Source organism: Nocardia sp. NPDC006982 (genome assembly GCF_042869435.1).
Taxonomy (GTDB): Bacteria; Actinomycetota; Actinomycetes; order Mycobacteriales; family Mycobacteriaceae; genus Nocardia.
Genome location: NZ_JBIAFV010000018.1, coordinates 55,279 through 110,619, shown reverse-complemented (window position 1 = coordinate 110,619; position 55,341 = coordinate 55,279). Strand labels below are relative to the sequence as shown.

The following is a 55,341-nucleotide window of genomic DNA, read 5'->3' as shown; positions in this document are numbered from 1 at the left end:
GTCGAGTTCGGCGATGCGGAGGGTGTCCGCGCCGAAGAAGATGCTGTGGCCGTCGGCGCGCAGTACGAAGGTGACTTCGGGGATGCCGTGGCTGGCGGGCGTGGCGGTCACCTCGACCGGGCCGAGATGTGTTGTCTGCCAGGGATCCAGCTCGATGACATTGTGAAATCCGGCTGCCCGCACCTGTTTTGCGAGGCCACGAACGACGGCGAACGGCACATTCTTATCCGGGTAATTCCGTAGTGCCCCCAGGTCGCAGTGGTCGTAGTGGGCGTGGCTGATCACGATGCCCGCCAATTCCGGAAGATCGGCGGCGGTGGCGATGCTGCGCGGCTCACCCTGGTAGTAGAAGCGGCGTTCGGACAGCCACGGATCGGTGAGGATCCTGGCACCGCCGAAGTCGAGCAGGACGCTGGCATGGACGACGCGAGTCACGGTGACGGACATGGTCTTTCCTAACAAGACGGGTGTCTACTGATAGTTGTCAGTTGACACCTGTCTTGTTAGCCTGTCAAGGTGACGGCGAACGCTAGAAATCGCAACCGGCGCGGCGAGGGCGGCCGCCTGCGCGAAGAACTCGTGGCCGCGGCGAGTCGCCTGCTGGAAACCTTGGACGGTCAGGAATCGCTGTCGCTGCGCGCGGTCGCGCGGGCGGCGGGTATCGCACCGCAGAGCGTGTACCTGCACTTCGCCGACCGACAGGAGGTGCTCACCGCGGTATACGAGGTCCGCTTCGCCGAATTGCGCGCGGCCCTATCGGTCGCGTCATCGGCGGACGGTCCCATTCGCCTCACCGAAATATGCCGCGCCTATTGCGAATACGGCCTACAGAACCCGGGCCACTACCGCGTGCTGTTCGGCACGGCGGGCACCCCTGGGTGGGAACCGACCGACGCCCGGATGCCCGGTCTACCGCTCTTCCGACTCCTGGCCGACACGGCCGAATCCTGCGGCAGCTCCGACCCCACCGCCACCGCCACCTGCCTCTGGGCGGCCATGCACGGCCTGATCACCCTGCGCCAAGACCGCCCCAGCTTCCCCTGGCTGGACCTCGACATCCTCCTCGACACCCTCGTATCCGCCCACCTGGCCGCCGCCCGAAAATAGCCCGGCAATCATGCTGCCGCATATCCAGTGACCATGCCGCACAAAATGTGTGACTTGTGTGAGGTAGTCACTGGATATGCGACACCAGATATTCGTAGTCGCTGTCGGTGACGTCGCTGACCGGATCTTGCTCCGCCCGCAAGTCCTATTGGTCGACGCGGGCTTTCGCTCGGACGATGGACTCGTCCAGGTAACGGGTGATGTCGGCGCTGGTGGCGGGGCGGATCATGAGGGCGCGGTTGGCGGGGACTTCGCAGTAGCGGCCGGCCTTGGTGTCGATCCAGCGGAGTTTTCCGGTGCGCAGGGGTTCGGCGTTGCGGGGGCCGACCAGGACGGTGGCGGTGCCGCTGGTGTCGCAGGGTTGGCGCCAGAAGCGGCGGTAGCGGTCCTGGATGGCGCCGGATGGGGAGTTGCCGAAGGGGTCGGGGCGGTCGTCGTTGAGATCGTCGAGGAGGTAGCTCTTTTCGGCCGCGGTGCCGGGTGGCGGATCGGGGAGCAGGCGGATCAGTTCGGTGGCGAGTTGGTCGACGCGCACGCGGCGCAGCCGTACCTTGCCGCCATCCGGAGCCGCAGCCTGCAGCGCGATCACCCCCGGTCCGGTGCGGGTGGCGCAGCCGATGGCGCGCAGTTCGATCGCGCCGCGGGTGTTATCGATGCCGAACAGTTCGATGCGCCACTCGGGTTTGGCGAGCACTCCGATGGCCCGCTGCAGCGACGCGTTGTCCTCACGGTTCAGCTCCGCACGGAATTGCCGCTGGTAGGCCCGATATTCGTGGAGTCCGGCAAAGCGGCTGGTGAAGCGGAACGGAAAGGGCATGCGATCCAGGCCGGTGCCGAACCAGGCCGCCGCGAATTGCTCGGCGGACAAGGTCCACTGCGTCATCATTGCGCCCCGAGTACGGGCGGCACGGTCTTCTCCACTTCGCCGATGAGCTCCTCGCCGTGCTCCTCGGTCCGCAGGTACTTCGCCGACTTGTGTTCACCGTCCTCGCCCCGCCGGGTTCGCGCGCCAGGCGGCAGCATCCCGGAGTATCCGGCGGTACCTGTCGCGCCCACCCGACTCGGCGTGCTGGTGCTCGGCTGAGCAGCCGTCGCTCCCGGTGTGGTGCCTGGCACCGACCTGCCAGAACTCGGAGTCTCGCCGGTGTTCGGTGAACCACCAGAATTGGGCGCACCACCAGAATTCGGCGCACCACCAGGATAGGGCGCGCCACCGAGACTGGGGGAAGCGCCGGTCGAGGTCGAGGTTCCCGGCCCGATCCCTCCGGACGTGACTGTGGTCGGTGAAATCTGCGTACCGGCCGCCGAGGGGATGGCCGAAGTTGCGGATGTATGGGTAGAGGACGCGGGCATGGTCGATGAGTCATTGTTCTGATTCGACGAAATAGATTGCGGGGCAATAGCTTCGGCTCGATTCGACCCATCGGCCTTGCCGGTGTCCCCGCTGTTGTTCGTATCCCTGGCCTTACCTGCATCCCCGGCGGCGCTGGTCTCTTCCGCTTTGCTGGAATTCTCAGTCCCGCTGCTGCCCGCCGCTTTACCTGTATCCGCAGCCTCGCTGGTCCCCTCCGTCGTACCTGTAGTCCCTGCATTGCTGGAATCCCCAGCTCTGCCTGTGCCGTCCGGCGTGCTTGTGTCTCCTGCTCTACCGGAATCCCCACCCTGGCCGACGCCCTCCACCGGGCTCGTATCCCCGGCCTTCCCGGAGTCCCCACCCGGCAAAGCCCCCAGCACTCCCGAAAACCCCGACTCCCCAGAAATCGGATTGACCGGCGGCGGCAACGTAGGAATCAACGGCGCCGTACTCCCATAGGGCTGGATATAAAACGTGCTCATATCGTCCCGGGCCTGCTCCTCCTGCGAATTCCGCAGCTCGGGCCCCCGCGCACTATCCGAACTATCCACCACCGGCGGCACCGCCACCTTGAACCGCCCCGCCGCGCTCACCGCCGCCGACAGCGGTGTCGACTGCTGATCCAGCGACTCGCCCAGTTCACCGACGCGCGCGGCATACTCCCGAATGCCGCGCACCGCGCGGTCGGCCGCCGCGCCCTCCCAATGTTGATCCACTGCTTGCTGAATCGCGGTTTCGAACTGCTGTCCGGCCTTGGTCACCGCTGCCGCGATGGCGGCCCAGGCATCGAACGCACCGTCCAGTCCGCCCGGATTCATCTGGTCGGCCGCCTGTTTGATCTCCGCGTGCGAAAAGTTCTGCGCGTTCTCGGGATTGGTGATCGCGCGGCCGTCCATCTGTGCTGTCATGGCCGAGCCAGCCCCTTCCGTCAGTGCCGTCTGACCTTATAGACGCACTCGACCCCACCCCGGTTCCATCGAAACACAGGCGATCTCGCCGCGCCAGACCGTTCGGTCCGCTGCAGGGTGCCGGTGCTACCGATGTCAGTTCGCATTGGCGGCCGCGACCAGCGCCGGGTAGTCCGGCAGCTCGATGGTCTTGACGTTCTCGGTCATTTTCACCATCTTGTCGAACATCCACGAGTGCAGGAACCAGTTGCGGAACTTGATGCCGATCGCGGTCTTCGGCGCGAAGAAGCGGCCCGCGTTGCTGTAGTCCGCGAGTTTGCCGAGCGAGTGCATGAGCCCGTCGTAGCGCGCGAAGGCAATCCGGTAATCGCCGTCGGCGAGCGCGAGTTCACCGGCCATGATGTAGGCGCCCTGCACCGCGAGTCCGGTTCCGAAGCCGCCCAGGGTGTTTCCGTAGCCCGAATCGCCGACCAAGGCGACCCGGCCCCGGCTGTAACTCTTCATCTTGCGCACCATGCTGATCGAGTCGAGGAAGAAGTCGTCGAACTCCGCCATTTCGGCGAGCATGCGCGGCGCCTCCCAGCCGACCCCGGCGAAGGTCTCCTCGATGATGTGCCGCTGCGCCTCGATGTCGTCACGGGCGTAGTCGAGTTCGGGCGAGGCGAAGATGTAGAGCTGCTGTGCCTTCGAGCCGCCGGTGATGACGCATTTGCCCGGCTCGTTGTAGCCGTAGGCCGTCATCCGCTCGGGGGTGCCCTCGGACTTGGTCGCCCACGGGCTCGCGCCGGCGACGCAGTAGTAGTGGCCGAGGTGCTTGACGAATTCCTTTTCCGGTCCGAACGCCAGACGCCGTACCCGCGAATGGATGCCGTCGGCGCCGAAGACCAGATCGAAGCCGCGCGGCGCGCCCTTCTCGAATTCGACCCACACACCGTCGTCGGTCTCGGTCAGCGCGCTGATCGAGTCGCCGAATACGTATTCGCAGTCCTGGTAGGTCTTTTCGTACATGATCCGCGCCAGATCCCCGCGCAGGATCTCCACGTCGCCGCCGGTGAAATCGCCGGAGATGAGCGCCTGCTGCTCGCCCTTGCCGTCGACGATCGCTATATCGGTGGTGCCGGTGCGGTGCGCGTAGACCTCGTCCAGGATGCCCATCCGCTCGAGCACCTTGTGGTGCGTTTCGCCGGTGAAGTCGACGGCCTGGCCGCCCGGTCGCAACTGCGGTGCCCGCTCGACCACCGTGACGGCGAAGCCATAGCGGCTCAGCCAGTAGGCGAGTGCGGGGCCGGCGATGCTCGCGCCGGAGATGAGAACGGTCTTGTTGCGCATGATGTCTCCCGAGGTCATTATCTGCGTCCGATGGAATCTGTATCCGCTGGACGCAAATTAGAGTATGGTGGACGCAGTTACTTGTCAACATGCAATGCGTAAGGATGTGGAAATGCCTGCACCGACCACCGTCGAACTGCTCTGGGGCACCCAGCAGCGGCCCAAGCGCGGACCCAAGCCCGCGCTATCACTGGAGGGGATCGTCGCGGAGGCTATCGCCCTCGCTGATGCCGAAGGACTGGCGAACCTGTCCATGCAGCGCCTGGCCGAACGCCTCGGCTTCACCAAGATGTCGCTGTACCGGTATGTGCCGGGCAAGGAACAGCTGACCGCGCTGATGGTGGATGCCGCGATGGGCGATCCACCGGATGTGATTGCGGCGCACGAGAATTCGAATGAGGAGCCGTGGCGAGCCGGACTGCGCCGCTGGGCCGAGACGATCTTCGAGCGCTACAGCGCACACCCCTGGTCGATCAGCCTGACCATCGGCGTGCGTGCGGTCGGCCCCAATGAAATGGGCTGGATGAACGCCGCGCTGACCGCCCTCGACGGCACCGGGTTGACCGGGCCGGAGCGGCTGGACACCATCGTGCTGCTCAACGGGCATATCCGCAGCCTCGTGCAGCAGGTGACGACCGGGGACCGGCAGGAAACGGCGCAGCAGATCGCGGGCCAGTTCGCCGAGATGATGGCCGCCGCGGGCGACCGGTTTCCCCTGGTCTCCGCCGCCTTCGCGGAAGAGGCCGCCGCGACCGGTGCACCGCCCGCGAACGAGGGCGCGGGCGATGCGCTGAGCTTCGGCATCGACCGAATTCTCGATGGTCTGGGTGTCCTCATCGCCGACCGCCGCCGACCCTAGCGGCTTAGGCTCAGTGCATGACCGACGAACTGGAACTGAAGCAGGACGCGATCACCACGGTGCGGGAATTCTTCGCCGCGCTCGAGATCGGCGCGGTGGAGGAGGCACTGGAGCTCCTGCACCCCGATGTCGTCTGGAAGAACACCTCACTGCCGACGGTCGGCGGCGGCCTCACTCGCAAGATCTTGCGCGGGCTGAATCGCGACACCATCGGCTTCGCCGCCGAAATGCATCACATCGCCGCCGACGGCGACTTCGTGCTGACCGACCGCACCGATATCCTGCGCGTCGGCCCGCTGCGGATCGCGTTCTGGGTTTGCGGCACTTTCGAACTGCGCGACGGCCGAATCATCCTGTGGGACGACCACTTCAGCTGGGAGAACTTCCTGCGCGGCACCGCCGTCGGACTCTTGCGCGCCGCGCTGCCGCAGCGCTGAGGTCAGGTGTGCTTGGCGAGGTACTCCAGGTAATAGGGTCGCAGGACCTCGGCGATCTTGCCGTCGCCCGCGTGGATGTAGTCGTCGATCATCGGCAGCACGTACTTGATATCGGCCTCGCTCTCGCCGAGATTGCCCGCGGCGGCCTCGGCGGCGGGAATCGACTTCAGTAGCCGCCACAGATATTTGATGTCGCCGCGTCGCGCCGCGAGCCGGACCGCACGGTCGTGCAGCTCCTTGGACGACAGCTTCTCCAACTCCTCGTTACCGGCCATACCTGCGACTCTATCCCCTGCACCAATGCGGGGTTAACGACAAATTCACGGACACGCCTACCTGTGCCCGAGCGGAGACCGGGCAGTCGGCGGTAGCGTCGTTGGTGCGGGCCGCGTCGGTGTGGCTCGTACGGGAGGTCCTGAACCGTGACTGAGCTACTCAGTACGAGAGGGCCGGCACCCGGCCCTCTGGGCATCTGACGCAAGTCGGATCCCATCAGGACGGACCGGTCCAGCGAGATCGTTCGTGCGGGTGCCGCGCGAACACAAAGGAGCCCACCGTGACTGCTGCACGCTCCGTTCCCGCTCCCTCGGCGCACTCCAGCTCCGCGAAAGGCGAAGCCGCCGCGAAGGGGGCCCGCCCCTCGCATTCCCAGAATTCCGGTGCGAAATCCTTCGTCATCGACACCTCGGTTCTATTGTCGGATCCCTGGGCGTTCACCAGGTTCGGCGAAAACGATGTCGTATTACCGCTGGTCGTGATCAGCGAACTCGAAGGTAAGCGCCACCATCACGAACTGGGCTGGTTCGCGCGGGAAGCCCTGCGCAACCTCGACGATCTGCGTCTGCAATACGGCAGGCTGGATCAGCAGGTGCCGATCGGCACCGAGGGCGGAACGCTGCAGGTGGAACTCAACCACACCGACCCCGCGGTACTCCCGGTCGGATTCCGCACCGACACCAATGATTCCCGCATCCTGGCCTGTGCGCTCAATCTGGCGGCCGAGGGCCGTCGAGTGGTGCTGGTGTCCAAGGACATTCCCTTGCGCGTCAAGGCGAGTGCAGTGGGTTTGCACGCCGACGAATACCACGCCCAGGACGTGGTGACCTCCGGCTGGGCCGGAATGGTGGAGATCGATGTCTCCAAAACACAGATCGATCAGCTCTACGCCGAGGCCGTGATCGATCTGGACGAGGCGCGGGAACTGCCGTGCCACACCGGAATCCGGTTGCTCGGGGCAAGCTCCAGCGCCTTGGGCCGGGTCACGCCGGACAAGCGGGTGCAGTTGGTGCGTGAACGCGAGGCGTTCGGACTGCACGGCCGCTCGGCCGAACAGCGCATCGCACTGGATCTGCTGTTGGACGAGAGCGTCGGCATCGTCTCGCTCGGCGGCCGTGCCGGTACCGGCAAGTCGGCGCTGGCTCTGACGGCCGGTTTGGAGGCGGTGCTCGAGCGTCGCACACAACGCAAGGTGGTGGTGTTCCGTCCGCTGTACGCGGTCGGTGGGCAGGATCTCGGCTATCTGCCGGGATCGGAGAGCGAGAAGATGGGCCCGTGGGCGCAGGCGGTCTTCGACACGCTCGACGGGTTGGCCAGTCGTGAGGTGATGGAGGAGGTGCTCAGCCGCGACATGTTGGAAGTCTTGCCGCTCACCCACATTCGCGGTCGCTCGCTACACGATTCGTTCGTGATCGTGGACGAGGCGCAGTCGCTGGAGCGCAATGTGCTGCTGACGGTGCTCAGCCGACTGGGCACCGGATCGCGCGTCGTGCTCACCCACGATGTGGCTCAGCGCGACAACCTACGGGTCGGTCGGCACGACGGTGTCGCCGCGGTGATCGAAAAGCTCAAGGGGCATCCGCTTTTCGCGCACATCACGCTGACCCGTAGTGAACGGTCGCCGATCGCGGCGCTGGTGACCGAGATGTTGGAGGAGTACGGCCCGAGTGCATAGCGGGTAGCAGCAACTACCCAGGGTGTGTTTCCCATCACAATCGAGCGGGTAGTATTCGCGTGATACCTGTTCAGCGACGGCCCGGCGAGTCTCACATCGATTCGCCGGGCCGTTGCCGAGCATCGGCCCAGGCTACGCGCGACGAGAGGGATGGAAATGCACCACTTCGCTCGACGAACGGCTGGATTCACCGCGGTCACCGCGGCCGCGGCACTGCTGCTGGCCACCGGCTGCGGCAACAACGACGACAAGGACAAGAACACCGCCGCGTCCATGACGACCACCTCGGCGGCCGCCCACGGCGAGGAGCGCATGTCCGGCGCGGCAGAGGAGACCAAGATCGCCACTCAGGGCGGCGACATCACCGTGTCCGGCATCATCTTCGACAAGTACGTGCAGTCCGGCGGCCCGACCGGTCCGCTCGGCGCTCCGCTGAAGTCGCAGGAGGACGCCCCCAACGACGGCAAGTGGCAGGACTTCACCGGCGGCGCGATCGTCTGGAGCAAGGACAGCGGCGCGCACATCGTCTGGGGCGAAATCCGCAAGGCGTGGGAGGACAACGACGGCCCCGACGGCAAGATCGGGTACCCGACCAGCGACGAGAAGGACATCCCCGGCGGCAAGCAGAGCGATTTCGTCGGCGGCACCATCACCTGGGTGGACGGCAATACGACCGTCACGCCGAAATCCTGATCCGCCCGGCGTCCGGGCGCTCACGTGCCATTATTGGTGAGTGCCTCGCGGTTCGCTCGAAAGAGCTGGTGCTTGTACGCTCGGACGCCGGTACCGATTCCTATTCGTAGATCCCCGCATCGCGGGGCCCAGCCGCTAGGTTGTGCTAGTGCAAACTCTCTTGACCGATCGCGAACTGCTCGCGTCCCTCGCCGATGAGGTGGAACTGAATCTGCGCCGCCACATCGCCGCCGCCGACGGCTGGCAGCCGCACGACTATGTGCCGTGGGACGACGGCCGCAACTTCCGCTTCCTCGGCGGAATCGATTGGGAGCCCGAGCAATCCGAGTTGAGCGAGACCGCCAAGCTGGCGCTGACGGTCAGCGTGCTCGTCGCGGACAATCTGCCCTCGTACCACCGTGAGGTCGGCAAGTACCTGCGCACCGGATCGTGGTGGCGCTGGGTCGGCCGGTGGACGGCCGAGGAGAACCGGCACGAGATCATGATCCGCAACTACCTCATGGTCACCCGGTCGGTCGACCCGGTGCAGTTGGAGCGGTTGCGGATGGACCATATGACGAAGGGTTTCCGGCGTCCCGCACTGCACCTGCTCGACGTGCTCGCCACTTGCGCGTTCGAGGAGGCGGCCGCCGCCATCCGGCATCGCAACACCGCCGCGCTCGGGGAGAACAAGATGGTCACCGCCATCGCCGAGCGCATTGCCATCGACGATGAACTGCAGTCGATCTTCTTCGCGGACCTGATCACCGCGGCGTTCGGTGTCGCACCGGATCAGACGATGCGCGCCATCGCCGACAGCGTCGCGCGGTTCGAGGTGCCGTCGGTGGCGTTGCCCGATGGGCGCAGCAGCGATGATGTGCTCGCCGAGGCGGGCATCTACGACTGCGCCAAGGAGAACGAATTGGTTTTCGGCCCGCTGCTGGAGCGGTGGGAGTTCTTCACCCGCACCGGTCTCGGTGCAGACGGTGAGAAGGCGCGCGCGGAACTCGCGGGCCTGCGGGTCGGTTCGCCGGCCTGAGTCTCGAATCCGGTCGGCGCACGATTTGTGCGCCGACCGGTTTTCTACTTTTCGTCCTCGACCCTGGCCATCGACAGCACATCCAAGCGGCGATCGAGTTCTTCAAGGGTGAGCTTCTCATCGAGCAGACCGCGATCGATCACGGTCTGACGGATGGTCTTCTTTTCCTTCAACGCCTCTTTCGCGACCGCGGCCGCCTCTTCGTAACCGATGGCGGAATTCAGCGGCGTCACAATCGAGGGTGACGATTCGGCGAGGGTGCGCAGATGATCCTCGTTGGCGATCAGACCGCGAATGCACTTATCGGCGAACAGCCGGGACACATTGGCGAGCAGCCGAATCGACTCGAGCAGATTGCGTGCCATCACCGGGATGTAGACGTTCAACTCGAACGCGCCGCTCGCACCGGAGAACGCGACCGCCGCGTCGTTGCCGATCACCTGCGCGGCGACCTGCGTAACCGCCTCGGGCAGTACCGGATTCACCTTGCCGGGCATGATCGAACTGCCGGGCTGCAGATCCGGCAGCCGGAGTTCGCCGAGACCGGTCAGCGGGCCCGAACCCATCCAGCGAATATCGTTGGCGATCTTGGTGAGGCTCACCGCGACCGTGCGCACTGCACCGGACGCCTCAACCAGACCGTCGCGGGCGGCCTGCGCCTCGAAGTGATCCCGCGCTTCGGACAGTGCGTCGAGATCGGTCGACAGCACCAGTTCCGCAACGACTTTCGCGCCGAAACCCGCGGGCGCGTTGAGGCCCGTGCCGACCGCGGTACCACCGATGGGCAGCTCACCGAGCCGGGGCAGCACGGCCATGATGCGTTCCATACCCGCCGCGACCTGGCGGGTATAGCCGCCGAACTCCTGGCCGAGGGTCACCGGCACGGCGTCCATGAGGTGGGTGCGTCCGGACTTCACGACGGTGCGCCATTCGGCAGACTTGTCCAGCAGCGCCAGCCGCAGATGCTCCAGCGCCGGGATCAGATCCTTGATGGCGGCCTCGGTTGCGGCGAGATGGGTCGCGGTGGGGAAGGTGTCGTTCGACGACTGCGACATGTTCACGTCGTCGTTCGGGTGCACGGTCACGCCGTTGCCCTTCGCGATCGAGGCGATCACCTCGTTGGCGTTCATATTCGAGCTGGTGCCCGAGCCGGTCTGGAAGACATCGATCGGGAACTGCTCGTCGTGCAGACCCTCGGCGATCTCGTTCGCGGCGGCGATAATGGCATCCGCCTTGACCGGATCGAGCAGCCCGAGATCCTTGTTCACCTTCGCGCACGCGGCCTTGAGCAGGCCGAGCGCCCGGATCTGCGCCCGCTCCAACCCGCGCCCGCTGATCGGAAAGTTCTCCACGGCCCGCTGCGTCTGCGCCCGCCACAACGCATCCACGGGAACCCGAACTTCCCCCATCGTGTCGTGCTCGATCCGGAACTGCGTCTCCTCGGTCGTCATAATTCCGACCCTATGCCGCATACGCCAGTCGTGGGGCTGCCACGCCTGAGGCGATTCGCACACCGCCCCCGCCCCGCTCCGGGAATATCCCAGCCAGCCCGAAACCGGCTCCATCCGCCGCCTATGCGACCTCCGGACCGCCGCTGCGGCGAGTTACTCGTTACGGTCGTTCGTAGAATCCGTCGATCCGGCCATGGGCGATTGCCTTGGCGGCGGAGAAGACGTGGCGCGGTTTCGCTTTCGCGGCGGGCTTGCCGCCTATGGTGGTGATCGGCTCGGTCAGGGCGAAGAGTTGGAAGGCGTAGCGGTGCGGTCCGTGGCCTTTGATCGGGGCGGGACCTTGGTAGCCGCGGCCGAAGCCGGAGCGGAGGATGCTGACGCCGGGAGCGGGAGCGTCGGCGCGCAGTCCGTCTCGAGGCAGTTCGGCGCGGGTCGGTTCCAGCAGGGCCACGCAATGTACGAATGGCAATCCTGTTGGTGCGTCCGGGTCTTCGACGACCAGGAGGAGTTGCGCCGTACCGTCGGGCGCGGTCCACGCCAGCGCGGGGGATGTGTCTCGGCCACCGATCCGCTTGGACGCGTGCACCTTTGGCAGTGGCGACTCGTGCGTGAAATCCGGGCTGGTGACTTCGAAGGTCGCGTCGGTGGCGAGGTTCGGCAGATGCCAGGCCAGGCCCTGCTCTCCGGCACGGCGGTTCTTCAACAGCTTCCCGATAATTGACACCGGATCTCCTTGGTCTGCTAGGGATTCCGGAGCTTACCGTCGTGGAAAGAGCACCGCACATGGCGCAAAACGAGCCCGATCCGAAGCGGACCGGGCTCGATGCCTTCGAGAAGATCAGGGCAGCGGCGGCACCGCATCCTCGTCGCCGACGAAATCGACCGAGGAGTATTCGCGGAGCTTGGTGAGGCGGTGGTAGGCGTCGATCATGCGGACGGTGCCGGACTTGGAGCGCATCACGATGGACTCGGTGGAGGCGCCGCCGGGGAAATAGCGGACGCCGCGTAGTAGGTCGCCGTCGGTGACACCGGTGGCGCAGAAGAAGACATTGTCACCCGCGACCAGGTCATTGGTGGTGAGGATGCGGCTGAGGTCGTGACCCGCGTCGATGGCCTTCTGACGTTCCGCCTCGTCCTTGGGGGCGAGCATGCCCTGGAGTTCACCGCCCATACACCGCATGGCGGCGGCGGCGATGATGCCTTCGGGGGTGCCGCCGATGCCGACCAGGATGTCGGTGCCGGAGTCGGGGCGGGCGCAGGCGATGGCGCCCGCGACGTCACCGTCGGAGATCAGGCGGATGCGCGCACCCGCGTCGCGGACCTCCTGGATCAGGTCCGCGTGGCGCGGCCGGTCCAGGATGCAGACGGTGAGATCGGACTTCGACAGGCCCTTGGCCTTGGCCACCCGGCTGATGTTTACGCCGATCGGGGCCGAGATATCGATCACGCCCGCCGCGTCCGGGCCGACCGCGATCTTGTGCATGTAGAACACCGCGGACGGGTCGAACATCGCGCCCCGCTCGGCGACCGCGAGCACTGCGATGGCGCCCGGCGAACCCTTCGACATCAGCGTGGTGCCGTCGATCGGGTCGACCGCGAAGTCGACCTCGGGACCGGTGCCGTCGCCGACCAGCTCACCGTTGTAGAGCATGGGCGCTTCGTCCTTCTCGCCCTCACCGATGACCACGATGCCGCGCATGGAAACGGAGCTGACCAGCTGCCGCATGGCGTCGACGGCCGCACCGTCGCCACCTTCCTTATCGCCGCGGCCGACCCAGCGGCCCGCGGCCATCGCACCGGCCTCGGTGACCCGGACCAGTTCGAGCGCGAGGTTGCGGTCCGGCGCCTCGCGGCGGCTGGGTGCGGGCGAAGATGCCGTCATTACGGTGTGCCTCCTACGGTCGTTGCTACCGCTGATTCTCTCAGAAGCGTGACCGTTCTCGATCAGGTACTACCCGTAGCGATTGCTTGCAGGTTGCTCGAAAAGGTCAGCTCCAGATCTCGGACCACCTGTGGATGAGCGTGCCAGACCGGGCGTGGATACTGGGAACGTGTCGTACCAAAAACCACGCATTCTCAACGACTACCCGGATCTGTTCTGGTCACTGATCCCGTTGGTGCTGATCGCCGTGGTCTTCGCCGGGCTCGCCAGCCAGTGCAGCTTCGCGGGGAAAGGACCGACAGAGGGGCAGATTCCGCACTTCGACGTGACGGCGGCACTGGCCAACGACGCGAAGACCATGCCCTTCCCGATCCGCAATCCGACCCTGCCCGAACATTGGACTCCGAACTCCGGTAGCCGCGACACGATCACCACCACCGGCGGCGGGCCGGTCAGCACTGTTGGTTTCATCACACCGCAGGGCACGTACATGCGGATGAGCCAGAGCAGCGCGACCGAAGAGGCGCTTTCGCGCTTCGTGCTCGGCTCCCGCTACGGCACCGGCACCGAGCAGGTCGGCGACCAGAAGTGGGTCGTCTACGCCGAACAGGGTTCCGAGACGGCGTGGATCGCAGACTTCGGCCAGTCCCGAGTACTCATCACCGGCGCAGGCAACCATGCTGCGTTCACGACGTTGGCCGCGGCCATCGGCGCAGCTCAGCCGCTCCAGCGTTAGTCAGCGGTGGCTGACCACGTTGACGATGGTGCCGCTGGGATCGCGAACGAAGAACCGGCGCACGCCCCACTGCTCATCACGCAGCGGATAGACGATGTCCGCATTCGCCGCGACCAACTCCGCGTGCACGGCGTCCACATCCTCGACCTCGACGCTGATATCCGGTTGCGGCCGCTCGGCCTCCGGGCCGACCAGCAGGACCTGCGCGGTCGGGTTGGTCGGGGATGCCATCGTCACCACCCAGCCGAGGTCCATGGCCTCTTCGAAGCCGAGCCGCCGGTAGAACTCGCGGCTGGCCGCCATGTCCTCGGTGTGGATATCGGGGGTGGCGCGGCGGATGGTCATTCGTCGGTTTCGAGGTCGGTGCGGGAGAGGGCGTTTTCGACCCGCTGACGCGCGCCCGCCAGATGTTCCTCGCAGCGGGTGGCCAGCGCCTCCCCGCGCTCCCACAGTGCGAGGGATTCGTCCAGGTCGAGGCCGCCCTGTTCGAGCATCTTGACGACGTTGACCAGCTCGTCGCGGGCACGTTCGTAGCCGAAGGTGGAGATCTCGGCCAGCTCGTCGTCCTTGCCGGGGTCGGCCAAGGTCAGTTCCTCCCTGTGTCGGTCTTGCCCAATGCTTGGCTGCCCAGCGCGGCGGCGGAGATTGCACCATCGGCGACCCGGATCCGCAGCTGACTACCCGCGGGCGCGTCCTCGATCGAGCGGACCACATGCCGCTCCTTACCGCTGACGCGCTGCACGACAGCGTAGCCACGGGCCAGCGTCGCGGCCGGTCCCACCGCGGTGAGTTTCTCCCGCAGGTGCCGGGTCGCGGTGGTTTCGGTGCTGATCAGCTGGTCGGCGGTGCGGCGAGCGGCGGTGCGCAGGCGTTCGATCTCGCCATAGCGGCGGTCGAGTTCACGCAGCGGATCCGCCAGCACCGGCCGGGAACGCAACTGGGCCAGCGCCCTGGTTTCGCGGTCGACCCAGCCGCGCAGTGCGGCGGCGGCGCGGGCGCGCATATCGCGGACCCCGGCGAGTTCGGCGGCCGCGTCGGGCACGATGCGCTTGGCGGCGTCGGTGGGGGTGGCGGCGCGCAGATCGGCGACCAGATCGCACAGTGGGTTATCGGGTTCGTGACCGATCGCACTGACGATCGGCGTGGTCGCGGCGACGATCGCGCGGCACAGCGTCTCATCGGAGAAAGGCAGCAGATCCTCGACACTGCCGCCACCGCGGGCCAGCACGATGACCTCGACTGCCGGATCGCGATCGAGTCCGGCGAGCGCCTGCACCATCTGCGGCACCGCGGTCGGGCCCTGCACCGCGGTATTGCGTATCTCGAAACGCACTGCGGGCCAACGATTTCGGGCCACGCTCAGGACATCGCGCTCGGCGGCGCTTGCTCGGCCGGTGATCAGTCCGATTGTCTTGGGCAGGAACGGGATCGGCCGTTTCAGCCGGGGATCGAACAGCCCCTCCGTGGCGAGCAGTGCCTTCAACCGTTCGATGCGGGCCAGCAGTTCACCGATGCCGACCGGGCGAATCTCCATGGCGCGCAACGAAATCGTGCCGCGTCCGGTGAAGTACGCGAGTTTGCCGTACACCACCACCCGGCTGCCCTCTTGCAGCGGCACGGCGGAGCGGCGGATGAGATCCGGATGACAGGTCACCGACAGCGACATATCGGCGGCGGTATCGCGCAACACCAGGAATGCGGTGCTGGTGCCGGGACGCAGATTGATCTGGGTGATCTGGCCTTCCACCCAGATGCTGCCGAGCCGATCGATCCACTGCGCGACCTTGATGGCCACCGATCGCACCGGCCACGGCTGTTCGGCGGAGTTGGCGGGAGCCGCTCGGTCGGGTCGGCCGGCGGATTCCCGGCCAACCGTCGACGAAGACGTGGGTTCGGGCCCACTCGTCTCCCGGCCACCACCCCCCATCGAATCTGAACTCACTGGGCCCGCACGGTGGCGATCCGGTTCGTCAGCATGGTCACGAACGGCGCCCTGGCACGCGTCTGCTGTTCGTACTCGAGCAGGGCGTTCAGATCCTCGACGGTCAGCATGCGCAGGCGGGCGCGCAACTGGGCCAGGGTCATACTGGCGTAGTCGTAGCGGGTGGCCACCTCGGGCTCGACGACCTCTGGTTCGGGCTCGGGCTCGGGCTGGGGTTCCGGTACCGCGGAAACCTCGGTCTCCGGGACGGCGATGGTCTGGACCGGGGCGGCGTGACCATTGGTTTCACCGGCGCGGGCGGCATCGGCGGCGAAGTCGGCCGGTTCGTCGTCGTACAGGTCGAAACTGCTGGTGCGGGCGGGAGCGGTGAACTCCGGCTCGGTGTCCTCGTCGAAGGTGGCCCAGTCGGGCTGTTCGACGGGGGCGTTCGTGAGACGGTCGAATACGCTGTCGCCCTTGAGGGCGAGGCTGGTCACGAACTGCTGGACGTGCATGGTGGTCTGCAGCATCTGGCTGATCGCGGTGATCGGGAAATTCATTGCGGCAGTGGGTAGCCGACGGGTTTCTTCGATGGCGTATACGGCCGCGCCAGCGGCGACCCGGGCCAGGAACGGTGGTCGAAACATGCTCCTAGCCTGCCCGATACGGGATGTTATGCAAAGCACTGGTGTCACAGACACGGAATCTACTTTGGCGCGCGCGGGGCCCTGCGTGGTTAGGCAGGCTGCCTCCTCCGGGCCTGACCACGCGCGCCGGGGGTCTGCATCATTCCGCGCTTTTTTCGCCCGGTGCGAGTGTGTCGAGAACGACGTGACCGGCCGTCCAGCACTCCTCGGCCGCACGTAAGCTGAGGGGCATGTCTTCGGCCATCCCTTTGAACGTCGGAATCGCCAGCACGGCGGGTTCCGGATCCGCCGATGCCGACGGTGGTAAGCGTGTGCTGCTAGCCGAACCGCGTGGCTACTGCGCCGGCGTGGACCGCGCGGTCGAGACGGTGGAGAAGGCGCTCGAGAAGCACGGCGCCCCGATCTACGTGCGCAAGGAGATCGTGCACAACCGCCATGTGGTGGAGACGCTGCGTGAGCAGGGTGTGATCTTCGTCGACGAGACCGACGAGGTGCCCGATGGTGCGCTGGTCGTATTCTCCGCGCACGGTGTCTCACCCGCGGTGCACGAGTCGGCGGCGGCGCGCAATCTGCGCACGATCGATGCCACCTGCCCGCTGGTGACCAAGGTGCATCAGGAGGCCAAGCGCTTCGCCCGCGACGACTACGACATTCTGCTGATCGGTCACGAGGGGCACGAGGAGGTCGAGGGCACCGCGGGGGAGGCCCCCGAGCACGTGCAGCTCGTCGACGGTCCGGATGCGGTCGACCGGGTCACCGTGCGCGACGAGTCCAAGGTGATCTGGCTCTCCCAGACCACGCTCAGCGTCGACGAGACCATGGAGACGGTGCAGCGGCTGCGCCAGCGTTTCCCCGGACTGCAGGATCCGCCGAGCGATGACATCTGCTACGCCACCCAGAACCGTCAGGTGGCGGTCAAGGCGATGGCGCCGGAATGCGACCTGGTGATCGTGGTCGGCTCGCGCAATTCGTCGAATTCGGTGCGCCTGGTCGAGGTCGCGCTCGGCGCGGGCGCGAAGGCCTCCTACCTGGTGGACTACGCCCGCGAGGTCGACCCGGCGTGGCTGGCAGGTGTGCGCACGGTCGGCATCACCTCGGGTGCGTCCGTGCCCGACATCCTGGTGCGCGGTGTGCTGGATATGTTGGCGGAGCACGGGTTCGGTGAGGTGCAGCCGGTGACCACCGCCAATGAGACGTTGGTATTCGCACTGCCGAGGGAGCTGCGGACGTCGCGTCACTGAGCTGCGCCAAGGATTTCCAGGGCGCGCCACAACGCTGGGTGCTGCCCGGTTCGCGTCGTCGAGCTGCGCGTGGCCGCTGTCGCGCGTGACGGTCGCTGCTGTCGAGCAGTCGCCCGGCTAGAGGTTTTCCGGTCGACGGCGCTCAGTGCGGCTCGAATCACGTTCGCGGTAGCGGACATTGGGCTGCGGGTGTGGCGGTGGGGCTTCACCGCGCCGCCTGGTCGCTGCCGCCCGGCCCGAATCTCCATCGGCCCGAGGGGTTGCCGCGGCGGGTCGTACGGCCCGGGTCGGTTCGCCCTCGCTCCGGGCCGCTGCCGCAGCGGGTCGTACGGCCCGGGTCGGCTCGCCCTCGTTGCGGGCCGCTGCCGTGGCGGGGCGGGCGCTCGATCGGCGCTCGCGGCTCGGGCGTTCGTCACCCCGTGCGCTCTTTGCGCCGCCGACGCGCGGCGGGGTGTCCGCTACTTCCGAACTACCGCGCCGACTCGGTCGCGGCAGATGCAGATCAGTATCGAGGTCGGAGGTATCGACCTGGGGACGGCGGGTGCGGCGGCGCGCGGCTTCGGCGAGCGAGCTGCCGCCGGCGCGCTCCGACCTGGTGCGTTTGCCTGCGTTGCCGCGGCCCCAACTGGTGCCGCGACGGGGTTCGTCGGCGCGGCCGGCGGCTTCCTCACGCCTGTGCAGCAGGATCCGCCCGGCGCCGATCGCCAGCACCAGCACGGTGGCCAGCGCCATGATCGGGAACCGGTTCACCAGCGGGATCGCCAGATTCAGCAGGATGTCCTTGAGGCCGGTCGAAGCGCCATCGGTGAGCTGCTGATAAGCCAGCGGCACCGCGACGAACAGCAACAGTGGTGGCAGCACCATCGCCGTGAAGAGCCCGCGATAGCGAACGGCGAGCACCGCCGCGACGCAGCCGAGGACGTATAACGTGTTGAACGTCGCGGTCAGCTCGTTATTCTCGCCGTGGGCATCGATCAGGAACCCCAAAAACGTGCACGCCACCGCGATCAGAACCGCCGCCCCGGCCGGAATCCCCGGCACCGAGGGCAGGATCGAACGATGCGGCGCGGGCACCCGGGTTCGCACACGTTGGGAAGCAGCCACCCCATGACACTAACTGCCGCCGCGCTCGGCGGCGTTACGGCACGGCCGTCGCAGGGCTAATCGCCGGCGTCGGCGAAGCCGACCGCCCGCGGCAATGAATCGACCCGATGGATTGCCGGCACCTCCTGCTCGGCTATTTCAAGATCGTGGAGTTTGCGGGCGGTGACCATCACCCGCGACTCGACCGAGGCGACGGTGTAGTTGAAAGCGTCTACGGCCTTACCGAGTTGCGCGCCGAGGCGGTCCAGATGTCGGCCGGTCATGCCGAGCCGGTTGTAGAGCTCGCGACCCAGTTGCTGAACGGTAGCCATATCGCGGGACAGTGCTTCCTGCCGCCAGCCGAAGGCGACCGTACGCAGCAACGCGATCAAAGTCGTCGGAGTAGCGAGGATCACGTTGCGGCCGAACGCGTACTCGAGCAAGCCGGAATCGGTGGTGAGTGCGGCATCGAGGAATGGGTCGCCCGGCACGAACAGCACCACGAACTCCGGCGCGGGATCGAAGGCCAGCCAATAGGCCTTATCGGCCAGCTGATCGATATGGGCACGCAGATGTTTGGCATGGCGGCCGAGCAGTTCGGCGCGCTCGTCCGGATCGTCGGTCATGGTGGCGTCGAGGTAGGCGGTGAACGGCACCTTGGCGTCGACCACGATCTGCCTGCCGCCTGCGAGATTGACCACAAGGTCCGGCCGCACCATGCCGGTGCGTTCGGTAGCCCCGTCGCTGCGCGCCGCCCGGCTCACCTGGGTGTCGAAATCGCAGTGCCGGGTCATACCCGCCAGTTCCACCACCCGCTCCAATTGGATTTCGCCCCAGCGACCGCGCACCTGCGGTGCGCGCAGTGCGGCGACAAGCTGACTTGTTTGGCTGGTGAGCTGATGTGACGTGCGCTGCATCCCCGCGACCTGTTCGCGCAGACTCGAATACGCGTTGATCCGGTGATGTTCGACCTGCTGGATGTGCTGGTTCAGCGTGCCGACGGCCTCGCGCAGCGGATCCACCATCGCACCGATGGCGTGCGAATGTCGGCGTGCCGCATCCTCATTCGCCGCGGTGAGCGATTGCCGCAGTAGCCGCTCATTGTCGGTGGCCGCGGCCAGTCTCGCCTCCGCGGCCGTCGCGCGCTGCCCGGCGCGCGCGGCGTGCCCGAGCCAGCCGAGCCCTACCCCAGCGGCGAACACCAGCATCAGTGCGACGAGCATCGGTGCGGTCATAGCACAGATAGTGCCCCATGGCACCGACAAGTTCGAAACCCGCGAGCTATCGGACAGCAGTTCGTCGACGAATGCCTGGAGCCGCGGATTCGTACCAGGCAGCAGGTCACCTAGCCGCAAGCAGCAAACAGGGCGTTCGGGTCGTGCGTCCACGCATCGCCGACCACAACGGAGCGAGTCTTACGAGCGACCGTTCGCGGCCCGTCTCGCGTCCGAGCCGTCGAAGCGCATGCGCCGCAGGCGCGAGTCTCGACGGCTCGGACGCGAGACACCAGGGGGCCGCGAACACGCCGCGCCCGAGGCGCGGCCATTAGACACAGCCAAATTGTTGAGTGTGTCGGTGCGATCGCCTACGGTTTCGCGGCATGCGGATGCTGCACACCTCGGACTGGCACATCGGGCGCACATTCCATGGGGTCGATCTGCTCGCCGATCAGGCCGCCGCGCTCGCGGCCATTGCCGAATTGGTGGCCGCGGAATCCGTTGACGTCGTCGTACTGCCGGGGGACGTGTACGACCGATCCATTCCGAGCGCAGACGCGATCGCGGTGTGTATCCAGGGATTCGAGGCCATCCGCGCGGCCGGGGCGCAGATCGTCGCGACCTCCGGCAATCACGATTCACCGACGCGGCTCGGTGCCGGTGCGAGTTTCGCGGCGGCGGGCGGGCTGCATTTGCGCACGACGGTCGCCGCTGCCGATCAGCCGGTGCTGTTGTCCGACGAGCACGGCGCGATCGCCTTTTACGGCATCCCGTATCTCGAGCCGGAAATCACTCGCGCCGAACTCGGTGTGCCGCAAGCACGTTCGCATGCGGAGATCCTGGACGCGGCAATGTGCCGAATCCGGGCCGATATCGCCGAGCGTCCCGGCACCCGCACCGTGGTACTCGCCCACGCCTTCGTGGTCGGTGGCGAGGCGACCGGTTCCGAGCGTTCGATTTCGGTCGGCGGCGTGGAGACGGTGCCGCTGTCGGCATTCGACGGCATCGACTATGTGGCGCTCGGGCATCTGCATTCACCGCAGACGCTCTCGGAATCGGTGCGCTATTCCGGTTCCCCGCTGCCGTATTCGTTCTCCGAGACCTCGCATCGCAAGGCGGTATGGCTGGTCGACCTGGACGCCACCGGCCTGCGTTCGGTGCAGCGCCGCGACCTTCCGCTCGTGCGCGGCTTGAGTCGTCTCAGCGGTACGCTCGACGAATTGCTCAGCGATGCAGCTTATTCCGAGGCCGAGGGGCACTACGTCTCGGCGACGCTGACCGACTACGCCCGTCCCGTCGACGCTATGCGCAAACTGCGCGAACGCTTCCCGCATGCGGTGCACGTGGAATGGTCGCGCCCGGAAGGCAACCCGGAACTGCGCTACCGTGAACGCGTGCACGGTCGCCGCGACACCGAAGTAGCGCAGAGCTTCCTCACCGACGTCCGCGGCGAACCCACCCCGGGTGAAATGGCCTGGCTGGAACGGGCACTCGCCGCGGCGATACGCGAACCCGACCGGGAGGTGCCCGCAGCGGTCACGCTTGCCGGGGAACTGTCCGCATGAGCGGCCGTCGTGGCCAGCTGAGACCGGTCACCAGCGGATACCGCTTCAGAGAATCCGTGCCAGGCATGCCGAACACCCTTCGTGGCATTGGATACCGCAACAGCTCTGTCTCGAGCGTGGGTTCTTCCAGCCGGCTCAGTGGATGCTCCCGGGTTCACCGGAGGGCGCTGCGCGCGGTGCCCGCGACGTCGACCGCACTCGACAGGGGTGCTGAATGAGGCTGCACCGGCTGGAGATGACCGCATTCGGCCCGTTCGCCGAGACCACGGTTGTCGACTTCGACGCGCTCGGCGCGGACGGGCTGTTTCTGCTGCACGGGCAGACCGGAGCCGGAAAGACGACGGTGCTGGATGCGATCGCATTCGCGTTGTACGGCAGCGTGCCCGGCGCACGTGGCGAGAGTAAGCGCCTGCATTCCGATCACGCCGACGAGCAGACGCCGCCCCAGGTCGTGCTGGAGGCGACGCTGGGCGGGCGACGAGTGCGGTTGACGCGCTCGCCGGAATTCCAGCGGCCGAGCAAACGGGCCAAAAGCGGCTGGGTCAAAGAGAATGCCGCAGCGACGCTGGAATGGTTGGACGGGCGCGGCGCGAACCTCGCTCGCCTGACCGATATCGGCGACGAGATCATCCGCCTGCTCGGCATGAGCGCGGACCAGTTCTTCCAAGTCGTGCTGTTGCCCCAGGGTGATTTCGCGCGATTTCTGCGCGCGGAGAACGAGGAGCGCGAGAAGCTTCTCGAAAAGCTCTTCGATACCGAACGTTTCGGCAGTGCCGAGCAGTGGTTGGCAGACAAGCGCCGGGCCTCGACCGCGGACGTGGAGTCGCGCAAGCAAGGCATCGATCGGTTGATCGCACAGGTCGCGGTGGCGGCGGGGGAGACGGCGGCCGAAACCGTCGGGCCTCTGGAGGCCGTCGGCTGGTCGCAAGATCTGCTCGCGACCGCGCGTGCGGCACTCACCACGACCGCGGCGGAAGCCGAACGGTGCCAACAGGAATCGGCGCGCATCAGGTCCCGTGCCGAGGAGCAACGCCGCCTGCACGAACTGCGCCGCCGCATGACCGCGGCCCGCGAGCGGCTCGACGAATACGCGGCCGCCGCCGACCGCCGCGCCGAGCTGCAGGTCGAACTCGAATCGGCCCGCCGTGCCGCCCCGGTCGCCGAGGCCATCGATGCGGCCCGCGCCGCGGTAATGCACGCCAGGCGCAAGTCGGACGAAACCCACCGCATCGCAGCACGATTGGCCGCACTGCTCGCCGAACCCGCTGGCGCGGATGTCGCGGGTAATGACCTGATCACGGTCGAACGCGGGCCGGACGGAAAGCCGATCGTCGTCGCCGATGCGGATGTCGATGCGGCCATTCGACGGTGGAGTGCCCAAATCGGCGCGCTCGACGAGGTGAGCGCCGATGCGACCACCGCCACCCGGCTCACCTCCGAACTGGCCACGCTGCGCGATGAGGACACCGCACTCACCCGCCGCGTGGACAAGCTGACCCGAATGCGTCGGCAACTGCCCGAATCGATCGCCACCATCGAGGCCCGGCTGCGCGAAACCACCGAGGCCGCGGCCGAACTGCCCATCTTGACCGCCGAATGCGAACGTCTGCAGGCCGCGGCGATGGCGGCGGTCGACCTCGCCGGTCGCAGAACGACTCTCGATCACGCCCGGATCGAATTGGAGTCGGCTCGCGCGGCGCACCTCGATGCCAAGGAACGCGTACTCGACCTGCGCGAGCGCAGGCTGGCCGGTATGGCTGCCGAACTCGCCGGGCAACTGCTCGACGGGGAGCCGTGCACGGTGTGCGGCTCGGCCGACCATCCGGCACCGGCTCGCGCCGCCGCCGGCGCGGTATCGAAGGACGCCGAGGACGCGGCGGCCGCCGCCGAGCGCGCGGCCGAGGACGCCCGCGACCGGGTGCTGGCCCGAATCACCGATCTGGAACGCGAAATCGACGCGCTGATCGCCCGCGGCGGCGATGCCGACCGCGTCGAACTGGCCGCCGCCCTGCGCGCCGCGACCGACCGCTACGAAGACGCCGCCGAACTCGCCACCCTCTCCGACAGCCTCACCGCCGAACTGTCCCGCCTGCGCACCGACGAATCGCGCCTGCACGACGAGCTCCGCGAATCCGACACCCGCCGCAGCACCGTCACCACCCGCATCGCCGCAGCCACCGCGCGCCTCACCGAACTCACCGACCGCCTGCGCACCGCTGCGGGCGCCGACGAAACCATCGACCGCCGCCGCACCCGACTCGACACCCTGATCGGCGACGCCACTGCCCTCCGCGACGCACGCAATGACGAGTCGGCGGCAATCGAGCAGGTCACCGTGATCGCCGACCGGGTCGAAAGTCTTGCGCTGGCAGCAGGCTTCGTCATCGAGCAGGCTGAGAACTCCGTCGCAACCGGACCGGGGGCAACGCCCGGTCGGGCGGCTGGTTCGAATGCTTCGCAGGTCGCCGATCCACGCGGCGCGGCCGCCGGTAATGCGGTCACCGATGCCGATGCCGATGCCGATGCCGATGGTGCTGACGCGGTCTCCAATTCGACCGAGAGGCGCGTCGACAATGCGGTGACCACTGGGGGTGCAGTCGGTTCGAGGTCAGCCGAAGATGGCACGCAACCGCGCGATGACGTGGCTTTGTTGACGGCATACGCGCGAGTAGTCACCGCCGCCTCGCGAACTGCGCAGCGGCAGAACGAGATCGAAGCGGAATTGGTCGCGGCGGACCGAGCTCGTGCGCATGCCGAGGCAGTCCTGGCCGAGCCGGAGATCCAAGCCGCCGCCTCGACCGAGCCCGGCGATCTCGAGGAGTTGGAGTCCGCCGTGGCCGCCGCGCAGACCCAGCTGAACGCGGCCGTCGCCGCGCAGGCGGAGGCCACTCGGCGGGTGAACCTGCTGGAGGATTTGGGTGGTCAGCTGTGGGCCGCGGTCGATCGGATCGCCCCGGTACAGCGCGCCCACGAGGAACTGGCCGCACTCGCGGAGGTCGTCGCGGGCCGGGGCGAGAACAACCGTCGAATGTCGTTGCGCTCCTACGTACTTGCCGCCCGGCTGGAGGAGGTGGCACTGGCGGGTTCGGTTCGTCTGCGCCGAATGTCGGGCGGTCGCTACGAATTCGTGCACTCGGACAAGGCGGGCCCGCGCGGCCGTCGCGGCGGGCTCGGCCTCGATATTCGCGACGACTACACCGGCGCCGTCCGCCCCGCCAAAACCCTGTCCGGCGGCGAATCCTTCATGGCCGCACTGTCATTGGCCCTCGGACTCGCCGACACCGTGGCGGCCGAATCCGGCGGCGTGGTGCTCGACACCATCTTCATCGACGAGGGTTTCGGCGGACTCGATGCCGACACCCTCGACGCGGTCATGGGCGTTCTCGACGAACTGCGCGCGGGCGGGCGCGTGGTCGGTGTGGTCAGCCACGTCGACGAAATGCGCCAGCGTATTCCGAGCCGCCTACACGTCATCCGCGGTCGAGCGGGCTCCCAACTCCGCACCACCGTGGCCTGACCGCACGTGCCGATCATTGCGTGGCAAGCGTGAGAACACCGCTGGTCGGACCGGTAGCGGTCAAGCTCACGGCCATCGTTCGGTTGCCGCCGGGCGCTGTCCGGATCGTCCGGGCGCGGACATTTGAGCACTACGTCGCGGCCGAGGTCCGCATCCGTCGCCCGCCAGGCCATGCCCTCGCCGCCGAGCTTGAACAGCTCCCGCAGCGTGTACCGGACCGCGATGCGGTCTCCGACGCCAACCATGCGCCCGCCCTCGTAATTCGGCCCATATCCCGATATTCTGGCCCAAATCTTGCGAACGCTCAGGGCTACATTCCGTTGTGCTGCTCGACAATTCGTGCCCACGGCTTTCTGTTCCGGTCGGTCTCGTCCGCGGGTGCCACCGGGATTTGTGGCGGATTTCCGCTAGCGTCAGGTGTGGGTTACTGCCATTGTGGATTGGGTGACGATCACGGCTTTGGATTTCGAACGCTGCTATCGGGCGGTATCGACCCGGGACTCCCGATTCGACGGCCAGTTCTTCACCGCGGTGCGAACTACCGGAATCTATTGCCGCCCTTCTTGCCCAGCGATTACGCCGAAGCCAACGAATGTGACATTCCTGCCGACGGCCGCCGCCGCACAGCAGGCCGGATACCGGGCCTGCCGCCGCTGCCTGCCCGATGCCGCCCCTGGCTCGCCGCTGTGGAATACCCGCGCCGATCTGGCCGCACGGGCGATGCGACTCATCGGCGACGGCGTCATCGAGCGCGGCGGCGTGCCCGCACTGGCCGCCACGCTGGGCTATTCGCAGCGCCAGGTGACCCGGGTGCTCACCACCGAACTGGGCGCCGGTCCGCTGGCGCTGGCCAGGGCGCATCGCGCGCATACCGCGCGGCTGCTGATCCAGACCACCAATATGCCGATGTCCGATATCGCCTTCGCGGCCGGATTCGCCAGCATTCGCCAGTTCAACGACACCGTCCGCGAGGTATTCGCGGTCAGTCCGACCACCATGCGCACCGAGGCGCAGCGGGTGACCCGCTCCGGCAGCCACCTGGTGCCCGCCACCAATGGATCGTTGACGCTGCGGCTGCCTTTCCGTGAGCCGCTGGACCGCGGCTGGCTCGAATGGTTCCTCTCCTCGCACGTCGTGCCGGGCATGGAGCTATGGGAGGACCGTGCCTACACCCGGAGCCTGCGCACCCCGCACGGACATGCGACTACGCGGCTGAGTTTCCAACGCGATCACGTGCGCGCCGAACTTTCCCTGCACGATATGCGCGACCTCGCACCGACCGTCGCACGACTGCGGCACCTGCTGGACCTGGACGCGGATCCGGTCGGCATCGATGAGGCGCTCGGCGTGGTGCCCGCCGATACCGAGGTCATCGAGACGTCGGGACGAGACCTCCCGGACGCCGGTGCGGCACCGGCCGACCATCCCTTCAATGTCGGTGCGGCCACCGCCAACCGCGGCCGAGCCCGCCCGCCGTTCACTCCCGGTATCCGAGTGCCCGGCGCACTCGATGGTCCAGAGTTATTGCTGCGCACCATGATCGGTCAGCAGATTTCGGTATCCGCCGCCGCGACCCACACCGCTCGACTGGTCGAGGCGCTCGGCGAGCCGATCGACGGACCGGTCGCGCGGCTGTTCCCGACACCGGCCGCGATCGCCGAACGCGGGGCCGAGGTATTGACCGGCCCGGCGCGGCGGATCCGCTCGATTATCGGCGTGGCCTCGGCTCTCGCCTCCGGTGATCTGGTGCTGCACCAGGGCCGCACCGCCACCGACCTGCGCCGCGACTTGTTGGCACTGGAAGGGGTCGGACCGTGGACCGCCGACTATGTGACCATGCGGCTGCTCGCCGATCCGGATGTGCTGCTCGACACCGATCTCGTTGTCCGCCAAGGCGCCACCCTCCTCGGGGTCGATCTCACCGATACCGCGCGCTGGGCCCCGTGGCGTTCGTATCTATCCATGCACCTATGGAAGGCCGCGCTCGCCGGTCGCAAGGCCACACCGCCGAAAGCAACCGCGACGCAGGCCGTCGCCGCACCGAAAGCGAAAACCCGATCGTGACAACCGATTTCGCGACCTCCGATACTCCGATCGGTCCGTTCACCGCACTTGTCGATGCGGACGGTGCCGTACTCGCCTCCGGCTGGACCGACGACGCCGAGATCTTGCGGCAGTTGATCCACCCGAGTCTGCGGCCGAGCGAGCTACGCGGGCGTACCGACCTCGGCGAGGTGACCCGCGCGGTCACTGCCTACCATCGCGGCGAGTTGTCCGCGATCGACGCGATCGAGGTGCGTCAGCAATCCGGCGAATTCCTCATGCACGCATGGGAAGTGCTGCGCAAAATCCCGGCGGGCGATCCGGTCACCTATACCGAATACGCTGCCATCTCCGGCCGTCCCGACGCCACCCGCGCCGCCGCCAATGCCTGCGCCCGCAATGCCGCGGCGCTTTTCGTGCCGTGCCACCGGGTTCTGCGCATCGGGGGAGCGCTCGGCGGGTTCCGTTGGGGGCTGCCGGTCAAGCGCTGGCTATTGGATCACGAGCGTGGCGAAGCTCAGTTGACCATCGAATAGTCGGCTCGTTCAGCAACAACGATTCTGCGGATTGTTATCCGCATCCGCATGCCGCCGCCGCCAATACTCGCGCTCCGACGGAATCTCGCAACCGGGGTGATTGCGCTGCAGATGGTCCACATAGCGCTGGTAATCCTGGCCGCCGAGCACCGCATTGAACCATGAACCGAATGCGCGAACCTTTGCCGCACCGGCACTTCCGGCCACCCGCAGACGCCGAATGACGGCCGGTCGAGGTGACCGGCCGTCATTCGGCTGCGCTGCTGCGGTCAATGTGCTGGTGTTTCCACCGTCGCGCCCTTGGTATGGGCGGCGCCAGGTGCCCGGACCTGCCCCGATTCGATCAGGGCATCCCATTCCTTCTGCACCGCTTTCTCTTCCGCGGTGGCGATGAAGCCGCGCGGCGCGAAGATCTTCGACGGTTCGTCCGGCGTCTCACTGCTCGGTCCGCCGCCCGCCCGCCAGGCACGCAAGCAGACCACCACACCGACCACCGCGACGACCAACACCAGCACCGCGAAGATGATCGACAGCGTGCCCTGGATGAACGTGTTGCGCACGACCTTGTCCATATCGTCGGCAGTCTTGGCCGGTGCCAACAACTTTCCGGCATCGCGGGCGGCACTGTAGTTATCGTGCTGCTTCCAGTAGCCGATCTTCGGATCGGCGGAGAAGATCTTCTGCCAGGACGCCGTCATCGTCACGATCAGATCCCAGATCAGCGGCAGCGCGGGAATCCACGCCCACTTCACCAGACCCTTCTTGATCAGAATGGTCAGCACGACGGTGAGCGCGATCGCGGCCAGCAGCTGGTTGGAGATGCCGAACAGCGGGTAGAGCGTGTAGATGCCGCCGAGCGGATCGGTGACACCCATCAGCAGCACCGAACCCCAGGCCGCGACCACAACGGCCGAGCACAGCCACGCACCGGGCCGCCACGACGGATCCTTGAACTTCTTCGCCGGACCGCCGAGATTACCGAGCGAATCCGAGAGCATGAAGCGTGCGACGCGGGTACCGGCGTCGATGGTGGTGAGGATGAACAGCGCCTCGAACATGATCGCGAAGTGGTACCAGAACGCCTTCAGCCCGGAGCCTCCGAGGAATCCGGACATCACCTGGGACATACCGATCGCCAGCGTCGGCGCGCCACCGGTGCGCGAGATGACACTGGTCTCGCCGACATCCTTCGCGGTCTGGGTCAACTCACCCGCGGTGATCGGATCACCGCTCAGACCAAGGGAATTGGTGTAGGCGGCGGCCTTCTCGGCGGTACCGCCGGTGAGACCCGCGCCTGCGTTCATGGCGAAGTACAGGTGCTGGTCGATGATGCTGGCGGTGATCATCGCCATGATCGCGACGAACGACTCCATCAGCATGCCGCCGTAGCCGATCATCCGCGCATGCGACTGCTTCTCCAGCAGTTTGGGCGTGGTGCCGGAGGAAACCAAGGCATGGAATCCGGACAGCGCCCCACATGCGATGGTGATGAAAAGGAACGGGAAGAGGCTGCCCGCGAAGGACGGACCGTTGCTGTTGTGCGCGAACTGCGACACCGCCGGCGCCTGCAGCACCGGCATGGTGAACACGATCCCGAGCGCGAGCAGGCCGATGGTGCCGATCTTCATGAACGTCGACAGGTAATCGCGCGGTGCGAGCAGCAACCACACCGGCAGTACCGAGGCGATGAAACCGTAGACGATCAGCAGCCAGGCGATGGTGGTGCCGGACAGCGTGAACAGGTCACGGCCCCAACCGGATTCGGAAACCCAACGGCCGGAGATGATCACGAACAGCAGCAGTGCGAAGCCGATGACCGATACCTCGCCGACCCGGCCCGGTCGCACGAAGCGCAGGTACAGGCCCATGAACAGGGCGATCGGGATGGTCATGCCGATGGAGAACACACCCCACGGGCTGCCGCCGTGCAATGCGCCGTCCGGACCCTTGACCGCCGCCAGCGCCTGCACGACCACGATGCCGAGCACCGCGAGCAGGATCATCATGATCACCAGCACGGCAATGATCGCGGCGACACCGCCGATCGGTCCGAGTTCGTCGCGGGCCATCTGCCCGAGGCTGCGCCCACGGCGCTTCGACGAGGCCCACAGCACCAGGTAGTCCTGCACCGCGCCGGCGAGGACAACGCCGACGATGATCCAGATGGTGCCCGGCAGATAACCCATCTGCGCGGCCAGCACCGGTCCGACGAGTGGACCGGCGCCCGCGATGGCGGCGAAGTGGTGCCCGAAGAGCACCCGCCGGTCCATCGGCATGTAGTCCTTGCCGTTCTCCAATTCCTCAGCGGGCGTGGCCACATCGTCGCGCGGCTTGGTGATCCGGTATTCGATCAGTCTGGCGTAGAACTGGTAGGCGGTCACATAGGAACAGATAGCCGCGATCACGATCCACACCGCGTTCACGTTCTCACCGCGGGAGATGGCGAGGACGGCCCATGCTATCGCTCCGACGACCGCGATCGCCCCGAAGATCGCCTTCTTCCGTGGCGTGATCGGGGAGTGATCGACCACCCCGACGGGCGGCAGATCGGGATCCGTCCGCAAATATTCGATTGTCGCCATCCGCTTACTCTCCTGAAAAAACGCGCAGGATCCTGCTCAAACATCTGACAACGTATCCGATTGATGATGTCGATCGGGCTCGTTTCCGATCGGCTTTGGACAACGTTAAGTTTTGTTCGTGTGTCGGCCATCACGTCGGTGTTGCCGAACGTATGCTGCCATGCGATTCCGCCAAGCTCCACACCCGCCTGGAGGAGGGCCTCGTTGCGCAGGCGCACGCTGCTCGGTTCGGTGCTGGCCGCGCCGCTGCTCGCCACCACCGGCTGCGGATCCGATGACGACGCGCTGACTTTCTTCTTTCAGGCCAGGCCGGAGGAGGCGCGGGTCCGGCTGAAGATCATCGACGAGTTCCGGCGGCGGCATCCGGAGATCCGGATCCGCACCATCATGTCCGGGCCGGATCCGCTGCAGCAGATGCTGACCTACTGTGCGGGCGGCAAATGTCCCGACGTCATGATGGCGTGGGAGTTGCTTTATGCCGGACTCGCCGAACGCGGGGTGCTGCTGGATCTGCGCACGCTGCTCGATCGGGAGCCCGAATACGCTGCCGCACTGCGTGCCGATAGTTATCCGGCGCTCTACGACACCTTCGCCTACGGCGGTGGGCAGTACGCGCTGCCGGAACAGTGGTCGGGGGTGTTTCTCTACTACAACCGGGAGTTGTTCGCCGAAGCCGGAGTGACTGCGCCGACCCGGTGGCGGGATGCCTGGTCCTTCACCGAATTCCTCGATGCCGCGAGGGCACTCACGCGGCATGAGTCATCCGAGCGGAACCGGCAGTGGGGATTTGCCGACGCCTGGGTGCCGTATTTCTCGGCCGCGTGTTTCGGTATGAACAATGGGGCGGAGTGGTTCTCGCCGTCGGTGGATCCGACCAGGACCAATCTCGGTGATCCACGGTTCGCCGAGGGGTTTCAGTTCTATGCCGATCTCGCGGTTCGCCACCGAGTTGCGCCGAAAGTTGCCGACCAGCAGTCGGTTTCGGCGCCGGACCTGTTCCGTCGTGGACGTGCGGCGATGGCGATGGGTGGGCATTGGCTGTATTCCGAGTTCGCCGGACAGGATGGTTTGCCCATCGATGTCACGGTGTTGCCGGTCGGCCCGCATGGTGGCCCGGGGGCGATTACGGATGTGGGGAGCACGGGGTTATCGATTGCCGCGGATAGTCCGCGCATCGAACAAGCTTGGGAATTCGTGAAATTCGCGACCGGGCCGGTGGGACAGGCCATTATCGCCGCCTCCGGACTCTTCGTGCCGGTGCTGAAATCCGCAATGGGCTCTGCCGGATTCGCGGACGCGCATCGCGAGATACGCAACCTCCAGGTGTTCACGGAGGGTCCGGAGAATTCGCGGCCGCTGCCGGTTACTCCGGTGTGGGGCAAGGTTTCCGCGCTGCTCGAGCGCGGTGGCAACCGAGTGCTACGCGGTGCCGCAACCGCTGAATCGGTGAGCGCGTCCCTGACAGCCGATATCAATACCCTTCTGGAATCCCCATGAAACTGATCGGTAGCCGGATGCGTGCGCCCCACGAGCGAGGGCGGCTCGAGCGGCGGCGTGAGCGGGCGGGCTGGGTTTTCGTGGCGCCGAATCTGGCGGCTGTGCTGGTATTCTTGCTGCTTCCGCTCGGAGTTTCGTTGTATCTGAGTCTGCACTCGTGGGACTTGTTCAGTGCGCCACGGTTCGTGGGGATATCGAACTATCGGCGGCTGTTCGTGTCGGATCCGTTGTTCCTCATCGCATTACGCAATACCGCGGTGTTCACCCTGTTGACGCTGGTGCCGACGGTGGTGATCGGGCTCGCGGTTGCGGCGGTGCTCAATCGAAAGTTGGCCGGTATCGGCATCTTCCGGACCATTGCATTCTTGCCGCTGGTCGCCTCGACCGTGGCCATGGCGGTGGTGTGGCGCTTCATCTTCACCACCGATGACGGGCTGCTCAACATCATGCTCGGCTGGGTCGGCATCGATCCGGTGCCGTGGCTGACCGACCCGGACTGGGCGCTGGTCTCACTGAGCATCGTGACCGTATGGAAGAGCGTGCCTTTCGCGACTGTCATCCTGCTGGCAGCGATGCAGGGCGTGCCCGAGACGCTGTACGAGGCGGCGCGCATCGATGGCGCGGGAGCGCTGCGGCGATTCTGGTCGGTGACACTGCCGTTGATTCGCGGGCCACTGTCGTTCGTCTTCGTCATCACCATCATCAACTCGGTGCAGGCCTTCGATCAGGCCTATGCCTTGACCGGCGGCAACGGCGGGCCGGAGACCGGGACCTATCTGCTCGGAATCATGTTGTTCCAGAACGCCTTCGGGTTCTACGAGGTCGGCTATGCGGCGGCGCTGGCCTGGGTGATTTTCGCGATTCTGCTGGTGCTGACGCTATTGCAGCTGCGATTCGCGCGCCGGGCGGAGGTGGAATTGTGAATGCGTACGAGGCGGTTCGGTCGCTTCCGATGCGGATCGGTGTGCGGGCGTGCAGTACCAGCCGGGTGGAGCGGGCCATTCTGCGCCGGACGGTACGTGGCGTCCTGATCTACGTGGCGCTAGTCGGTGTCGCTTGGTGTGCGCTGTTTCCGATTTTGTGGGCATTGTCGGGTTCGTTGAAGCGCGATGGCGAGATCACCGAGCCGACACTGGTTCCCGCGCGTCCGCAGTGGTCCAACTACGGGAAGGTCTTCGACCTGCTGCCGCTGGGGCGGATGCTGCTCAATACCGCGTTCTATGCGTTGTGTGTCACGGCGGGGCAGGTCTTCTTCTGTTCCCTGGCCGGATATGCGTTCGCGCGCTTGCGATTTCGCGGACGCGATGTACTTTTCCTCGCCTACCTCGGCACGCTGATGGTGCCGTTGACGGTTACCGTGATTCCGCAATTCCTGATCATGCGCGCCTTCGGCTGGGTGGACACACCGTGGGCGATGATCGTCCCCGGCCTGTTCGGCAGCGCATTCGGCACCTATCTGATGCGCCAGTTCTTCCGAACCTTGCCCGCCGAACTAGAGGAAGCAGCGATCGTCGACGGGTGCACCACCTGGCAGGTGTTCTGGCGAGTCTTGTTGCCGCACACTCGTCCTGGGCTCATGGTGCTGGGGGTGCTGACCTGGATCACGGTCTGGAACGACTTCCTGTGGCCGCTGATCATGATCCAGCGCAACGACATCGCCACCGCCACATTGGGTTTGGTGCGGCTGCAAGGCCAGTACCACACGCAATGGCCGATTCTCATGGCCGCCGCGGTGGTCATCCTGCTGCCGCTGGTGGTCGTCTACGCGATCGCGCAGCGGGCGTTCGTGCGCGGTATCGCGGCATCGGGTCTAGGCGGGCGTTGACGGCCGCGCTGACGGCGGCCGTCGCTATTACTCGCCCCAATAGGTGCCGAAGCTCCAGAGGTTGCCTTCCGGATCACGGACGGTGAAGCCGCGCGAACCGTAGTCCTCATCGCGCAGGCCGCGCACCACCTCCGCGCCCGCCGCGACCGCGCGGTCGTGCAGGGCGTCGGGTTCCTCGCAGACGAGGTAGATCGAATCGGTGCCCGGCCCGCGCTCACAGAACGGGTTGTCGCCCTTGCCGATGGAACTGAACATGATTCCGCCGCCGAGCGGCCAGCGCAGTTGGCCGTGCTCGATGAACGACGGATCGTCCTCCCTCGCGTAGAGCGCGACCTCCTGGAAGCCGAACGTGCTGGTCAGGAAGGCCACCGCCGCGCGAGCGTCGGTGAAATTGAGGCACGGCCATACGGCGGTGCGAGTTGCTGTGGTCTGCGGTGAATCCGTTGGTGTTGTCATGGATTCAGCCTCACCCGCCGGACCCCTCCGGGTCTTGGACAGATGGAATCTCCTCCGCGAGCCATGCGGTCGGGCTGCAACCGGCGAGTTCCGCGAAGTCGCGGTCGAGGTGGGCCTGGTCGTAATATCCGCAGGTCGCGGCCACCTGCGCGATCGTCACATAGGACGGCGTGTGTCCGATCATCCGCCTGGCGCGTTCGAAGCGGGCGATCCGAGCGGCGAGTTTGGGACCGAGTCCGAACTCGGCGCCGAAGCGTCGGGCCAGATGTTGACGGCTCCAACCGATCTCCTCGGCGAGCGGGCCGATCTGCGCCGCACCGTCGGATTCGACCAAAGTGCGCCAGGCCCAAGTCAATTCGGGCGCCACCAGGCGATCGTGACAGGCCAGCCTGGTCAATACCCGATCGCAGGCGGCGAACCGCTCCGGCCAGGACGACAGCTCCTGCAATTCCTCCCACAGCTGCCGCCCGACCGGCCCCGCCACCTCAGCACATTCCACCGAGGTGTTCCACAGCGCACTCGCGGGCATCCCGAACAGGGCCCGGCTCCCGAGCGGCGTCAACTCGATCCCGATCCCCTCCTGATAACCGTTGTGCGAGATAACCGCCGAACTCGCCTGCAACCCACTCAGCACACACCGGTAATCCTGCGGCGACTGCCGCGAATCCGTCTGTGCCACAACGTCGATGCTCGGCCCGATCGACACGATGAACGTCATATGGCGCGACGGCGGCCCCCGATGCAATCCGGGCGCGAACCCGCTCAGTCGATACCCGAGGTACCCATCGATGAACGCCGCGAGCGCGGGTGCCGGACGTGCCGTCACCACTTCGGTGGTCGGCTCCATACCCGGAACGCTACGCCGCCGATCGGCTATCGCAAGGCGAGTCAGCCGGCGACGTTGATGTGGTGGTGGATCGACCGCGGATCCGCCGCAAGCTCGAGCAGGCAGGTGGCCAGGTCCTCGCGGCTGATCCGGATGCCGAACGTCACGTTGCGATCGACCGCGGTTCGGTAGGAACCCTTCGCTGGACGGTCGGTGAGCTGCGGTGCTCGCACGATGGTCCAATCCAGTTCGGTGTCCCGCGTCGCCTGCTCGGCAGCGGCCATATCGTCGAGGCTGTGCCGCAGCAGCGGACGCAGAATGAGCGGCTTCACCACGAAGCGGGTGCACCAATCGTCGCCCGGCCCAGCGATTCTCGCGCTATTGCTGATCAGAATCAATCGCCGTACGGCCACCGATGCCATGGCCTCGGTGATGGCCAGTGCGGCATCGGTGGCGACCGTCGTCGGGCCCTTGTCCCGTGACCCGATGGTGTCGAGCACGGCATCCGCGCTTCGGATGGCCGTCTCGATGTCATCGGGATTCATGACGTCGGCCTTGATCACGCGCAGTCGTGGGTGATCCGCGAGTGGGTGCTGACCGCGCACAACCGCGGTCACCTCATGTCCGGTGGCGAGTGCCTGGCGCACGAGGTGGCCGCCGGTGCGGCCGGTCGCTCCGAAGATCGTGAGTCGCATGGCGATCCCTTCAGGTTGGTGAGTATTTACTAACCTAGGATGGGTGAGTACTTACTAACCTGTCAACCGGGAGGCCGCATGGGCACGCGTGACCAGATTCTCGACGCCGCGGCGGAAATCATGCGCAACCGTGGTGTCGTCGAGGCGACGACCAAGGAGATCGCCAAGGCGGCGGGCTACTCCGAGGCCGCGCTCTACAAGCACTTCAGCGATAAAGAGGACCTGATCCTGAACGTCCTCCGACACCGCATGCCCGGACCCGCCGCGCCTCTACCCGAACCGGGTTCGGCCACGATCGAAGCCAACCTCGCCGCCCTCGCCCGTGCCGCCCTGACCTTCTACCATCAGTCCCTGCCCCTCCTCGGCGGACTGCTCGCACAACCCAAACGCATGGCGGCACATCGCGATTCGATGCGTCGGCACGGTGCAGGTCCCGGCCACGCCATCGCCGGAATCGCTGCTTATCTGAGTGCCGAACAGCAACTCGGCCGACTCGGTCCCGAAGCCGATGTCGAAACCGCAGCTGCGCTCCTCGACGGCACCTGCTTCCACCAGGCCTTTCTGCGGTTCTACGAGGAGGGTCCCGATGCGACTGCCGCCCCGGACGAGTTCGCCGACAGCCTGGCCTGGACGCTCGTGCGCGGGCTCGGATCATCCGACGAGTAGCGCCTCTCACCTGGACGGCTGCGGCGGTGAGATATCGCACTCGGCGCGGTAAATAGGTGGGGGATGTCGCAGCGTCGGGCTACCTTTACCGCTCCTAAGGATTTTTGGAGGTGTGATGCGGCGGGTGCAATACCAGCGCAGCGGTGGTCCGGAGGTACTCGAGGTGGCGTCGGCCGAGGTGCCGACGCCGGGCCCCGGGGAACTGCTGGTCCGGGTCGAAGCGGTTGGTGTGACACTGCCGGTGGTTCGCAAGGTGCGTGAGCCGCGGGAGCCGATCGCGCTGGGTGGCGAGGTTGCGGGCGAGGTGGTCGCGGTCGGAGAGGGCGTGACCAGCTGTATGCCCGGCTACCGCGTCACCGGTCTGGTCTTCGGCCACGGTTATGCCGACTACGCGTTGCTCTCCGCCGCGATGGCCTCGCCGATTCCCGACGGCGCTTCAGCCGTCGATGCGGTCGCGCTGGTCCGCAGCGGTTTGGTTGCACTCGGTGCGCTCGATGCCGCGAATCCCAAGCCGGACGAGTCTGCCCTGATCACGGCCGCCGCCAGCGGTGTCGGCCACCTTGCCCTGCAATTGGCGCGAGTGCGCGGTGCTTCGCGCGTGGTAGCGGCGGTCTCCGACCTCGCCAAGGCCGACTTTCTCCGCGGCCTCGGCGCTGACGAAGTCGTCGCCTACGACCAGGAATCCTGGGGCGAGCCCGTCGACTACGTCCTCGACGCCGTCGGCGGCGAGCTCCTCACCCCGGCCATCGCGGCCCTGGCCCCCGGCGGCCGACTCGTCGCATACAGCTCGGGCGGCGGCACCATCCAGGCCTACGACCTGCTCGTCGGCGCGAAATCAGTTGTCGGCTTCCAAATGGCCCGCATCGCCCGCAACTCCCCGGACCTGTACGAACACTGGCGCCAAGAACTCTGGCAGTACTTCGCATCCGGTCTACTCCACCCGGTCGTCCACGCGGAATTCCCGCTGGAAGACGCCGCCGAGGCCCACGCCGTCATCGAGAACCGCTCGAACCTCGGCAAGGTGATCCTGATTCCCTGACGCATTCAGCATGCGTCGGGGTGCGTAACGAATGAGAGCGAGTCCTGCGAAGTCCGCTCGCGCGGCCGCCGCGAAAGGGTTGTGTCCTGCCGCGTAGACTCTGTTCCTCGTGAGTCTCACCCTCGGAATCGTCGGCCTGCCCAACGTCGGAAAGTCGACGCTGTTCAATGCGCTGACCAAGAACGACGTGCTGGCCGCGAACTATCCGTTCGCGACCATCGAGCCGAACGTCGGGGTGGTTCCGCTGCCCGACCCGCGACTGGACAAGCTGGCCGAGATCTTCGGCTCCCAGCGCATCCTGCCCGCCACGGTGTCGTTCGTCGACATCGCGGGCATCGTGAAGGGCGCATCCGAGGGCGCTGGACTCGGCAACAAGTTCCTCGCCAATATCCGCGAGGCCGATGCCATCTGTCAGGTGGTGCGGGTCTTCGCCGACGATGATGTGGTGCACGTCGACGGGCGCGTCGACCCGCTCGCCGATATCGAGGTGATCGAAACCGAGCTGATCATCGCCGATATGCAGACCCTGGAGAAGGCGATTCCGCGGCTGGAGAAGGAAGCCAAGGTCAAAAAGGACCGCAAGCCGCTGCTCGACGCGGCCAAGGCCGCCCAGGAAGTTCTCGACAGCGGTAAAACCCTCTTCTCCGCTCGCGCTCAACTGGACGGCGAACTGCTGAAAGAACTTTCGCTGCTCACCACCAAGCCGTTCCTCTACGTCTTCAATGCCGACGAGTCGGTGCTCACCGACGAGGCGAAGGTTGCCGAGCTGAAAGCCGCTGTCGCACCGGCGGATTCGGTCTTCCTCGACGCCAAGGTCGAAGCCGAGCTCCTCGAACTCGACGACGAATCCGCCCTCGAGCTCCTCGAATCCATCGGCCAGACCGAACCCGGCCTGCACGCCTTGGCCCGCACCGGCTTCCACACCCTGGGCCTGCAGACCTACCTCACCGCGGGTCCGAAAGAGGCCCGCGCCTGGACAATCCACCAGGGCGACACCGCCCCCAAAGCCGCCGGTGTAATCCACACCGACTTCGAACGCGGCTTCATCAAGGCAGAAGTAGTCGCCTACGACGACCTCATCGCCGCCGGTTCCATGGCCGCCGCCAAGGCCGCGGGCAAGGTCCGCATGGAAGGCAAGGACTACGTCATGAGCGATGGGGACGTAGTCGAATTCCGTTTCAACGTATAGCGTTTCAGCTTTCGCCGGAACTCATTCCGGGACAGTGAAGGCCTCGGTGATGCCACCATCGAGCGGAATGGCGGCGCCTGTGATGAACCCGGCATCGTCGCTGGCAAGGTTGCTTCGACTACGGATTCGTCTGTGAGATCGGCGTGCACTACCTGCTCGCCGACCGAGTGGTCGACTTTGTCCACGCCGACCACCACCGCGCCCTCACGCGCAAACCGATCGGCGACGGCCCGGCCGATCAGACTGGCGGCCCCGTTGATGACACAGATCTTGCCGGTGAGCTTCTCAGCCACCACGACCTCCTCTATTCGTTCGGCACGGTGACACTCCGTAGCTGGCGGCGATCGCGGCGGCACGGTTGTGCAAAGAGTCGCGCAACCATTGCGGGGCAAGGGCTTCCGCGTTCGTGGCGAGTTGCCACAGTGCCCATTCGGCGTGTTTCGGATCTTGGAAGGTCATCTCCAGCCGCAGCCAGCCGTCTGCGTTGGTTTCTTCGGTGCGGACGGTCAGCGCGGTGTCCACCAGGTCCTGCCGCTGCGCGGGGTTCACCCGTACCAGCACGGTGACTTGGTCGCCGCCGGTTCGAAAGCGCGTGCTGCGTTCCTGCCAGGCCCGGTCCAGATCGACCAGGTCCGGTCGCTGGGCCGGTTCGGGGAGCGCCTCGGCGGCCAACACTCGGGACAGCCGGTAGGTGCGGTCCGCACCGGACCTCGTGGCCAGCAAGTAGACCTGGTCGCGGACGGTGACCAGACCGATCGGGTCCACCGTGCGCCACTTCGGGGTCTGGTTCACAGCCGCGTAGTGGATGCGCAGCTTGCGTCCGGCGAAGACCGCGCGCCGTACCTCGGTCACTACGGTGTCGGGCGCCTCTTCATCGACCAGCCGGCGTGCGAGGAGGTCGATCTCCGGGTCGATGAGCAGTCGCTGGGCCGCGCCGGCCGCGGTGGCCCGATGGCTTTCGGGTAGCGCGTCGACCACCTTGCGCATGGCCGAAGTGAGCGCCGAGCCGAGGCCGAATGCCTGTGCGCCGCGCCGTGATCCGGCGACCAGCAGGGCAAGTGCCTCGTCGTGGTTCAGTCCGGTCAGCTCGGTCTGGAAACCGGGCAACAATGCGAAGCCACCGTGCCGGCCACGTTCGGCGTAGACCGGGACGCCTGCTGCGGACAGCGCCTCGATGTCGCGCAGCACGGTTCGGATGGACACCTCCAGTTCGCGGGCCAGCGCGGGCGCGGACAGCCGACCGTGCCGGCGCAGCAGCAGCACCAGCGAGACCAACCGGTCGGCGCGCATGCGAAAAACCCTACGGGAATACACGACACAGGATGTCGTGATTCGTTGGGAGGCTTATCAATATGACAAACCAGAAAGTGGCCACTGCCCCGAACGACCTGGGCAGGTACTTCATCGAGCGCGCCAACGCGGGCGACGTCGACGGGCTGGTGGCGTTGTATGAGCCGACTGCCGTGCTGGCGTTTCCACCGGGCAACCTCGCGACCGGACATGCGGAGATCCGCAAGGTGTATGAGCAGTTCGTCGCGGCCGCGCCGGTGCTCTCGCCGGGTAGGCAGCATCCAGCGCTGGTGAGCGGTGACCTGGCACTGACAGCGTCCACGCTGACCACCGGCGAGGTGACCGTCGAGATCGCCCGACGCCAGCCCGACGGGTCGTGGCTATGGACCGTGGACCAGCCGGCACTCGTGCCGTAGCGGTGCGGCGGTGGGCCGGCGCCACCGCATTACCTCAGGTGGTTCGAGGTTGACGGGGTCAGGCCGCGGACGTGGGGCCATGCCTTGGCAAGTGCGAGTAGATGGCGCAGCTCCGCGGTGAGGTCCCGTGCCCCCGGTTGGACTTGGGGCTGGGGCGTGAACCGGCTCGCGCTCGGCGGGTGCCCGGCAGCTTTGGTGGCAATGGCCTCGGCGACGCGGCGGGCATAGATATGTGGGTCACCGCCGGTGGCGGCCAGATCGTCAGGGCTGTTGCTGTAGCGCTTGAGATGCAGCAGGCTGTCGCGGATCTCGACCGTCATGCGGTGCAGACGGATGGCCGGGTCTGTTCGGCCGATTTGGTTGCGCCGCATCTCCAGGACGATTTCGGGAACGGCTGCGGTGAGATCGGCCCACATCGGCCGCAGGCGGCGGCAGTATCGGCCGGTGCGGTCCCATCCGATGTGGGTGAGCAGGGTGCTGATCAGTGGCACCGTGACCACGGCGGGAGCGCCGACGGCGGAGAGGCAGAAGCCGCTCCATGCTTTCCAGTGCATCTCGGGATCGAATAACGGATGGCCTGTCATCACACTGATGGTGGTCTCGAGCGGGTAGACGACCGCGACGATCCCCGTGCCCGCCGCGGTGCCGAGGACCTCTGCGTACAGTGCACGCTCCTGCCAGGTGGTGTCGCCTGCGGCGCGCATCTCGCGCACCCATACCCGGCCGATGAGCAGGGCCGTAGCGCCGAGCGGCAGGGAAAACGCGACCCAGACCACGACGGCAGGCCAGCCCAGGGTCTGGTCGATCAACTGGTCGGCGCGGCGGGCGGGTGTCCCCGCGATCAGGATGACGGCGGTGACGGTGGTCGTGACGAGGTAATAGCGCCGCTGCCTGCGCCACGTGTGGGCGGGATCGGCGCCTGCCCACAACTTGGCAACGCCGTAGATATGCGAGATGGTCAACACGGTTGCTCCCAGCGAGAGCTGACGGGCGATGTTCACCACGTCGCTGTCGTCGCCGGGCAGCAGCCAGGCCAGTGACTTTTCGAACCAAGCCTCCCGTAACAGTTGTTCTAAGAGAGAGGCGGCGAGCCCGCGGTTGATGAGCCGGTCGACGATGCTGTCCCGCAACAGCCACCACCGACCGACGAGTGCCAACGTCATACCTATCAGTACAGGCCAGGTGATCAGACCCGGGATCGGAGAGGTCATTTCACCGATGCCGGTTTCGGAAGAACGTCGAGCGGAACCGGCTCGCCGACCGCTTCGGCAGCATCGCTTCGACGAGCAGCAGGTCGGCGAAGGTTTCGGCGGCGTGCTCGCGCTCGCTGCCGTAGTCTTGGCGGCGCAGTACGCTGCGGATGGTTTCCAGTGACAGCGATGGCATCAATTCGCGCAATGGCAGATCAGCCGCGGCACCACTGGGATCGCTCGCGGTCCCTCCGTGGCCGAGCAGCATGTGACCGATCTCGTGGGCGATGATGTGATCGGCATGCCATTCGGAGTCGGCCCCGTACATGATCACGTCGTCGTCTTCCCGGGCAATCCACAGGCCGCTTCCGGTGCCGCATCCGTTCCCCGACAGTGCGCCGACGTCGATCGGGCACAACGTGATCGGCCGTCCCCGGTACTCTGCCACCCGCGCGATGTATTCCGTTATATCCCACGGGTGGGGGATCGGTACCAGGCGACCCAGCTCCTCGAATCGCGCGGCGAGATCCTCCATTGCGCCTTCCCTCGTTGATCACGTGACCTATGCCGATATTGCGGTGAGCGTAGTCGCCGACGCAGCATTGTCGCGGACGTGGCCTGCCGCGCAAGCATTCTCGCTTTCACCATCATGATGGCGCTGTAGCGGGCGGCCAGTCCTGCGGCTCGACGTTCACCGGTTTCATCGCGATGTCCTGATCCCAGTCGAATTCCGGAGCGGGTGGGCCCCACCGTACCGGGAGGTCGAAAACGACCTGCTCGGAACCGAAGTCGGTATTCGAGAAGGTGGTCGGAGCGGTGAACCGCACGCCTTTGAACCCGGCGCCACCGTTGAACGTCGCTTCGGTGAACCGCACCTCGCCGTTGAACGCCGTGTCTTGGAACCCGGTGCGACCGTCGAACGTCGCCTTGCCGAACTCGGCGGCGTCGTTGAATGTCGCTGCATTGAACTCGGCGCGACCGTAGAACCTGGCTCCGTGAAATACGGTGTCGCCCTTGAAGGTAGCCTTGTCGAACCAGGCGTGGCCGTCGAACGTAGCCCGATAGAATTCCGCGCGGCTCAACGTCGCTTCTTGGAACTCGGCGTGGCCGTTGAATGCTGCCCGGTAGAACCGGGCGTCACCGTTGAGTACCACTCGTCGGAACTCGGCGCTGCTGTTGAACGTGGTCTCACTGAACCGGGTGCGGCCGTTGAAGGCCGCTGCGCCGAATCCGGCGGGTCCGTTGAACGTTGCCCCGTCGAACCCGGCGGGGCCGTTGAAAATCGCCTCGTCGAACTGGGCGGCGCCGTCGAACGTCGCCCTGTCGAACCAGGTGTTGCCCGAAAAAGTTGCGGCGCTGAAGGCGGCTTCCTCGAGGTGCGCGGTGCGAAGGTCGAAATTGCTTGTCGACCAGCTGTATTCGGCTTCGGATCGCAAATGTTCGGCAATGACCCGGACGATGGTTCGACGGACTTCCCGGTCGTTCTGCCGGTACTCGATGTGCTCTTCGGTTTCGCCGCCGTCAATGCGGGGAACGGTGGTGACGAGCTTGGTGCGGGCACTGCTGCTGTGGTCGGGATCGTAGGGCAGGCGCAGGTAGCCGCAGAGGACGTCGATGCATTGCTGGCGGCGCAGCCCGTCGGATTCGTCGGCGGCCCCAGCCATTGCGTACACCCCGGCGATACGGACCGCGACATCGGTCGCCCCGAGCTGACCGGCAGCAGCGCCGAAGCGTTCCACGAACCTGCTCTGCTCGACGTCGCGCTGGCGGCGGTAGGCAATCACCAGAGCGACGACCCCGCCGACTCCGGCGACGACGGTCAACGAGACGCGGGTGATATCGATCGGCGCCGCCTTTTCTTGGCTGGCGGGCATGATCCGGTGCAGGAACCCGTAGGTCGCGACGGCGACGGCCAGACCTGCACCGAGTGCGAAGCAGACAGCCGGAAGTAGCCTGAGCCGTCCTGTGCGCTGACTGATTGCCTTGTAGCTCTTGCTCATTCGTCCGCGCAGCGCGGTCGTTGTCCTACGCGTTTTCGGGTCGATAGCGCTCACCGTGCCTGGCATCGCTCGATTGTGACCGATTTCGGCACTGTGCCGCACAGTACGGGGTCAGTCGAGCGCGATGTGGGGGCGGAGGATGACGACCGGGATTTCGCGCTCGGTCCATGCTTGGTAGGTGTCGAAGTCGGCGTAGGCGTCGACCAGCTTCGGCCACAGACGTGCGCGTTGTTGCGGGTCGGCGGTGACTGCGTGCACGGCGTGGCGTTCGCGGCCGATTTGGATGTGGGTGTCGGGGGTGGCGCGCAGATTGTGGTACCACTGCGGGTGTTTGGCGAGGCCGCCCTGGGACGCGACGATAACCGTGTCGGCGCCGTCGGTGATATAGAGCAGCGGTGTGGTGTGGGTGGTCCCGGATTTCCGGCCTCGGTGCTCGAGCAGCAGCGTCGGTACCGGCTTGCGGAAGCCGGCGCCGATGCGCCATTTTCCGCCGATGCGTCCACCGGTGCGTTTGTAGACCCAAACTTGGATTTTGCCTGTGTATTTGAAGATCTTCGGCAAAACGGGCGAGTCGAGCTGTTTGGGGCGTGGTGGAGGGGTCATTGTGTTCCTTCGATCAAGCCGACTGGTTTGACCATACATCTAGTCGTATATGTATGGTCAAGCGATGGCGAGATGGCGGGGGCGCGCTTTTGACCGCTGCGCATCGTCCAGTCGTTCGTCATCGACCCCGGCCGCCCACCCCGCCGCGGCGCAGAACTTCGCACTTACCTCACCACCTGGGTCGCCCCGGCACTCGATCCGAGATAGCCGGGTGCGGTCAGTCGACGCCGAGGGGTGGCCGGTGCAGGACGAGTTTGGTGGTGTGGGCTCGGTAGGCGTCGGGGGTCGTCCCAGTCGGCGAGCAGGGTGGTGACGGTTTCGGCGGGGAAGTCCGTGCGAGCGACGAAGTCCAGCAGGGCCGGTAGCACCGGACGCACTTGGGAGACACCGATTTTCAGGGTCGCGTCGTTCGCGTACATGTGCATCAGTGGCACCTTCGTACCCGGCGGGAGGTAATAGCCGACCGGTGTGCAGATCCCGCCGGGTTGCAACGCCCGCAGGGCGGCGTCGACACCGGCGGCGGTGGAGGTGCCCTCGACCACGATGTCGTAGCGGCGCGACGGCAGATCCGCGCGGCGCAGCTTCCCCTTCTTGACCGAATGCGCTCGCGCACCCAGCTTTTCGGCGATTGCGAGGCGTTCGGACCGGTGATCGACGTAGTCGACGACCTCGGCGCCGTGCGCGACGGCCAGCCCGGCGGCGTAGAGCCCGATGCTCTGGGCCGCGCCACCGAGGATGAGCACCGACCCCGCCAGGTCGTTCTGTCAGCGGCGCGACGACGCAGCGCCATGCGTCGGCGAGGTTGTCGCTGGCGGCGGCTACCCGCAGCGGGTCGAGTCCGTCGGGTAGGCACACGAGCATGTGGTCGGCGTATGGGATGCGCAGGCGGTCGGCGACCATGCCGCCCCACGGTCCGCTGGCGGGTCCGAATCCGAAGGCGGCCAGCGGGCCGGTGCGGGTGGTGGAGTATTTGGCGGTGAGTCCGCGCATGCATTCGCGGCACTCGCCGCACGAGACCGCCCACGGCACGACGACGAAGTCGCCGGGCGTGAGTCCGGTTACACCCGAACCGATTTCGAGAACTTCGGCAATGCATTCATGGCCGATCCCGAAGGGGCCCTGGAACGGGACCGGCCCGCAGATACCGGACACCACGGGGTCGATCAGCCCGGCCCGGATGCCCAGATGCATGGCACGCGAGACGTGGCGGTGAATGGGCATGGTGTCGCCGTGCAGCGGCCGGCGACGAACGGGCGCACGATCGCATCCCGCGCGTCGGCTAGAACTGGATCGGGGCGTCCCTGCCATCCGAGGTGGTTGGTGCGCAGGGAGTTCAGTTCCCGCATCAGCTGTGCGCCTGTGCCGCAAGGGCTTTCAGTTCGGCGAAGCGCACCACGGTGCCTGCCGCGCCCCAGGTGCCCTCGGGCTGTTCGTGGATGAGCACCCAGACGCGCAGTGCGTCGTCCACGCCGAGTCCGGCGGCGGCCAGCACATCGGCGGTCACCTCTTTGATCAGGCCCTCCTTGCGTCGATCGGATAGCGCGCCCTCCGGCACGGTGACATCGACTCGGAACCGCGGCAGGTCGTCCTCTGCGCTGCTGAAGCCGCCATCCGGTACTTCGTCGATGCGGCACCACGCCTGCGCGCGGAAGAACGCGTTGTCGGGGGCGCCCTCCCACTTCAGCAGGGTGGCGGGCAGCGTCTGCTGCAAGGTTCGGCGGGTCTCAGGGGACAAGACCGCCGCGGGCAGGGTGAGCTGGATCATCGGCATGGGAGCACCTCCGTTATAACGACTGTTATATGACGTGGACGGTACGCTATGACAGTCGTTATGAGCAAGGGAGTGTGATGGCGCAATCGGAGGCGCGAGATCGGATGGTGGCCGGTGCGGCCGACATGCTGCGCCGTCGCGGGCTGAACGCGACCAGCGTGCGCGAACTGGCCAAGCACTCCGGCGCCCCCCTCGGCTCGACCTATCACTACTTTCCCGGCGGCAAATCCCAACTCGCCGCCGAAGCCGTCCGCTTCGCCGACGCCTTGGCCGCGCGCAAACTTGCCAAGGAACTCCCCGCCGGCCCGGTCGCCGGGCTACGCGCATTCGTGGACATGTGGCGAAAAGTAGTGGTGGACAGCGATTTCGGCGCGGGATGCCCAGTACTGGCCGTCTCGGTCGAAGACCAGTCCGAGGCCGACGACGAACCCCGCCGCGCCGCAGCCGCCGCCTTCGACCACTGGACCGAACTACTCGCCGATTCCCTCCGCACCCACGGCGCAACCCCCGCCGTCGCCGACCGAACCGCCACCCTGATCGTCGCCGCCATCGAAGGCACCGTCGCCATGTGTCGAGCCCAACGCAGCACCCGCGCCCTCGACCAAACCGCGGACGCCCTCGAAAACGTCGTGCGCGCGGTGACCGACCAGGCCGCGAAGTAGTCCGTTACGGTCGCCAGCTGAGCTGAGCCGGGGAGAGTAGGATCGTGCTGGTCGGGGATGGTTTTGTTCGGTGTGATATGCCGACGATCGGGCGGTTTTGATAGAGGAATGCTCGCGATCCGTCATCGGATTGGAGGATTGATCATGCTTCGTATTTCGCTATTGGTTGCTACTGGTGCTGCAGGGGTTGGCGCGGCGCTTTTTCCGGTGACTGCGCAGGCTGGTCCGGATGATCCTGGGACGCCCTGTGGGGACCAGATGGTTATGAATACGCATCAGGAGTGCGTTCAGATCGGCAGCTTTTGTACGTTGTCGGATGGGATGATCATCGGGAATATCGGGCCCGATGGGCGGTGTGTTATTCCCGGTACGAATATTTGAGGTCGTCGAATCCGCTGTGACACCTAATTCGAGTCAGGTGCAGGTGTTTTCGTGCCGATCGCAGTGAAAGTCGTTGAGGCTAGCGGCCTCTGGGGTATTTGGTTACTACGGTGCCGTCGGTGTCGGCGGCCAGGTAGGCGCCGCCGTAATCGTCGGTCAGGTAGACCATGACTGTCGGCTTGTCGTTGTTGAAGGTCCAGGCCGGGTCGACGATTACGTAGCGGAGGGTGGGGGTGGGAATGCCGAGGCTTTCGTCGGCGGTGCGGAACAGGTCGGGGAGGATGTCCCAGTTGATAGCGCTCAGCTTGACGGTGGCTTTGTCCGAGAGTGGGCCGCCTGCGCCCTTTCGGGTGGCTGTTCCGTCGCGGTAGACGAAGAGGTCGTAGAGGTTGGGGTTGTTCTTGACCGGGGCGCCGACGTCGGCATAGGTCGGATAGAACGTTGCCTCGTTGAATTCCTCGCTGCCGGAGACCTTTTCGAGTGCAGCGATGGCCTGGCGGATGCTGGTCGGGGTCAGGAGGTCGACGGGTTTGCCGGTCCCCGGGGCTCCGGACGGGCTTGCGGAACGACTTGTCGTGGGGAATTCGTTGGTCGCGGGTGGATTGCTAGGAGTGGCCTGGTTGCCGGACGAATCGGGCCGTAAGGCGACTATCGCTAACGTGGCGACGATGGCGGCGATGACTGCGGCGGCCGCGAGACCGATGACGATCCCGCGTGAGAGTGGTTTGTGTGCAGTGGGTTTCGCCGAGCCATATGGGTGCGGCGAGGGTGTCGTGCCGCTGGATCCGCGGATCTCGCCGACTGAGCCAGGCATATTGAAGGCATCGTGCGCATTGCCCGCGCCTGGCGTGTCGAATCCGCTGGGAGTGCCGACTCCGCCGAGTCCGTAGGCTGCGCCTGGTGTGCTGAAGCTGGGTCCATGGGCCGCTCCGGAGGTACTGAATCCGCCCGGCGCATCGGCCGCACTCGGGGTACTGAACCCACTCCGCCCACCGAACGCGCCTGGATCATTACCTGCGCCCGGCCTGCCGAAGGCGCCTGGATCACTGCCTGCGCCCGGCCTGCCGAAGGCGCCTGGATCACTGCCTGCGCCCGGCCCGCCGAACGCCCCCGGACCATTACCTGCACCCGACCCACCGAAGGCCCCTGGATCACTGCCCGCCCCCGCCCCATCGAACACCCCTGCCGCACTGCCGAACCCACCCGCCGCAACCGCCTGCGCAAGCATCAAATCCGCCTGCTCGGCCGTCGGCCGACGATCCGGATCAGGCACCAACAGCGCCGACAAAACCGCGGTCAACACTCCAGCCCGCTGCGGCGGCGGCACTTCCCCTCTGATGACGGCAGCGAGCGTGGCGACGGTCGACTCACGCCGCATCGGGTGAAACCCCTCCACCGCGAAATACAGCAGCAAACCGAGTGACCACAGATCAGAGGCGGTATGGCCCTCCTGACCACTGAGTCGCTCCGGCGCAACATAATCCAGTGAGCCGACCACGCTGCCGGTGGAGGTCAAACCGTTCATGCCGTTGATCGCGGCGATACCGAAATCGGTCAGGACCGGTGAACCGTCTTCGCGCAGGAGCACATTCGCGGGTTTGATATCGCGGTGCAGTACACCCACCTGATGCGCGGCACGGAGGGCGGCCAGGATGCCCCGGCCGAGGTGCGCCACTTGTAAAGGCGGCATCGGTCCGCTCGCCAGGTGATCGGCGAGACTTTGTCCGCGAACCAGTTCCATGACAATCCATGGATGCGCCACTTCGGGTGAATCCACGATGTGGTGGATGGCAACGACATTCGGATGACCGATCCGGGCCAACGCCCTGGCCTCCCGCAATACCCGCTCGCGGTGCACGCCGGGCGAGCCTGCGCCATCGGTCTCGGCCCGCACCTCCTTGAGCGCGACCTCGCGATGCAGCGCGAGGTCATACGCACGCCAGACCGTCCCCATACCGCCGCTACCGAGCGGCTCGAGCAACTCGAAACGCCCGTCGACCACTGCACGCTCGGAAATCACGGCGCAAGCCTATGGTATCGGCGCGCCCATGCGACATACGTGTTTCACATACATCATCCGGCGGAGATGAGGCGGTCCAGTCCGGCGAGGATGTTGTCGCGCAGGTTGGGTCGGGCGGGCGCGAACGAGGCGCCGCCGGGGAGGGCGGTCACCGCCACAGTTCCGCACATCGAGGAGACGGTGATGCGTAGCCAGTCGCGCGCACCGGGAGTGGCGGCCAGGGTCGGCGCGATATCGGTGACGGTTGCGAAGGCCAGGGTGTCGATCTGTGCGATGAGGTCGACGACCGCATCGGCGATTTCCGGATCGGTGCGGGCGGCAGCGACGAATTCCAGGAGCGCAGCGGTTGGTTGGCGGCCATCAACGAATTCCTGCAATTCGCCCGACGCGGCCTCAACACCCTTCCGCTCCCGACGCTGCTGCCCGCGATCGTGCGCGTGCTCGCAGAACCGCTGTGGCGTGCCACGCCGCCCGTCGCGACCCGTTCGGTCCTGATCTGCTCGGCAGGCGCGGCGCATCCGAAAATGCGCGGACTGCTCGGGCCGGACTGGAAGACCCGGCACCGCCTCGAATTCGCCTTGTACACAACGGTTGCCACCCTCGCTTGGCAACACCTGCCGCGTCGGCTCACCCTGACGCCGTTGGCCCACAACCGATTCCGATACGAGAAGGTCCGGGCTCGATACAAGAGCCTGCAGCTGAACTCCTTTGCCGCATCGGCCTGAATCGCGCTACTTCCCGGTGCCGACCAACTGGTCGAAGAAGGCGCGGTAGCTGCGCAGCGCCAGCCGTAGATCCTCGGTATCGCCGTCCTCCTCGCGCGACCACAGTCGTTCTAGCGACTGCTTGCGCTCGGCCAGCGTGGCGGACAACTGCTGAACTGTCGCCATGACCAGATCGTCGGCCTGTGTCACCGCGTCGTGCGGGCTGTCCACGAAACTGCCCTGCAACTGCCGCCATGCCGTGCGTAGGCGCTCGACATCGGCGGCACCGAAGAGTGGCTGATCGCCGACTTCCTGCTGCCCTGCGGCCGTGCGCTCATCTGTGTCCGCGCTCTCGTCTGCCGCCGTACGCTCGTCTGCGACTGTGCTCGTGCCTGCCGCAGTGCTCCCCGTGGCCGTGCCCTCGCCTGCGGGCGTGCGCTGGTCTGCCGCCGCCGTGCTCTCGCCTGTCCCCTCCCTCCCAGCCGAGCCCGCAGCCGATGTGGCCCCGCCCCCGCTCGCCTCAGCCTCCGATATCGGCACCGACCCATACGGCGCAGCCGAGTCACCCTCGGTCCCGGTGCGTGTCGCAGTCGGCGAAACCCCTTCCGGCACTTCGTTTTCCAGACTCCGCTCCCGATCCTGTTCCGTGCTCATCGCTTTGCATCCTTCTTCTCGTTCGGCGCGCCGCCGAGCAGGTCTTCGAACAACTCGCGGTACTGCACCACCGCGAATCGCATGTCCTCGGTGGAGATTCGGGTATCGGAGCGCCGGATCGCGATCTCGTGTGCGGCGCGATAGTGGCCGACTGTCGCCGCGTGCTCGACGGACAGATCGGCGAGCTGCTGGTCATATCCTTCGGTGGGGTAGCCGCGCTCGGCCATGATGTCGGCCACCAGCACATCGGCTGCTGTCACCGCATCGGCCGGAGCATCGACGAAGCGCTCCTGCATCCGCGCCCACTCGGTCCGATACCGCTGCTTCTCCTGGTCCGACAGCTCCCGGATATCGAGCTCGGCATGGCGCCGTTCCCGCTCGGTCAGCTCACGGTCGGTGGCTTTACGGCTGTCCAGCTCTTCCCTGGTCCGGTCGTATTCGGGCCCGAACTTCTCGCGCAGCCGCTTTCTCCGCAGCATCGGCCAAGCCGCGACCAGCAACCCGGCCACGACCAAAACCACCACCACGACGACCACTATTGCGATCACTGCAGAAGACACGCGATCCTCCTAGCTCAGACGGTCGTGTCATCCACGTAATGCCTCGCCGACGGCCATCCAAACCTCAGGAACGCACGTCAACCGGTTCGGGCGCGGGCGTCGTTTCGCGCGGCGCGTCGCTGCGACTGTTCAGCCAGGCGCCGACGAACATCAGTGCGGCCCCGAGGGCCTGCGTCAGCGAGATGGACTCCCCGAGCAACATCCACGCGCAGCTGAGACCGAAGGCGGGCACGAGGAACATTGCAGCCGCCGCGGTCGCCGGTCCGACCTGACTTACCGGGCGGTAGTAGAGGACATATGCGAGGGCGGTGGGCAGCACGCCGAGATAGGTCTGATTGAGCCAGAATCCGAGGTCCAGCTCGGACCACCGAACGTCGGAAAGTTCAGGAGCGGCGATGAGCCCGAGCGCGAGGGTGCCCGCTGCGGTGGCGTACACCGTGACGGTAGGGGCGGACAGCCGAGACAGCAGCGGCGCTCCGAGCATCGTGTAACTCGCCCAGCAGGCCGCCGCCGCGAGGAAGACAAGATCGCCGAGCAGCCGATGGGATCCGGTCGCGGGGATGCCGAGAAAGAACACGCCCGCACCGGCGATCGCCACGGTCAGCCCCACCATTCGGATGTGTGACAACCGTTTACGGTTGAGCAACGCCGTCACAACTACCGTGAAAATCGGTGCGGCCATCGGGACGATCACGCTGCCGTCCGCCGCGGGGGCAAGGGCAAGCCCGAGAAAGAACAGAAAGTTATAGCCGAATACGCCGACCAACCCGAGCCCGGCCGCGCGAGCGGTATCGGCGGCGGGCAGTCGCGGCGCTCGCAGCACGATGAGCAGCACGACCGTGCCGATCAGAAATCGCAGAAATCCGGCAACCGCGTGCGGCACCTCGTTGACCGCAAGTTTCGAGGAGGCGAACGCACTGCCCCACAACGCCATGACCAGGACCAATAGCAATCGGATACGCACAGGTCGATCATCGGCGGGGGCCGCGCCCGAGTATTGAACGCTGGTGCGGTGACAATGGGCAGGTGACCGAGCGGGAATGGGTCGACTACCGGCGAATGGCGGACCGCCCGGTCGAGGTCATGCACGCGCATTTCGAACGGCACGTCTACGACCTGCACAGTCACGAGACGTACTCGTTCGGGCTGACCGAATTCGGTGCGCAGACCTTCGACTGCCGCGGCGCCACGCGCACCAGCGTGGCGGGCATGGTGATGGCCTTCAATCCGGACGAGCCGCACGACGGCCACAGCACAACCGAACTCGGATTCACCTATTGGATCGCGCATATCGGATCCGAGTTGATCACCGATCTGCTCTCCGACCGTGCGGGCCGCTCGACCGGCCTGCCGTTGTTCGTCGACCCGGTGCTCCGAGATCTGGTGCTTTCATTGGCTCTGCACAGGCTTTGTGCGAGTCTGATCGGCCCCGCCACCGAACTCGCCGCCGACGAGGCCCTGGCGGCGTCGGTCGCGGCACTGGTGCAGCGTGGCACCCGAAAGCCGACGAGAAGCGCTGTGGTACAGGCTGGTTCGGCAGTCGATATCGCACGACGGGTCCGTGCGGTATTGCACGATCGCTATCTCGACCCCATCTCCATGGACGATCTGGCCGAAGCCGCGGAATGCAGTCGATTCGCACTGTATCGCGCCTTCCGCACCAATTACGGTCTGGCACCCAGCGATTACCAGCGACTGCTGCGGCTGCGCACGGCGCGCCGACTGATCGTCGCGGGCCGACCGATCAGCCAGGCGGCGATCGATGCCGGATTCGCCGATCAAGCCCATCTGACCCGCTGGTTCCGGCGCTGCTACGGCATTACGCCCGGCGTGTATTTCGAAGGGGGTCAGGGCTCGACGGGTTCGAGCGTCGCACCGGTGAATGTCACGAAATCCGGCCCCTCGGTGAAACTTTCGGAAGTTTCCTCGCCGATGTAGAGGTCCAGATGCCGTGGGCCGCCGAGTCCCGGCGTGAAATCGTCGCCGATCGTCCAAGTTGCGGCGCTGAATTTGCCACATACGCTGTCGGGCCTTGCGTTCCCGCAACCGGTGAGCCGCAATCGAGTTCCCGGCTCGATACCATCGGCGGCCGCACTCTCGAACGGATGCAGCGCCTCGCCCCGGGTGTCCCGCGGTTCGGTGTCGAGCCAGAAGCCGACATCGTATGACCAGTTCAGATATTGCCCCGCGTGCCCGCCGCTGGTGATCCGGCCGGTGCCCTCATCGCGCACCACGTCGATGAAATCCTCTGGTAGCGAGCCTATTTCGACATTGGCGTCGGTGCATTCGAGATCGCTGCAGCCGCGTACGGCTTCCAGCGGCCCGGAATGATAGGACTCGACCGCGGTGTAGTACACCGTCACCGTCCAGCCGTTCCATTCGTCGGCCTCGGTATCGAGTCCGCAGGCGACGGCGAGCGGCGACGCCACGAACAGTGACGCCGCGACCACCCCGAACCCGAACCTCACCGCAGCGATATTGCCCGACGCCCCGGGTGCCGCGCCACTCGGTGGCCTACCGAGCGGGTGGACGCGGCCACGGATTCTCCTCGAGATGCTCTATCGACATATTGAACCGGGAGATGAGCCCGCTCAACTGCGCGATATCGGCGGCCGTCCAGTCGGCGACGACCGCGCCGATGCCCTCCTGACTCTGCTCGCGATCGGCGGTCACCAATTCCAGGCCCTTGGCGCTGGCCCGGATCTTGCGGGCAATGCCGCCGTCCGGATCGGGGACGCGCTCGACCAAGCCCTGCTTCAACATCGCGGCGACCTGCCGGTTGATGGTGGAGATATCGAGCTGGAAGGCCTCCGACAGCTCGCGCAGGCTGAGTGGGAAGTCCATCTCCAGTCTGGTCAGGATCAGATACGCCGACCGATCGAGCTGGAAGCCGGGCCTGCGCAACAGCGAGGCCGGGAAGTGCCGGGAGAGCAGGGTCAACTCGAAGACGAGGCGGGTGAGTTCATCGTCATTCTCGGGACCTGATTCGGGCATGGCCCACACTATGTCGGCTGAATCACGCCGATTGCAAATTGTGCATGATACATAGGATATGTACCGTACATATTCATGACTGTTGCAGCCGACGCGTCTTCGACCGTCACCGAGAACGACGCCCGGCGCCGTCCCGCATCCGGCCTACTCATCGCGACCCTCGGCATGGTCGGTGTCGTCGTATCGCTGATGCAGACGCTGGTCATTCCGATCATTCCCACGCTGCCGACGTTGCTGGACACCTCGGCGTCCAATGCGTCCTGGGTGATCACCGCGACCCTGCTGGCCGGTGCCGTCGCGACCCCGATCAGTGGCCGACTCGGCGACATGTTCGGCAAGCGCCGGGTGCTGTTCGCGAATCTGGTGTCGATGGTCGCCGGTTCGGTGGTGTGCGCGCTATTTTCCGCGCTGGCACCCGAAATCATCGGGCGCTCGCTGCAGGGTGCGGCGGTCGGCGCGATCCCGCTCGGCATCAGCATCATGCGTGACGAATTGCCCGCCGAGAAGGTGGGTTCCGCGATGGCGATCATGAGTGCCACACTCGGTGTCGGCGGTGCGCTCGGCCTGCCGCTGGCAGCGGCGATCGCGCAGAATGCGGATTGGCACATGCTGTTCTGGACCGCGGCCGGGCTCGGTGTCGTCTGTGCCGCACTGGTTTTCGTCTTCGTACCGGAGTCGCCGGTGCGCACACCTGCGCGTTTCGATTTCGGTGGTGCGGTCGGACTGTCGATTGCGTTGCTGGCCTTGCTGATTCCGATCACCAAGGGTGCGGACTGGGGTTGGGGCAGTGCGAGCACGCTCGGCCTGTTCGCGCTCTCCTTGGTGACATTCCTGATCTGGGGCTACTTCGAACTGAAGCAGCGCTCGCCACTGGTCGACCTGCGGGTCTCGGCGCGGCCGCGCGTGCTGTTCACCAATCTTGCTTCCATTGCGGTCGGTTTCGCGCTCTACGGGATGTCGCTGACCTTCCCGCAGCTGATGATGGCGCCGCAGCAGACCGGATACGGCTTCGGCCTGTCCATGGTCAATGCCGGATTGGCGCTGGCCCCAACGGGATTCGTGATGATCCTGCTGTCGCCGGTATCGGCGCGGCTGTCGGCGGCGCGCGGCCCGAAGGTCACGCTGGCGCTCGGTTCGGCGGTGATCGCGGTCGGTTATCTGTGTGCGGTGGTGCTGATGAACAGCGTCTGGGAGCTGATGATCGCGGCGATGATCGTCGCGGGCGGTGTCGGTCTGGCCTATGCCGCGATGCCCGCGCTGATCATGGGCGCGGTGCCGCTCACGGAGACTGCCGCGGCCAACGGCCTCAATTCGCTGATGCGCTCGATCGGCACCTCGACCTCGGCGGCGGTGATGAGCGTGGTGCTCGCCCACATGACGATGCAGCTCGGCTCGCATGTACTGCCCTCGCGCGACGGCTTCCACAGCACCTTCCTGATCGCCACGGCCGCAGCCATTGTCGCCATCGTGCTCACGCTCGTCATTCCGATGCGCAAGGCAGCCGATGCCGCCGATAAGACCGGGCACGCCTGATCATCGGGTCATGAGCCCGAACGGCCACGGGGCCGATCCTCAACGGCGAGGATCGGCCCCGTTGTCGTTCGATGGCGGCGGTTCAGTCGATCGGCACCAGGGAGTACATCCACCATGGCCGTCGCGGGAATTCGGACATGAAGACGTTCAATGTCATTCGGCGCAGTTCGCGGCGTGCCGGATCGCGCACCTGGATCCACTGCCTGGCGATATCGGCCGGTGCGACATCGGTGAGCCACAGTTGCTCCCACTCCGGCGCCGACCGGCAGGCGGAGATGATCTTGTCCAGCCGC

The 55,341-nt window shown here is 66.2% G+C and carries 57 protein-coding genes and 2 pseudogenes (2 of these 59 cut by a window edge); 24 read left to right on the top strand and 35 right to left on the bottom strand.

Annotated elements, in window-relative coordinates:
- Positions 1-447: the 5' portion of an MBL fold metallo-hydrolase gene (locus tag ACFYOW_RS41400; protein WP_387296153.1), read on the bottom strand. 303 nt of this gene lie to the left of the window's left edge; only the first 447 of its 750 coding nucleotides appear in the window; it begins with the start codon at positions 445-447; its stop codon lies off the left edge, out of view.
- Positions 448-516: 69 nt separating this feature from the next.
- Here ACFYOW_RS41400 and ACFYOW_RS41395 point away from each other — a divergent pair, with 69 nt between their 5' ends.
- Positions 517-1,107 (top strand): TetR/AcrR family transcriptional regulator, encoded by a 591-nt coding sequence (locus tag ACFYOW_RS41395; protein WP_387296151.1) that lies wholly within the window; start codon positions 517-519, stop codon positions 1,105-1,107.
- A gap of 145 nt (positions 1,108-1,252) precedes the next feature.
- Here the strand turns inward: ACFYOW_RS41395 and ACFYOW_RS41390 are convergent, their stop codons facing one another.
- From ACFYOW_RS41390 to ACFYOW_RS41380, 3 genes are all read right to left on the bottom strand, one after another.
- Positions 1,253-1,993, bottom strand: coding sequence for an ESX secretion-associated protein EspG (locus ACFYOW_RS41390; protein WP_387296150.1), 741 nt, complete (start codon positions 1,991-1,993; stop codon positions 1,253-1,255).
- Positions 1,990-3,369, bottom strand: a complete 1,380-nt coding sequence (locus tag ACFYOW_RS41385) for a hypothetical protein (protein WP_387296148.1) — start codon at positions 3,367-3,369, stop codon at positions 1,990-1,992. The genes ACFYOW_RS41390 and ACFYOW_RS41385 overlap by 4 nt, the downstream gene beginning before the upstream one ends.
- Before the next feature lie 135 nt (positions 3,370-3,504).
- Positions 3,505-4,698, bottom strand: coding sequence for an FAD-dependent monooxygenase (locus ACFYOW_RS41380; protein WP_387296145.1), 1,194 nt, complete (start codon positions 4,696-4,698; stop codon positions 3,505-3,507).
- Between the two features lie 112 nt (positions 4,699-4,810).
- Here ACFYOW_RS41380 and ACFYOW_RS41375 point away from each other — a divergent pair, with 112 nt between their 5' ends.
- Positions 4,811-5,557, top strand: a complete 747-nt coding sequence (locus tag ACFYOW_RS41375) for a TetR/AcrR family transcriptional regulator (RefSeq protein ID WP_387296143.1) — start codon at positions 4,811-4,813, stop codon at positions 5,555-5,557.
- A gap of 17 nt (positions 5,558-5,574) precedes the next feature.
- Positions 5,575-5,994 (top strand): limonene-1,2-epoxide hydrolase family protein, encoded by a 420-nt coding sequence (locus ACFYOW_RS41370; RefSeq protein WP_387296141.1) that lies wholly within the window; start codon positions 5,575-5,577, stop codon positions 5,992-5,994.
- 2 nt (positions 5,995-5,996) lie between these two features.
- Here the strand turns inward: ACFYOW_RS41370 and ACFYOW_RS41365 are convergent, their stop codons facing one another.
- On the bottom strand, positions 5,997-6,269 hold the full coding sequence (locus ACFYOW_RS41365) for a hypothetical protein (RefSeq protein ID WP_063036470.1): 273 nt from the start codon (positions 6,267-6,269) through the stop codon (positions 5,997-5,999).
- A 281-nt stretch (positions 6,270-6,550) separates the two neighbouring features.
- On the opposite strand from ACFYOW_RS41365, the gene ACFYOW_RS41360 reads away from it, so the two are divergent.
- The 3 genes from ACFYOW_RS41360 (at position 6,551) to ACFYOW_RS41350 (ending at position 9,656) form a co-directional block, all read left to right on the top strand.
- A complete protein-coding gene (locus tag ACFYOW_RS41360) occupies positions 6,551-7,945 on the top strand; it encodes a PhoH family protein (RefSeq protein WP_387296139.1) in 1,395 nt (464 codons plus the stop codon).
- A gap of 156 nt (positions 7,946-8,101) precedes the next feature.
- Complete coding sequence (locus ACFYOW_RS41355; protein ID WP_387296137.1) at positions 8,102-8,638, top strand: LGFP repeat-containing protein; 537 nt, start codon at positions 8,102-8,104, stop codon at positions 8,636-8,638.
- Between the two features lie 148 nt (positions 8,639-8,786).
- On the top strand, positions 8,787-9,656 hold the full coding sequence (locus ACFYOW_RS41350; RefSeq protein WP_387296135.1) for an acyl-ACP desaturase: 870 nt from the start codon (positions 8,787-8,789) through the stop codon (positions 9,654-9,656).
- Positions 9,657-9,700: 44 nt separating this feature from the next.
- On the opposite strand, the gene ACFYOW_RS41345 is transcribed toward ACFYOW_RS41350, so the two are convergent.
- From ACFYOW_RS41345 to glpX, 3 genes are all read right to left on the bottom strand, one after another.
- Positions 9,701-11,107, bottom strand: coding sequence for a class II fumarate hydratase (locus tag ACFYOW_RS41345; RefSeq protein WP_387296133.1), 1,407 nt, complete (start codon positions 11,105-11,107; stop codon positions 9,701-9,703).
- A 160-nt stretch (positions 11,108-11,267) separates the two neighbouring features.
- The gene (locus ACFYOW_RS41340) at positions 11,268-11,831 is read right to left on the bottom strand and encodes a YbhB/YbcL family Raf kinase inhibitor-like protein (protein WP_387296131.1); all 564 of its coding nucleotides are present in this window, start codon (positions 11,829-11,831) and stop codon (positions 11,268-11,270) included.
- 114 nt (positions 11,832-11,945) lie between these two features.
- Positions 11,946-12,989: a class II fructose-bisphosphatase gene (glpX, locus tag ACFYOW_RS41335; protein ID WP_387296129.1), complete on the bottom strand. Its 1,044-nt coding sequence runs from the start codon at positions 12,987-12,989 to the stop codon at positions 11,946-11,948.
- Between the two features lie 169 nt (positions 12,990-13,158).
- Here glpX and ACFYOW_RS41330 point away from each other — a divergent pair, with 169 nt between their 5' ends.
- Positions 13,159-13,725, top strand: a complete 567-nt coding sequence (locus ACFYOW_RS41330; RefSeq protein ID WP_387296127.1) for a DUF4245 domain-containing protein — start codon at positions 13,159-13,161, stop codon at positions 13,723-13,725.
- On the opposite strand, the gene ACFYOW_RS41325 is transcribed toward ACFYOW_RS41330, so the two are convergent.
- The 4 genes from ACFYOW_RS41325 to ACFYOW_RS41310 are packed head-to-tail and all read right to left on the bottom strand — an operon-like array spanning position 13,726 to position 16,293.
- The gene (locus tag ACFYOW_RS41325; protein ID WP_387296125.1) at positions 13,726-14,070 is read right to left on the bottom strand and encodes a VOC family protein; all 345 of its coding nucleotides are present in this window, start codon (positions 14,068-14,070) and stop codon (positions 13,726-13,728) included.
- A complete protein-coding gene (locus tag ACFYOW_RS41320) occupies positions 14,067-14,309 on the bottom strand; it encodes an exodeoxyribonuclease VII small subunit (protein WP_040695202.1) in 243 nt (80 codons plus the stop codon). The genes ACFYOW_RS41325 and ACFYOW_RS41320 overlap by 4 nt, the downstream gene beginning before the upstream one ends.
- A 2-nt stretch (positions 14,310-14,311) precedes the next feature.
- Positions 14,312-15,652 carry an exodeoxyribonuclease VII large subunit gene (gene xseA, locus ACFYOW_RS41315; RefSeq protein ID WP_387296277.1) on the bottom strand — a complete coding sequence of 447 codons (1,341 nt, stop codon included), beginning with the start codon at positions 15,650-15,652 and terminating at the stop codon, positions 14,312-14,314.
- 11 nt (positions 15,653-15,663) lie between these two features.
- Complete coding sequence (locus ACFYOW_RS41310) at positions 15,664-16,293, bottom strand: lipid droplet-associated protein (RefSeq protein WP_387296123.1); 630 nt, start codon at positions 16,291-16,293, stop codon at positions 15,664-15,666.
- Between the two features lie 230 nt (positions 16,294-16,523).
- On the opposite strand from ACFYOW_RS41310, the gene ACFYOW_RS41305 reads away from it, so the two are divergent.
- Complete coding sequence (locus ACFYOW_RS41305) at positions 16,524-17,534, top strand: 4-hydroxy-3-methylbut-2-enyl diphosphate reductase (RefSeq protein ID WP_387296121.1); 1,011 nt, start codon at positions 16,524-16,526, stop codon at positions 17,532-17,534.
- 117 nt (positions 17,535-17,651) lie between these two features.
- Here the strand turns inward: ACFYOW_RS41305 and ACFYOW_RS41300 are convergent, their stop codons facing one another.
- Together ACFYOW_RS41300 and ACFYOW_RS41295 are read right to left on the bottom strand one after the other, a co-directional pair.
- Positions 17,652-18,638: a DUF6542 domain-containing protein gene (locus ACFYOW_RS41300; RefSeq protein ID WP_387296119.1), complete on the bottom strand. Its 987-nt coding sequence runs from the start codon at positions 18,636-18,638 to the stop codon at positions 17,652-17,654.
- 56 nt (positions 18,639-18,694) lie between these two features.
- Complete coding sequence (locus tag ACFYOW_RS41295) at positions 18,695-19,852, bottom strand: DNA recombination protein RmuC (protein WP_387296117.1); 1,158 nt, start codon at positions 19,850-19,852, stop codon at positions 18,695-18,697.
- A gap of 365 nt (positions 19,853-20,217) precedes the next feature.
- Between ACFYOW_RS41295 and ACFYOW_RS41290 the strand changes: the two genes are divergently transcribed.
- From ACFYOW_RS41290 to ACFYOW_RS41275, 4 genes are all read left to right on the top strand, one after another.
- The gene (locus tag ACFYOW_RS41290) at positions 20,218-21,399 is read left to right on the top strand and encodes an exonuclease SbcCD subunit D (RefSeq protein ID WP_387296115.1); all 1,182 of its coding nucleotides are present in this window, start codon (positions 20,218-20,220) and stop codon (positions 21,397-21,399) included.
- Between the two features lie 214 nt (positions 21,400-21,613).
- A complete protein-coding gene (locus tag ACFYOW_RS41285; RefSeq protein ID WP_387296113.1) occupies positions 21,614-24,916 on the top strand; it encodes an AAA family ATPase in 3,303 nt (1,100 codons plus the stop codon).
- 435 nt (positions 24,917-25,351) lie between these two features.
- Complete coding sequence (locus tag ACFYOW_RS41280) at positions 25,352-26,980, top strand: DNA-3-methyladenine glycosylase 2 family protein (protein WP_387296275.1); 1,629 nt, start codon at positions 25,352-25,354, stop codon at positions 26,978-26,980.
- A complete protein-coding gene (locus tag ACFYOW_RS41275; RefSeq protein WP_387296111.1) occupies positions 26,977-27,495 on the top strand; it encodes a methylated-DNA--[protein]-cysteine S-methyltransferase in 519 nt (172 codons plus the stop codon). The genes ACFYOW_RS41280 and ACFYOW_RS41275 overlap by 4 nt, the downstream gene beginning before the upstream one ends.
- Before the next feature lie 9 nt (positions 27,496-27,504).
- Here the strand turns inward: ACFYOW_RS41275 and ACFYOW_RS41270 are convergent, their stop codons facing one another.
- A complete protein-coding gene (locus tag ACFYOW_RS41270) occupies positions 27,505-27,768 on the bottom strand; it encodes a YbdD/YjiX family protein (protein ID WP_387296109.1) in 264 nt (87 codons plus the stop codon).
- A complete protein-coding gene (locus ACFYOW_RS41265; RefSeq protein WP_387296107.1) occupies positions 27,765-30,077 on the bottom strand; it encodes a carbon starvation CstA family protein in 2,313 nt (770 codons plus the stop codon). The genes ACFYOW_RS41270 and ACFYOW_RS41265 overlap by 4 nt, the downstream gene beginning before the upstream one ends.
- A 204-nt stretch (positions 30,078-30,281) precedes the next feature.
- Between ACFYOW_RS41265 and ACFYOW_RS41260 the strand changes: the two genes are divergently transcribed.
- Genes ACFYOW_RS41260 through ACFYOW_RS41250 form a run of 3 tightly spaced genes read left to right on the top strand, consistent with a single transcriptional unit; the run spans position 30,282 to position 33,399 of the window.
- Positions 30,282-31,574: an ABC transporter substrate-binding protein gene (locus ACFYOW_RS41260; protein ID WP_387296105.1), complete on the top strand. Its 1,293-nt coding sequence runs from the start codon at positions 30,282-30,284 to the stop codon at positions 31,572-31,574.
- Complete coding sequence (locus ACFYOW_RS41255; RefSeq protein WP_387296103.1) at positions 31,571-32,497, top strand: carbohydrate ABC transporter permease; 927 nt, start codon at positions 31,571-31,573, stop codon at positions 32,495-32,497. Before ACFYOW_RS41260 ends, ACFYOW_RS41255 begins: the two co-directional genes overlap by 4 nt.
- Positions 32,498-32,526: 29 nt before the next feature.
- A complete protein-coding gene (locus ACFYOW_RS41250; protein WP_387296273.1) occupies positions 32,527-33,399 on the top strand; it encodes a carbohydrate ABC transporter permease in 873 nt (290 codons plus the stop codon).
- A gap of 27 nt (positions 33,400-33,426) precedes the next feature.
- Here ACFYOW_RS41250 and ACFYOW_RS41245 read toward each other — a convergent pair whose 3' ends face one another.
- The 3 genes from ACFYOW_RS41245 to ACFYOW_RS41235 are packed head-to-tail and all read right to left on the bottom strand — an operon-like array spanning position 33,427 to position 35,376.
- Positions 33,427-33,855, bottom strand: a complete 429-nt coding sequence (locus ACFYOW_RS41245; protein ID WP_387296101.1) for a VOC family protein — start codon at positions 33,853-33,855, stop codon at positions 33,427-33,429.
- Between the two features lie 10 nt (positions 33,856-33,865).
- Entirely contained in the window at positions 33,866-34,702 is an 837-nt protein-coding gene (locus ACFYOW_RS41240) for a helix-turn-helix domain-containing protein (protein WP_387296099.1), read from the bottom strand.
- A gap of 41 nt (positions 34,703-34,743) precedes the next feature.
- Positions 34,744-35,376 (bottom strand): NAD(P)-dependent oxidoreductase, encoded by a 633-nt coding sequence (locus ACFYOW_RS41235; RefSeq protein ID WP_387296097.1) that lies wholly within the window; start codon positions 35,374-35,376, stop codon positions 34,744-34,746.
- A gap of 78 nt (positions 35,377-35,454) precedes the next feature.
- Here ACFYOW_RS41235 and ACFYOW_RS41230 point away from each other — a divergent pair, with 78 nt between their 5' ends.
- The 3 genes from ACFYOW_RS41230 to ychF all read left to right on the top strand — a co-directional run bounded on the left by ACFYOW_RS41230 (position 35,455) and on the right by ychF (position 38,270).
- Complete coding sequence (locus ACFYOW_RS41230; RefSeq protein ID WP_387296095.1) at positions 35,455-36,042, top strand: TetR/AcrR family transcriptional regulator; 588 nt, start codon at positions 35,455-35,457, stop codon at positions 36,040-36,042.
- A gap of 115 nt (positions 36,043-36,157) precedes the next feature.
- Complete coding sequence (locus ACFYOW_RS41225) at positions 36,158-37,081, top strand: zinc-binding alcohol dehydrogenase family protein (protein ID WP_387296093.1); 924 nt, start codon at positions 36,158-36,160, stop codon at positions 37,079-37,081.
- 109 nt (positions 37,082-37,190) lie between these two features.
- A complete protein-coding gene (ychF, locus tag ACFYOW_RS41220; protein ID WP_387296091.1) occupies positions 37,191-38,270 on the top strand; it encodes a redox-regulated ATPase YchF in 1,080 nt (359 codons plus the stop codon).
- A gap of 285 nt (positions 38,271-38,555) precedes the next feature.
- Here the strand turns inward: ychF and ACFYOW_RS41215 are convergent, their stop codons facing one another.
- Positions 38,556-39,560 (bottom strand): helix-turn-helix transcriptional regulator, encoded by a 1,005-nt coding sequence (locus ACFYOW_RS41215; RefSeq protein ID WP_387296089.1) that lies wholly within the window; start codon positions 39,558-39,560, stop codon positions 38,556-38,558.
- Between the two features lie 62 nt (positions 39,561-39,622).
- On the opposite strand from ACFYOW_RS41215, the gene ACFYOW_RS41210 reads away from it, so the two are divergent.
- The gene (locus ACFYOW_RS41210) at positions 39,623-39,976 is read left to right on the top strand and encodes a YybH family protein (RefSeq protein WP_387296087.1); all 354 of its coding nucleotides are present in this window, start codon (positions 39,623-39,625) and stop codon (positions 39,974-39,976) included.
- 29 nt (positions 39,977-40,005) lie between these two features.
- On the opposite strand, the gene ACFYOW_RS41205 is transcribed toward ACFYOW_RS41210, so the two are convergent.
- From ACFYOW_RS41205 to ACFYOW_RS41190, 4 genes are all read right to left on the bottom strand, one after another.
- Entirely contained in the window at positions 40,006-41,187 is a 1,182-nt protein-coding gene (locus ACFYOW_RS41205; protein WP_387296085.1) for an MAB_1171c family putative transporter, read from the bottom strand.
- Position 41,188: 1 nt separating this feature from the next.
- Positions 41,189-41,701, bottom strand: coding sequence for a hypothetical protein (locus ACFYOW_RS41200; protein WP_387296083.1), 513 nt, complete (start codon positions 41,699-41,701; stop codon positions 41,189-41,191).
- 112 nt (positions 41,702-41,813) lie between these two features.
- Positions 41,814-43,232, bottom strand: coding sequence for a pentapeptide repeat-containing protein (locus ACFYOW_RS41195; protein ID WP_387296081.1), 1,419 nt, complete (start codon positions 43,230-43,232; stop codon positions 41,814-41,816).
- A gap of 45 nt (positions 43,233-43,277) precedes the next feature.
- Positions 43,278-43,769: a nitroreductase family deazaflavin-dependent oxidoreductase gene (locus ACFYOW_RS41190; RefSeq protein ID WP_387296079.1), complete on the bottom strand. Its 492-nt coding sequence runs from the start codon at positions 43,767-43,769 to the stop codon at positions 43,278-43,280.
- 96 nt (positions 43,770-43,865) lie between these two features.
- On the opposite strand from ACFYOW_RS41190, the pseudogene ACFYOW_RS41185 reads away from it, so the two are divergent.
- Positions 43,866-43,976: pseudogene (locus ACFYOW_RS41185) on the top strand (TetR family transcriptional regulator); the annotation flags it as partial.
- Here the strand turns inward: ACFYOW_RS41185 and ACFYOW_RS41180 are convergent.
- From ACFYOW_RS41180 to ACFYOW_RS41170, 3 genes and pseudogenes are all read right to left on the bottom strand, one after another.
- A complete protein-coding gene (locus ACFYOW_RS41180; protein ID WP_387296077.1) occupies positions 43,934-44,512 on the bottom strand; it encodes a zinc-binding dehydrogenase in 579 nt (192 codons plus the stop codon). The pseudogene ACFYOW_RS41185 and the gene ACFYOW_RS41180 sit on opposite strands and share 43 nt — an antisense overlap.
- Before the next feature lie 184 nt (positions 44,513-44,696).
- Positions 44,697-44,960 (bottom strand): annotated as a pseudogene (locus tag ACFYOW_RS41175) (alcohol dehydrogenase catalytic domain-containing protein); the annotation flags it as partial.
- A 154-nt stretch (positions 44,961-45,114) separates the two neighbouring features.
- Positions 45,115-45,540: a 4-oxalocrotonate tautomerase family protein gene (locus tag ACFYOW_RS41170; protein ID WP_387296075.1), complete on the bottom strand. Its 426-nt coding sequence runs from the start codon at positions 45,538-45,540 to the stop codon at positions 45,115-45,117.
- Between the two features lie 77 nt (positions 45,541-45,617).
- On the opposite strand from ACFYOW_RS41170, the gene ACFYOW_RS41165 reads away from it, so the two are divergent.
- A complete protein-coding gene (locus ACFYOW_RS41165) occupies positions 45,618-46,202 on the top strand; it encodes a TetR/AcrR family transcriptional regulator (RefSeq protein ID WP_387296271.1) in 585 nt (194 codons plus the stop codon).
- A gap of 460 nt (positions 46,203-46,662) precedes the next feature.
- On the opposite strand, the gene ACFYOW_RS41160 is transcribed toward ACFYOW_RS41165, so the two are convergent.
- Both ACFYOW_RS41160 and ACFYOW_RS41155 read right to left on the bottom strand, forming a co-directional pair.
- Entirely contained in the window at positions 46,663-48,603 is a 1,941-nt protein-coding gene (locus ACFYOW_RS41160) for a serine/threonine-protein kinase (protein ID WP_387296073.1), read from the bottom strand.
- 53 nt (positions 48,604-48,656) lie between these two features.
- A complete protein-coding gene (locus ACFYOW_RS41155) occupies positions 48,657-48,980 on the bottom strand; it encodes a hypothetical protein (protein ID WP_387296071.1) in 324 nt (107 codons plus the stop codon).
- On the opposite strand from ACFYOW_RS41155, the gene ACFYOW_RS41150 reads away from it, so the two are divergent.
- Positions 48,954-49,328, top strand: coding sequence for a hypothetical protein (locus ACFYOW_RS41150; RefSeq protein ID WP_387296069.1), 375 nt, complete (start codon positions 48,954-48,956; stop codon positions 49,326-49,328). The genes ACFYOW_RS41155 and ACFYOW_RS41150 overlap by 27 nt on opposite strands.
- A 6-nt stretch (positions 49,329-49,334) precedes the next feature.
- Here the strand turns inward: ACFYOW_RS41150 and ACFYOW_RS41145 are convergent, their stop codons facing one another.
- From ACFYOW_RS41145 to ACFYOW_RS41135, 3 genes are all read right to left on the bottom strand, one after another.
- The gene (locus tag ACFYOW_RS41145; RefSeq protein WP_387296067.1) at positions 49,335-49,961 is read right to left on the bottom strand and encodes a hypothetical protein; all 627 of its coding nucleotides are present in this window, start codon (positions 49,959-49,961) and stop codon (positions 49,335-49,337) included.
- Positions 49,958-50,521 carry a hypothetical protein gene (locus ACFYOW_RS41140; RefSeq protein WP_387296065.1) on the bottom strand — a complete coding sequence of 188 codons (564 nt, stop codon included), beginning with the start codon at positions 50,519-50,521 and terminating at the stop codon, positions 49,958-49,960. The genes ACFYOW_RS41145 and ACFYOW_RS41140 overlap by 4 nt, the downstream gene beginning before the upstream one ends.
- A 64-nt stretch (positions 50,522-50,585) precedes the next feature.
- Entirely contained in the window at positions 50,586-51,485 is a 900-nt protein-coding gene (locus tag ACFYOW_RS41135; protein WP_387296063.1) for a DMT family transporter, read from the bottom strand.
- Between the two features lie 62 nt (positions 51,486-51,547).
- On the opposite strand from ACFYOW_RS41135, the gene ACFYOW_RS41130 reads away from it, so the two are divergent.
- A complete protein-coding gene (locus tag ACFYOW_RS41130) occupies positions 51,548-52,459 on the top strand; it encodes an AraC family transcriptional regulator (RefSeq protein ID WP_387296061.1) in 912 nt (303 codons plus the stop codon).
- Here the strand turns inward: ACFYOW_RS41130 and ACFYOW_RS41125 are convergent.
- Both ACFYOW_RS41125 and ACFYOW_RS41120 read right to left on the bottom strand, forming a co-directional pair.
- Positions 52,369-52,989, bottom strand: a complete 621-nt coding sequence (locus ACFYOW_RS41125; protein WP_387296059.1) for a hypothetical protein — start codon at positions 52,987-52,989, stop codon at positions 52,369-52,371. The genes ACFYOW_RS41130 and ACFYOW_RS41125 overlap by 91 nt on opposite strands.
- Before the next feature lie 46 nt (positions 52,990-53,035).
- A complete protein-coding gene (locus ACFYOW_RS41120) occupies positions 53,036-53,515 on the bottom strand; it encodes a MarR family winged helix-turn-helix transcriptional regulator (protein WP_387296057.1) in 480 nt (159 codons plus the stop codon).
- 75 nt (positions 53,516-53,590) lie between these two features.
- On the opposite strand from ACFYOW_RS41120, the gene ACFYOW_RS41115 reads away from it, so the two are divergent.
- Positions 53,591-55,048 (top strand): MFS transporter, encoded by a 1,458-nt coding sequence (locus ACFYOW_RS41115; protein WP_387296055.1) that lies wholly within the window; start codon positions 53,591-53,593, stop codon positions 55,046-55,048.
- 82 nt (positions 55,049-55,130) lie between these two features.
- Here the strand turns inward: ACFYOW_RS41115 and ACFYOW_RS41110 are convergent, their stop codons facing one another.
- Positions 55,131-55,341: the 3' portion of a helix-turn-helix domain-containing protein gene (locus ACFYOW_RS41110; protein ID WP_387296053.1), read on the bottom strand. It continues 518 nt past the right edge of the window; only the last 211 of its 729 coding nucleotides appear in the window; its start codon lies beyond the right edge, outside the window; its stop codon occupies positions 55,131-55,133.

Excerpts from the sequence above, each read along its gene's own strand:
- ACFYOW_RS41390 (WP_387296150.1), bottom strand. The coding sequence starts at position 1,993 with ATGATGACGCAGTGGACCTTGTCCGCCGAGCAATTCGCGGCGGCCTGG.
- ACFYOW_RS41385 (WP_387296148.1), bottom strand. The coding sequence starts at position 3,369 with ATGACAGCACAGATGGACGGCCGCGCGATCACCAATCCCGAGAACGCG.
- ACFYOW_RS41380 (WP_387296145.1), bottom strand. The coding sequence starts at position 4,698 with ATGCGCAACAAGACCGTTCTCATCTCCGGCGCGAGCATCGCCGGCCCC.
- ACFYOW_RS41375 (WP_387296143.1), top strand. The coding sequence starts at position 4,811 with ATGCCTGCACCGACCACCGTCGAACTGCTCTGGGGCACCCAGCAGCGG.
- ACFYOW_RS41370 (WP_387296141.1), top strand. The coding sequence starts at position 5,575 with ATGACCGACGAACTGGAACTGAAGCAGGACGCGATCACCACGGTGCGG.
- ACFYOW_RS41365 (WP_063036470.1), bottom strand. The coding sequence starts at position 6,269 with ATGGCCGGTAACGAGGAGTTGGAGAAGCTGTCGTCCAAGGAGCTGCAC.
- ACFYOW_RS41355 (WP_387296137.1), top strand. The coding sequence starts at position 8,102 with ATGCACCACTTCGCTCGACGAACGGCTGGATTCACCGCGGTCACCGCG.
- ACFYOW_RS41345 (WP_387296133.1), bottom strand. The coding sequence starts at position 11,107 with ATGACGACCGAGGAGACGCAGTTCCGGATCGAGCACGACACGATGGGG.
- glpX (WP_387296129.1), bottom strand. The coding sequence starts at position 12,989 with ATGACGGCATCTTCGCCCGCACCCAGCCGCCGCGAGGCGCCGGACCGC.
- ACFYOW_RS41325 (WP_387296125.1), bottom strand. The coding sequence starts at position 14,070 with ATGACCATCCGCCGCGCCACCCCCGATATCCACACCGAGGACATGGCG.
- xseA (WP_387296277.1), bottom strand. The coding sequence starts at position 15,652 with ATGGGGGGTGGTGGCCGGGAGACGAGTGGGCCCGAACCCACGTCTTCG.
- ACFYOW_RS41310 (WP_387296123.1), bottom strand. The coding sequence starts at position 16,293 with ATGTTTCGACCACCGTTCCTGGCCCGGGTCGCCGCTGGCGCGGCCGTA.
- ACFYOW_RS41305 (WP_387296121.1), top strand. The coding sequence starts at position 16,524 with ATGTCTTCGGCCATCCCTTTGAACGTCGGAATCGCCAGCACGGCGGGT.
- ACFYOW_RS41295 (WP_387296117.1), bottom strand. The coding sequence starts at position 19,852 with ATGACCGCACCGATGCTCGTCGCACTGATGCTGGTGTTCGCCGCTGGG.
- ACFYOW_RS41290 (WP_387296115.1), top strand. The coding sequence starts at position 20,218 with ATGCGGATGCTGCACACCTCGGACTGGCACATCGGGCGCACATTCCAT.
- ACFYOW_RS41285 (WP_387296113.1), top strand. The coding sequence starts at position 21,614 with ATGAGGCTGCACCGGCTGGAGATGACCGCATTCGGCCCGTTCGCCGAG.
- ACFYOW_RS41265 (WP_387296107.1), bottom strand. The coding sequence starts at position 30,077 with ATGGCGACAATCGAATATTTGCGGACGGATCCCGATCTGCCGCCCGTC.
- ACFYOW_RS41255 (WP_387296103.1), top strand. The coding sequence starts at position 31,571 with ATGAAACTGATCGGTAGCCGGATGCGTGCGCCCCACGAGCGAGGGCGG.
- ACFYOW_RS41250 (WP_387296273.1), top strand. The coding sequence starts at position 32,527 with ATGCGGATCGGTGTGCGGGCGTGCAGTACCAGCCGGGTGGAGCGGGCC.
- ACFYOW_RS41245 (WP_387296101.1), bottom strand. The coding sequence starts at position 33,855 with ATGACAACACCAACGGATTCACCGCAGACCACAGCAACTCGCACCGCC.
- ACFYOW_RS41240 (WP_387296099.1), bottom strand. The coding sequence starts at position 34,702 with ATGGAGCCGACCACCGAAGTGGTGACGGCACGTCCGGCACCCGCGCTC.
- ACFYOW_RS41235 (WP_387296097.1), bottom strand. The coding sequence starts at position 35,376 with ATGCGACTCACGATCTTCGGAGCGACCGGCCGCACCGGCGGCCACCTC.
- ACFYOW_RS41230 (WP_387296095.1), top strand. The coding sequence starts at position 35,455 with ATGGGCACGCGTGACCAGATTCTCGACGCCGCGGCGGAAATCATGCGC.
- ACFYOW_RS41225 (WP_387296093.1), top strand. The coding sequence starts at position 36,158 with ATGCGGCGGGTGCAATACCAGCGCAGCGGTGGTCCGGAGGTACTCGAG.
- ACFYOW_RS41215 (WP_387296089.1), bottom strand. The coding sequence starts at position 39,560 with ATGCGCGCCGACCGGTTGGTCTCGCTGGTGCTGCTGCTGCGCCGGCAC.
- ACFYOW_RS41210 (WP_387296087.1), top strand. The coding sequence starts at position 39,623 with ATGACAAACCAGAAAGTGGCCACTGCCCCGAACGACCTGGGCAGGTAC.
- ACFYOW_RS41205 (WP_387296085.1), bottom strand. The coding sequence starts at position 41,187 with ATGACCTCTCCGATCCCGGGTCTGATCACCTGGCCTGTACTGATAGGT.
- ACFYOW_RS41200 (WP_387296083.1), bottom strand. The coding sequence starts at position 41,701 with ATGGAGGATCTCGCCGCGCGATTCGAGGAGCTGGGTCGCCTGGTACCG.
- ACFYOW_RS41195 (WP_387296081.1), bottom strand. The coding sequence starts at position 43,232 with ATGCCAGGCACGGTGAGCGCTATCGACCCGAAAACGCGTAGGACAACG.
- ACFYOW_RS41190 (WP_387296079.1), bottom strand. The coding sequence starts at position 43,769 with ATGACCCCTCCACCACGCCCCAAACAGCTCGACTCGCCCGTTTTGCCG.
- ACFYOW_RS41170 (WP_387296075.1), bottom strand. The coding sequence starts at position 45,540 with ATGCCGATGATCCAGCTCACCCTGCCCGCGGCGGTCTTGTCCCCTGAG.
- ACFYOW_RS41165 (WP_387296271.1), top strand. The coding sequence starts at position 45,618 with ATGGCGCAATCGGAGGCGCGAGATCGGATGGTGGCCGGTGCGGCCGAC.
- ACFYOW_RS41145 (WP_387296067.1), bottom strand. The coding sequence starts at position 49,961 with ATGAGCACGGAACAGGATCGGGAGCGGAGTCTGGAAAACGAAGTGCCG.
- ACFYOW_RS41120 (WP_387296057.1), bottom strand. The coding sequence starts at position 53,515 with ATGCCCGAATCAGGTCCCGAGAATGACGATGAACTCACCCGCCTCGTC.
- ACFYOW_RS41115 (WP_387296055.1), top strand. The coding sequence starts at position 53,591 with ATGACTGTTGCAGCCGACGCGTCTTCGACCGTCACCGAGAACGACGCC.